Raw genomic sequence first — 57,671 nt, 5'->3', positions numbered from 1 at the left:
CACCGAGGCCAAAAATACTGCCCATCGCCGCTTGTGACTTAATCCCTTTATCTATCAATGCTTTTGTCGCCCAAGAATAAATGGCGTAACACAAACCAGCGACCAGACCTAAGCCAATGCCCAATAGCTTTAGATCCTCACCGGATTCATTCGCCGATGAAGCTTCTGAAAACACCAACAGCCCAATACCTACCACACCAATCGCAAAGCTTGTAAGCCAACGTAGGTTGATATTATTCTTTTTGCTAATCAGACACTCTAACAATGCGGAAAAGAAAGGTGCGGTAGCAATCGAAACCACGGTGCCAATCGCCACACCTGATAATTTCATTGAGGAATAGAAAGCTAAAGGATAGACCGCCAAAGCCAAAGCGCTCACTGCCAACAGCTTCTTGTTCTGCAAAAGTTTGTCGAAAGCGAATAGGATTTTTCGATACGCCAAGCCCGCTTGCATTAGACCACCGACGCCCATAGAGAAAGCACCAATCGCTAATGGGCTTAGATCAGGAGCAAAACTTGCAGCGGTGCCTGTCGTGCCCCATAAAATAGAAGCAAACAAGATGGCTAAAGTGCCCGTTTGGAATTCGTTAACGCGATTGATGGCAAGATTCATTTCTATTACCCAATTTTCAGTTCTGAAATAGATAATAGTGAAGATTGATATAAGTTAGTTTGCCGAAAGGACGCTATTGTTGTTTCTAAAGACTGTCTTTCATTGAGCCTAGAAACGCCCTTGGAGACATGCCAAAGTGCTGAGAGAAGCGACGACTGAAAGCAGACACATCACTATAGCCCACATTTTCAGCAATCAATTGAACCGGTAAATCGGTATGAGTTAACAAGGCTTGGGCTTTCTCCATACGATAGCGAGTGATGTATTTAAGCGCACTGATCCCCAGGCACTCTTTGAAGCGTTTTTTGAATTGAGTGGGACTCAAACAGGCTGTTTCTGCAAGTTGAGATATAGAGAGAGGTTGGGCGTAATTATCCGCTATCAATCTTTGTACCGCACGGATTCTTGGGTCGATGCTCTTGCTCACTTGTTGTTGCTCTAACAGCAATGCAAACACATCCAAAACTGATGACTCAATGCCACTATCGACCTGATATTCCAGCTGCTTCTCAACAAACAGCAAGAAGCTCATCAAAGGTGGTGTGATCGTGAAAACCGAGAGCTCATGCTCTAACAAGTGCTGCGGTAACTCCGCCATATCCGCGACAATAAACCGCGCGGCTTCATCCGCTTTAAACGCATGCGCTGTGGTTACCGGAATCACCACACATTCGCCCACGGCCACTTTGCCGACATACCCCACCATTTCGATATTAATACTGCCTTGGATCGGCAATACCAATTGATGATGGTCATCATGAGCATGGGTATTAAATTGCTTGGTGTAAGATCGAATGCTTAAGCTAGGTTTCATGAGCAACGCCGGAATTCAGTTTATTGAAACATGAGTGTTAAAACGAAATTACATGATTTAAGCGAGGGAGTCACATCGGGCTAGTGCTTTTGTCGTCTCCCCTGTCTAGCCTGTTCTAAGTCGGATCAAAAAAGCCGTTTAAGTATTGATACTCAAACGACTTTTTATTGGAGTCTAATTCGCGATCTCAAGAACAGTTAACCGAATCGGCTATCACTCCCTAACAAAATCGCTCATTCAGACTCTACTATTTTTGAAGTTGCTCTTTAGCGGCTTCAACCTTAGAAAAATCTAGGCCAAGCTCTTCAACTGCTTCTTTGATTAGCGCAGGGTTTTGCATTACCTGACCCATCAGCATTTGAAGCTTATCTTGTGGTAAACCAAGTTGGCTGATTGTCGCCATTGCTGCAAGAGGGTTCTCGGTCAACGTCTTGAATATCTCGCTGATCTGCTCGTCGCTAATATTGTTCTCTTTCAACATTGCTAAAATCGGGTTCATTTTTTTGCCTTTGAAACACTAAATTAAGTAGGAGCACAGCATACCATCTAGCTGTGCTCGATTGTACTAGCAAGTGAAGCTTTGGTTTAACACGAACTGTGCTTTTCCCAAACGCAAATAATGCTTGAGCTTAACGAGATTCCAATGGGTAAGAACGGTAGCTCCACATACCATACGTTCTCAGTGCGTCGCGGTAGATGCCTAGAAGCTCACCACTGCTCGCTTTCTTAAGATCTTCTAGCGGCTTATCTGGGTAAGAAACGGTATCGAAGGTAATACCCTGAGGGCCCGTTTGCCAGCTAGCGATCTCAAACAGAGTTTGACCACGACGAACATGGCTTGCCGAGCTGATAATGGTCGCATGTTTAATATCATGACGAGCAAGCGCATAGCTACTGAACAAGGCATTGCCTACCGTGCTGGTCGCGTAGTTCTCTTCAATGATGCGGTCTTTGCTTACCCCTTTTGAGATAAGCCAATCCGCCATTAACTTGCCTTCTGTCTTATGGTTCTTTGGCACGCCGCCGGTTAACACGATCATCGCATCTGGGTTCGCTTTCGACATTGCTAATGTCGTTTCAAGACGTTCAATCAAGATTTCATGCATAGAACCATCAGGGTTAAGCGCGTAACCCAAAGTGACGATGGCACCGTGGTCGCTCAACAGTCCCTTATCCGCAGACTCTTTAAGAGGAGTTTCTAACACGCGGTCGACCGTTGCAAAAATACGTTTGATGTCTTCTGCTTTACCTTTATTCAGGCTTTCCAGCTTCTCCATGTGCTTGTTGGATTCACTGTCATTGCCTTCAAATCTTTGCCAAACCGCAAGATATGCGTGCAAGTCGACATCGTCTGGCGCAACCGTCAGTGCTTGTTCAAACAACTCAATAGCGCGTTCTGCGTTCTTGTTGTAGATCTGAGCGTTCGCTGCCGAGATCAACAAGTCAGTACGGTAAGGTTCTAGCTGGTACGCTTCTAACAATCGGTTAGTCACAATTTCCATGTTGCTTGGCATTTTAGCCGTGAAGCCCGCGTGAGAAATTCTTGCCGGAGACTTAAACGCCTGCAACGCATCAAGAAGTAATTGGTCGACAACTTGTCGCTTAGTCACCAACTGCGCGTAATCCGCTGAAGCTGGTACTGCGCCATCGTTAGCAGCAAAAGAATAAGGTGTTGCGCCAAAAGCAAGCATGCCACCAAGAGCGAGGGCGATAATGTTCTTTTTCATGGAAAGATCCTGTGTCGTTAAGTGTTCACATCAGATTTGCTCACCAATGTAAGCCGCCAAGATTAAAAAACCGTGAACCAAACCTTACTCTCCAAGGTTAATAATCATTTGTTGCATAAGATGTGGCAACAGATCACGATTTTGAACTTACCAGTAAGCCTGTGCATCGAGATAATTTTGGTTTAAAGGAGAATTCACCGGTAATTTTGGAATATCTAACTACGGATTCCATACGCCCTATTCCACCGAAAACCACCCATCACAAACCCGAACTCCGCAGAAAACAACACGCCCAAACAGCAACTTTAAGCTCATTTTTTCAACAACTTAAAACTCTACACACTGAATCGCGCGAAGTTAATCCTCGCTCAAATAACGAAGTTTTAGGTACATAGATTTAAAACACGCATCAACCGATTTTCAAATAAATTAAAATCAATTATTGAACGACCGTTCAAGCGGTGCTTTAATGAATCACCAATACAAGGAGCTACCCCATGCTTAAGTTCTATTTTCACCAAACACCCAACCCAATGAAGATCGCTCTGTTTCTAGAAGAGACAGGCTTAGATTTTGAACTCGTTCCTGTTGATACCTTAAAGGGCGAGCAACACACACCGGAATATCGTTTGATTAACCCGAACGGTAAAACACCAGCCATTGAAGACGATGGACAGCGCGTGTTCGATTCTAATGCCATCCTTTTGTACCTATCAGAGAAAACAGGCAAGCTTGGTGGTCAGCCAGAAGACAGAGCCGAACTGCTATCTTGGATGATGTTTATCGCGAGCGGCCTTGGCCCTTATTCAGGTCAATCGGTACACTTCCGTCATGCTGCGCCAGCAGGCCTAGACTACGCTGTGAACCGTTACCTACGTGAAGCACAACGTCATTACGAAGTGTTAGAAAAGCACCTGGAAGGTCGTGAATTTATCGTCGGAAATGAGTACACCATTGTCGATGTTGCTGCATGGGGTTGGATTGATAAAGCACCTTTCGTACTTGGTGAAGAAGGCTTAGAACCTTACCCGAACTTGAAGCGTTGGTTTAACGCAATCAACACTCGCCCTGCTGCACTGCGCGCCCGCGAAACAGGCAAAGACATCGAATTTAAAACCGAACGTGATGAAGAAGCGAAACGAGCACTGTTTCCTTCGAATTATGCGAAGTAGCTGAAGTAAAGTTTGATAATTAGGCTCAGTAGTGATCTGCTGGGCTGTAATATTAAGTAGCCACTAAGTTAAGGTTCAAAGTCTACTCCTATGACTTAGAACCGTATTTTCTTACAATTAGTCAAGTAAATGACCACAATTATAAACCTAGAGAATACTCCTCCTAAGGTACTAATCGTATACTAGAGGTAAATAAACAGTGACAAATCGCTTAACGAGTAGTTAATTTAAAACGGACAACCGCGAATAAAATAAGCCCTAACAAGAACATCATAGTTATTTGGCGTTAGAATTTTAACTGTTTAATCCACGATTGTGATCATTTGTTTTTTGTATTTTTTACAGCTACGAATATCGCTTAATCAAATATTTTACGCTAATTTTATATATAACAAATCCATTACTCTTTTTTATTTTCAACTATTGATTAAATACTGTTATTTCTTTAAACGCTTTTTTTATCTTATCCCGACCCTGCTGATGATGCACATCACCAAGATACTGTTTATGATAAAACATTTTATATTCAACGGGTTTAATTGTAATCGGAATTTCTATCACTTGAAGCCCGAGAACAGGCCCCCACCGATGAGCAAATGAACTAGAAACAACACCGATATGGTCTGAACTTTGAACCTGCAATAGTATTTCAGCAATTGAAGAAACGGCAATAGTGGAGGTGCGATTTCTTGCTTCACCTCTAACCAATATTTCGAAACCGGTTAATCCATTTCTATGTCGTGTATGTAGAATATGTGTTTCATTATAGAACTGCTCTTCACTGCATACAGTATTTATTCTAGGATGATCTTTTCTACAAACTAAAAATAAAGTGTCTTCAAACAATGGCTCTGCAATTAACGTTTGATTGTGGTTAACCAATGCATCAATCACAATATCTGCTTTCTGAGTGCGAAACAAGTCATGTATTTCTGATGTTTGATAAGGTTTCTCAACTATTTGTAAACCATCAATTTTATTGATTATATTCAATGCAATCTCATCACAATGTACGACTAATTTCCTTTCATTGTTAATCGTGCCATAAATAATACCTAACGCATCTTTGAAGTGCTGAGCAGCATAATCAGCAGATGTTGTCGGTACTATTTTCTGTCCCTTACGCAAAAACAACGTATAACCTAATGATTTTTCAAGTCGTTTTATTGCTGAGCTGACCGCCGGTTGAGTCAATCCCAGCTGATTAGCCGCCTTTGTAAAAGAAGCATGCTCATAAACTACGATAAATGTGCGTATTAAATTTAAGTCAATCATCAGATTCTCATCGCAAAAGGACCATACGGTCACTAAACTCATGCTACGAGTGTTACAAAGACTCTGGCTGATATCAATTACTTCTAGTATAAATTAGATTAATACTAGAAGTAATTTTCACTCCCTACTCCTACTATCCTCTCTTCACTATGATGATTCGCACATCAATCAGTGAAGGACTAGAACTTTGAAATCCCTAAATAAAAGCACGTTAGCAACGGCCTGCGCTCTTGCTACAACCTGCATATCAGCAGGTGTCTCAGCCTCTGAGCAACCGAATATTCTTGTTATTTTCGGTGATGACATCGGCTACTCAAACCTAAGCACCTACAACCAGGGAATGCTGGGTTACAAAACACCAAACATTGACCGCATTGCGACGGAAGGCACTAAATTCACTGAATTTTATGCTCAACAAAGCTCAACTGCGGGCCGTTCTGCATTCATCACTGGCCAAATGCCAAAACGTACAGGTTTATCTAAAGTAGGTATGCCGGGTGCGAAAGAAGGTATTTCAGCTGAAGATCCTACTCTAGCAACCATGTTGAAAGAATACGGTTACGCAACCGCTCAATTTGGTAAAAACCACCTAGGCGATCGTGATGAGTTCTTGCCAACTGCGCATGGTTTTGACGAGTTCTTTGGTAACCTTTATCACCTTAACGCTGAAGAAGAGCCTGAAAATAGTGACTTCCCTCAAGAAGCCTCTTTTACTGAAAAATATGCACCTCGTGGCGTTATTCGTTCAACCGTAGACGGCAAAATTGAAGATTCAGGTCCATTGACTCGTAAGCGTATGGAAACTGTCGACCAAGAATTCCTTGCCGCGGCTGAAGATTTCATCGAGCGCCAAGTTGCAGATGAAAAGCCATTCTTCACTTGGGTAAATACATCACGCATGCATAACTTCACACACGTTGGTGAAGAGAACTCTGGCCGCACTGGGTTAGGTTTCTATGCTGACGGTATGGTTGAGCATGATGAGCAGGTAGGTCAACTTCTTGATAAAGTTGAAGAGCTTGGTATCACCGACAACACTATCATCATCTACACGACAGATAACGGTCCAATGAAAGGAACGTGGCCTGATGCCGCTTCATCACCGTTCCGTGGTGAGAAAAATACAGGTTGGGAAGGGGGCTTCCGAGTACCTGCACTGATGAGCTGGCCAGGTAAGATCCCTGCAAACACCACTGTCAATGGCATGATGGCACTAGAAGACTTTGTTCCTACTCTTGTCAGCGCTGCTGGTAACAGCAACATCAAAGAAGAGCTGCTGGAAGGCCGTGAACTCAATGGTAAAGAGTACAAAGTTCACTTAGATGGCTTTGATCAAACCGCGATGATTCAAGGTAAAACGGAAGACAGTGCACGTAATCGTTTCTATTACTGGAGTGATGATGGCGACCTACTAGCGGTACGTCACGATCGCTGGAAATTCCACTTCATGATTCAAGAGCACAACACTGGCATTGAAATGTGGAAACAACCGTTTACAACTCTGCGTGTTCCTTTGATATTTGACCTGGCAATTGACCCATTTGAAGCGGGTGATCTTGGTATCGGATATGACCAATGGATGTACGAGCGTCTATACCTTATGGGCTATGCCAAAGAAGCGGTTGCTGACGTAATGGAAACATTCAAAGAGTTCCCACCGAGATTTGAAGCAGGCAGCTTCACACCAAAAACTCAGTAATTATTCCTACGTTTAACTAATACGAATGGTGTGTATAACACACCATTCGCTTTTAAGGCTCTCGAATGCAAAAAGTGTCCATGAAAGACTCCACTCTAATCCAACTTAGCCCCTTAAAGACCGCTGATAAAGACTTGAGTGCCAATCCAAAATACCAACGTCGCTTTCACGTAATGGCAAAACCAGGAGGGTCTAAGTGCAACATAGATTGCCAATATTGCTTTTACCTGCATAAGGAAGGGTTGTTGCATCAACCAAAACAACCTCGCATGGATGATGAAACGTTGGAGCGTTTCATTGAAAGTTATATTGACAGTCATGATGGCGATGAAATTGTATTTTCATGGCAAGGTGGTGAGCCCACAATGCTTGGTGTCGAATATTATCTGAAAATTGTCATCCTTCAAAAAAAATACAAACCCGTTGGCGTGACCATTCACAATGACCTTCAAACTAATGGTTTGTTACTCAATGAGGAATGGTGCCAATTTCTGAAAAAAAACAACTTTTTGGTCGGGCTATCCATCGATGGTCCGCGTGAATTACATGATGTTTATCGTGTCACACGCTCTGGAAAACCAACCTTTGACAGAGTAATGAAAGCCGCTCAGTTGTTGAAATCACACAACGTACCATTTAACGCCCTGACCGTCGTCAATAACGAAAACGTCAAACATCCATTAGCCGTATACCGATTTTTGACTCAAGAATTGGGCGCAAGCTATGTCCAATTTACACCTTGTGTCGAAGCTACTGAATTCACCGATACGGCTCCTCAGTTCTGGCAAGATAAATCTTCGTCAGTTAGCTCTGATATTAATTCGACGATGAAAACTCGCACTGAGCATTCTACCCATAGCGACAACGTTATTTTTTCTACACAAAATGACTCATTGGTGACTGACTGGTCGGTTTCACCTAAAGATTGGGGTGACTTTTTGATTGCGGTATTTGAAGAGTGGGTCAATAACGATTTAGGCAAAGTATTGGTCAACTATTTCGAAACTGCTGTCGCGCAAAAGATGGGTTTTCCTTCTCAAATGTGCACTACAGCCGAGTTTTGTGGCAAAGGTATCGCAATAGAACACAATGGTGATGTGTTTTCTTGCGACCATTATGTGTATCCCGAATATCAACTCGGGAACATCAACGACAGTAAATTAAACAACCTAGTGTTCTCAACTCGACAAGAAGCCTTTGGCATGGCCAAGCGTGATAGCCTGCCACAGCAGTGTAAACGCTGTGTTCATCTGTCTCTTTGTGGAGGGGGGTGCCCTAAAGATCGCTTGTCAAAAGCAAGCGATGATGAGCTAGGTTTAAACTATTTGTGCTCTGGATTTAAAGCATTCTATGACTACGCAGATCCTATCCTGAATGGTTTAGTTGCTTTGCTTCAACGTAACAAACCAACTCCTTTCGCAAATAATGGCTAATCCTATGAACTCTCAATCTATCAAAACGGCTCAAGCCGCAATTCGTTCACTATCAGATCAACTTGAGCAAGAGTTAATTGGTCAATCACATGTTGTCGATGCACTGATTATTGCTCTAATTACACAAGGTCATATTCTGCTAGAGGGTTTACCTGGGACGGCTAAAACACGTGCAGTCAAAGCCTTTGCCACTGGTCTTAATGCCTCTTTTGGCCGTATTCAATTTACTCCGGACTTGCTCCCTTCCGATGTCACTGGCACAGATATATACCGCGAAAAAAGCGATTCTCTCAGCCTAGATTTCCAACCTGGTCCTATTTTCAACAATATCGTGCTTGCCGATGAAATCAACCGCGCACCAGCCAAAGTGCAAGCAGCATTGCTTGAAGCGATGGCTGAACAGACCGTCACTATTGGTGGAAAAACACACTCTTTGCCCGATGTATTTTTGGTAATGGCAACACAAAACCCGATAGAACAAGACGGAACCTATCCGTTACCAGAAGCTCAAATGGATCGATTTGAGCTCAAAATTCAGGTCGATTACCCAGACGATGCCGCTGAGTTGGCGATCATTAAATTGGTCCGTTCAGAGATGGCTAATGCCAATAGCAAGCAAGCTACACCGACTAAAACTGAACCGTTTGATATGAATGCAATTACTATCGCTCGCAATGCACTGCCTACTTTGCATGCTTCAGACATCGTTGAAAACTATATTGTTGCTTTAGTCATGGCAACTCGTCACCCAGAGCGATATCCCAACGCAAATCTAAGTCAATGGATCGAAACTGGCGCTAGTCCAAGAGCATCAATCGCTTTAGATCGTTGCGCTCGAGCTCACGCTTGGCTACAAGGACGCAACTACGTTGAGCCTGATGACGTTCGTGCTGTCGCGATGCCGGTATTAGGACATCGAATCGCATTCACATTTGACGCCATCGCAGCTGGAGTTCAGCCCTCTCAAGTCGTTAATGAATTACTTGATCATGTTTTAATTGGTTAGTGAGACCGTTTAGATGCCGACCAAAACTTTAGATCCCAGAGTTTATTGCTCTTACTCACGACTGGTAAAACTGCAAACTGAAACACACAGCTTACCAATACTACGTAAACTCAGCTCCACCAGCACAATGACAGGGAATCATCCTTCTACCTCTCATGGGAGAGGTTTGGATTTTGAAGAGTTACGCCATTACAAACAAGGCGACGACATCCGTAATATGGATTGGAAAACGACAATGCGTACTGGCAAACCACATGTTCGGACCTACAACGAAGAACTCGACCGGAATGTCATCGTTTGCCTCGATCAGCGCAGTAATATGTTTTTCTCTTCTATTGATACGATGAAATCCGTTGTTGCGGCCGAACTGGCCGCTTTGGTTACATGGCGAACAATTGAGCGCCATGACCGAGTAAGCCTGACCTTACTGCAAGATCAAAGCATTACTGACTATCCTGCAACCCGTTCACCGAAGAAGGTTTTGCAACAACTCAATAGTATCGCGACGGCAAATCAAGGGCTTAATTCAAGTAACGATAGTCAACGAGTCAACACATTTGATGATCTCATTACTCACCTCAGTAAACGACAAATTAAACGGTCAGTGATCATCGTATTGAGTGACTGGGCAGAGCTCAATCCTTCAAGCTTGCAATCGCTTAAGTTACTTCAACGTCATAACAATTTAATCGCGGTTATGATCACCGATCCAATGGAACAACCTCAATACGCCGACCAGCTTTCAGATTGCGTGATCAGTAACGGCCAGCAGCAACTTAACCTTGGTTCAGGCGCGATGGTCAAACAGGCACAAATGGGGCTACTAAAGCATTTTTCTGAGACCTTTTGCCATGTAAAGCAGTTGATGGATAGCCAAGCGCTTCCTTTGATCTGTGTCGATACCAATGGTCATCACCTTAAACAGTTTAGAGATGCTGTGGGGTGTACTGCATGATAATGGGACAGTCAAATGGCGCCTTTTTATTTAAGAATATGGCCGCCGTGAAAGAACCAGAAGCACTATCGATATTGCCACTCGCGACTGGTTGGCAACTACTTGCAGTTGCATTGCTTGTTTACCTAATTTGTCGAGTATGGCGTGTCATCATTCGATATCGACGCAACCGATATAGAAGGGCCGCCCTCAAAGATCTCAAAATGTTCATTCCTATCTATCCAGAATCAGCGGAGCTGTTCAGCCTAATGAAAAGTGTCTCAGTAGTAGTTGAAAGCTCAACAGCCTCGCTCCAAGGCGATGACTTCTTGCAATGGCTAGACGACTATTTACCAAACGACGAGATGAAGTTCGATGATGAAATTGGTCAGCTCTGGCAGCAAAGCTGCTTTGACCCAAAATGCCATTTAACGAATAAGCAATGGGGTGATTTATGCCACCGTTGTGAATGTTGGTTACGCCACCACCCTCTAGCGAAGGTAAACACATGAGTGACTTTTTAAACAGCCTTGTTTTGGGCTATCCCGCATGGTTTTTCCTTTTGCCCCTCCCCTTATTCGTTATGCGTAGGGCTCCGCCATTTCAAACCAAAAACACCGCAATAAAAGTCCCATTTTTCACTTCGGTTTTGTGTATTTTGGCGGTTTCCCCTAATGAGGGAGCTAACGAGCTTAAACCTACCCGTTGGCAAATACGATTGTTGTTACTCAACTGGTTAATGCTCATTACCGCGTTAGCGCAACCCGTTTTGCTCGGAGCGGTTCAAAGCCAGCAACTCTTTGCACGAGATATTATGGTCGTGACCGACTTATCTGGCTCGATGGCAAAAACAGATTTTACCGACAAGAACGGTACCAATATCAGTCGACTTGATGCCGCTAAAAACGTATTGGCTGAATTTGCATCCCAACGTCAAGGCGACCGCCTAGGACTTATTTTGTTTGGTGACTCAGCGTTTATCCAGACTCCATTTACGACGGACCAAAAGGTTTGGCTAGAGTTACTCAACCAAACTGATGTTGGCATGGCAGGACAATCGACCCACCTAGGTGATGCGATTGGACTCACACTTAAAGCATTCAAAGAATCAAATCATAAATCCACTGCAGAGCCGAAAGACAAGGTCGCCATTATTCTTACTGATGGCAATGATACTGGCAGCCATGTTCCGCCTATAGAGGCGGCAAAAATGGCAAAGCAAAGAGGCATAACACTGCACGTTATTGCGATGGGTGACCCAGCGACTGCGGGTGAAGATGCGATGGATATGACGGTTATTGAACGCATTGCCGAGGAGTCTGGAGGACAAGCATTTCAAGCTCTCGACAGCGAAGAACTTTCGCAAGCGTATCAAACAATCAATGAACTAGAGTTGACCGAGTTTGAGAGTCAACAGTTTCAACCTAAGCAATCTATTCATCATCTATTTGTCGGTATCGCACTTATCGTCAGCCTGTGTTTGATTTCCCTTTCTTTATGGAGACAACGTCGTGTTCGATAACCTTGATCTTCTAATCATACTGAAGCAGTTCCACTTTATTCGTCCGCAGTGGCTGCTTCTGCTACCCATTGTTGCAATGATAGTGTGGTTACAGTGGAAAAAAGACAACAGCACCAAAGCATTTCCTAACCTCCCTGAGCATTTAGAGACGGCTTTAGTAGTGAATGGTTCTGATTGGCGAGCAAATCTGCCACTAAAATTGCTCTCAGTGGTACTTCCACTCGCTATCGTTATTTGTGCGGGTCCCACATGGCAACGCCAAGCCTCACCAAATGATCAGGCGCAATCTGCCTTACTGATTTTGCTCGATAGCAGTAACAGCATGCTCAATCAAGATGTGGCACCAAACCGACTTGAGCGTAGTAAGCAAAAGATACAAGATCTTCTTGAGCTCAGAGGGAGTGGCTCAACGGGGTTAATTGCCTATTCAGGTTCGGCGCATCTTGCTATGCCACTCACTGATGACCCACGGGTTCTCGTACCCTATTTGACGGCAATATCCCCTGATATCATGCCAGCAAAGGGAAAACACCTCGGTTTAACACTGCCTTTGATCAAAGCACAGTTTGACGGGCTTAACGTACCCACCAGTCTGCTTATTCTGAGTGATACTCTGCCTATGAATGAATTAGAGAAGGTGGCGCATTATTTCGCCTCTACTGATCATCAACTGATTATTCTCGCAATGAACGCAGATAAGACGGATCGGTCTTTACTAGACTTAGCTAAAAAATCTGACGGAAACTTATATTACTTCACCACAGATAACACCGATATTGCTTCCATTAGTCGGCAAATAAAACTTCATGCTGAGCTCAACAGTGAGTCTGTATTGCCATGGAAAGACGCCGGTTATTTATTGCTGTTTCCTTTAACTTTACTTTATTTAATGTGGTTTCGACGCGGCTGGCTGGTTCAGTGGTGCGTATTGGGTTTAATCACCACAAATATTTTGATTGTACCGACGGCATCAGCCCAGCAAACGCGAGATGAAAACCAAGTCCAAACAGAAAATACCACGCAGCGAAATAAAACGGAGAGTAATCAACAAGAAATCAGTTGGTTAGAACGAAGCCAGCAGGTGTTCATTAGTCTGTGGATTACGCAAGATCAGCTTGGTCAATGGTACTCATCTCAAGGAGAGCCGAAACTGGCCGCCGCGCACTTTGTTTCTCCGCAACACAAAGCGATGGCGTACTTTAACGCTGGTGAATACGAGCAAGCCGCTTCAATTTGGGTTGCATATGACGACTTTGAATCTCAATTCAATTTGGCGATGGCATTAGTGGGCCAACGTGAATACGTCGCAGCAAAAAAGCTGTATCAGCAACTGCTTGAGCGTCAACCAGATAATGATGATGTCGCAAAAAACTTGAAAGTCGTTAGTGATTTTATTCAGTTTATTAATGATTTTAGTGAAGGTCAGAGTCGGAGTGATGAAGGACAAAACGAACAATCGTTTTCTTTACCTGATGACCAGCCACAAACCGCCGATGGCCATGAGCAAAATGTCATGCCAGATTCGAAAATAGAGCTGCCAATCTCAGCTGATGAAATGCTAGCGAATCCAGATATCACAGAGCAATGGCTACAAAGAGTTGAAGCCGGCCCTGAGTTCTTTCTTAAAAACAAGTTCTCTTTGCAATACCGAGAATCAAAATTATGAATCTTCTATTTAAACGTGTATTTACCGTTATTTTGCTCAATCTACTTTGTTATCAAGGTGCGTTTGCAAGTGAGAAGTCAACTTCTGACACGCTGAACGAACAGGTATCACTGACAAGTTGGCTTAGTAGCAGCAACGACAGCACAACGGTCTCGGTTAATGAACCTATTTACCTCTATATCGAGGTGGCGACGTCTCGTTGGTTTACAGCGGGGACGCAAATTGGTGATATCGAAGTGCCGAATTTAATCGCCCCACAACGTGACCTTTCAGCGACCAACTTTAATCGACGTAAAAATGGCAACAGTTGGTCACATCAACGTTGGCAGATCCCAGTCTATACTTACAAAAGTGGCCAGTACACAATCCCTCCGATAGACGTTACCGTACAATTTAATGCGTCTAATGGTCAGGATGTCAACGTCCAGTTTGCTACCCAGCCTTTGCATTTCACGGCTCAACTACCTTCTGCGCAACTTACAGGACAGCGACCAAGCGTCGTATCGAGCAAAGCATCACTACAGCAAAACTGGGGCTTTTCAAATGACCAACATGAGTTAAGAGTCGGTGACAGTATTACTCGTAAAGTTGAGCTACAAGCTCAAAATAGCTTGGCGATGCTGCTGCCAACGCTCTTGCCCTCTTCTCTTGATAAAGGTGCAAAAAACTACGACAAGCCAGTGGTACTTGATGATCACCGCGTAAGAACGAGCTACCAAGCCAAACGTCAAGAAGAAAGGACTTACATTATCCAAAATGGTGGAACCTTGACCCTGCCCCCGATTGATATTTTATGGTGGAATACCAAAACCCAGAAAATTGAACATTTATCAGTGCCGGGAACTGAACTTCAAGTACGCCACACGTTCACTTCTTGGTGGAAGGCTTATTGGATATATGTCGCTGCTTTAGCGTTAGCCGGAGTCGCCTTTGAGCGGGGCTGTAGATACTGGCGTCATTACTGGAACAATCACCCAACACCTTTGATTATTTCATTTCTATCTGCCATCAAAGAGCAGCGCTGGGCGCATTCTCGCACTCTCATTTATACCCTGTTAAGACGTAACACTGAGTTAGTTGAGCTTAAAAAGCTATCGTCCGACCTTCAGTGGCAACGAATAAGTTCGCAGCTGCAAACAGACGAGAAAAATAGTCGTGCTGTTGTATTCTATTGTTGGCTTAAGATTACAAATAAACACCTAGCTAAAATCGCCAACTCACTTGGGAAATTAATGCTATTGGATAAAAATAAGCGTTGAGCCAGGTAGAATTCATCGCGGTAACGCCAGTTACAATCGCCGTCAGATTTGAGGAGAGGTACTTTAATACCACAACCTATGCGTGTTGTGGAGATCATTAAAGATAAGATTGCTTAGTTAACTAAAGCGAACCAAGAGCTGAGCCACTTCGCACCTGAACACCGTTGTAATAAGCTATAAGAATGCGTTTTTTGTTGCCAACTAGCAGATTTTTCACAAAAAAAGAGCCGCTAAAGCGGCTCAATTCTTAAAATTCAAACAATTATTTTAAACGTTACTCTTTACCGAATACGTTGTTCTCTTGCTCTTGTACACGGATGAAAGTCGTACGCTTAGTTAGCTCTTTAAGCTTTGCTGCGCCTACGTATGTACAAGTTGAACGTACACCACCAAGGATGTCAGAAATTGTGTTGTGAACTGAACCACGGTATGGAAGTAAAACAGTTTTACCTTCCGCAGCACGGTACTTAGCAACACCACCTGAGTGCTTATCCATAGCCGACTGAGATGACATGCCATAAAATTTCATGTATTGCTTGCCGTCTTGCTCTACTACTTCACCGCCTGACTCAGAGTGACCTGCTAGCATGCCGCCTAGCATTACGAAGTCAGCACCGCCGCCGAACGCTTTAGATACGTCACCCGCACATGAACAGCCACCGTCACCGATGATCATGCCGCCAAGGCCGTGTGCCGCGTCGCCACACTCGATGATTGCAGAAAGTTGAGGGTAACCTACACCTGTTTTAACACGTGTAGTACAAACTGAACCAGGGCCGATACCAACCTTAACGATGTCTGCGCCAGCTAGGATTAGCTCTTCAACCATGTCACCTGTTACAACGTTACCCGCAGAGATAACTTTAGTAGGGAATTCAGCACGCACTTTTTGTACAAACTCAACAAGGTGCTCTGAGTAGCCGTTAGCGATATCGATACAGATGAATACGAACTCTTCGCTAAGCGCCATAATCTTCTTAACTTTCTCGAACTCAGCTTCAGAAGTACCTGTTGATACAAAAACGTTGTTCAGAGTTTTCTTGTCTGCTGTTTTAGCAAACTCAGCCCACTGCTCAACTGTGTAGTGCTTGTGTACTGCAGTCATAACACCGTGCTCTGCTAGAGCGGCTGCCATTTCAAAGCTTGCTACCGAATCCATGTTCGCTGCAATTACTGGAGTACCAGACCATTGACGACCGCTATGCTTGAATGTAAAATCGCGGGTTAATTCAACTTGAGAACGGCTTTTAAGGGTAGAACGCTTCGGACGGAAGAGTACATCTTTGAAACCTAACTTAAGTTCTTGTTCGATACGCATGGTGTTTTCCTTGATTCATAAAATTATGTGTCTCTCGCGAAATGCGTAGTAAAACCGTTGGCAGACGAGTTTACTTTTCTTCGGACACAAAAAAACCGGAGCGTTGGCAGACGCTCCGGTTTTCAGCATTATAGGTTGTGATTTACTAACAGCAAGTCTGATATTTCACTTTTTTTTATGCTATCCTCTCAAAGATTCCATATCTGCTACAACCCCCTCAGCTTTACTTTTCCACTAAATTCTTACTAATTAATAACTTAGCGAACTAATCACGCAAACGCTGTCGGTTTATTGCGCAATCGTTTTCCTCCCTAATTCGCTCAATATCACCCTCATTAAGCAAATATGTGAAGAAAGTGCCTCTAAATCACATAAAAATCACACTTTTCTCCAACAAAAAAATGCCTTTTTTCTTCAATAAGTTCGATTTTTTCCAAATTTTCTTTGTTATTGACCAAGTCCAGCAATCTCATGAACTTGCCAGTTAGCCCTAATTTGGCAAAACACGATGCGATGGGTTCAATCTAGAGGTCAAGATTCACTTAGCTTCGATAACTCAAAGTGAACGTTCTATTAAATTCCAAAGTCCAAAAATGATTGATTTGAAGAGTAGAAAACAAAAAATGGCTAAGGTAATTAACCTTAGCCATTTTTATTCGATGTTTTGAATTGTTCTTTACAAGCTATTGAGTATCGAATTAAGACAGGTGTTAATTCTTTTGAGCGCTTAACGCTTCTGCAGTCGCATCTTGAATCGACAAGAACAATGAAGTGATTTGTCCAGTAGGCGAACGCATCGGGTTTAGCGTCACGTTCTGGTACATGAAATCAGCTTGTTGAGTAACAGGGCGAACATTACGGCACTTGAACAGGTAAGGTCTTTGTGGCCATGTAATAAAGCTGCGACAACCTAAATCATAGACTGGCTTGGTTTTCAGCCTAAACCACTCTTCTGGGATTTCAGGGAATAACTCAAAGATCGACTTACCGATAGCATCATGTGATTGCTTACCGCTATGGTGAGTCATAAAGCCATTCCAAACTTGCACCTCAAAATCGCGATTAATAACCACCAGCCCCATGTCGACGTTCTGAACCATGTCCACCATCCAGTGGAACTGTTCAAATTCAGCAGGAAGATTCAACATATTAAAACTCCTCCATTAGGTAGGCCAATTTATTATCTAGAAGTGGCAAAGATTCATCAACAAACATGAATAGAAGGTCACAACGGATTGAAGTGCCGTCTATGTTATAGCTTACTTCGAAAGTCATCGTCTTTTTGAATGAGCCGCCGGTATTTTCAATAACGGAATCGATTGAGATGTGTTGACCAAGCAACACAGGAGAGCTCTGGAAGAAACGAACTTCTGACTGCTCCCCTAACCCGTTCAGGAATGAACCCACAAGGATATTCGATACATCCATTAGCAGTTCTAATTCTTCAAGCTGTTCGCTATCTGTTGGTACTTTCATGAGCTTTTTAAGATCGCTCACACTGGAATCACTCAGCAATACTAACGCTTCACCTGCAATGCCTTCTCCGCTAAAGCCTTGGCAAACACCCGACACTTGGTCGTTGTCTGCTAAATCGCGAAGTGCCATGTGCAATTCACTCACTTCCAAAATATTCACGTTCGGTAGTGGTAAATGGACAAATACATCAAAATGGCGCGCCAGTGCATCGGCGGCGCGGCCGATTGCTACGTTCGCCACTTCCATGTAGATATCGCGTCTGCGTAGTATTGGGAGATCTAAAGCGGTAGGGGTAACCACCTGAGGCTGCGTTGGCGGCTCAACAAGTTCACGTAAAATACCTTTTAACGCTTCTTTATCGATCGGTTTTTGTAAAAACGCTTTAGCACCGAGGTCCATGACCCTCTGCTGCGCTTTTGGCTGGATGTCACCGGAAACAACGACAACAGGTGTGTTATCACCTAAGCGTTGCATCTCTTCCAATGTGCCATAGCCATCTAGCTCTGGCATGGTCAAGTCGAGGAACATCAGTTTAAACTGGTTTTGAGCTAACTCTTCAAGTGCATTAAGCCCATGAACAGCAAAAGTTATATCTGCATTTAGAGAACTAGGCAGTGATCGAGCCATCTGCTTCCTTGCTAATGCAGAATCATCACATATAAGAACTGGGAACGACATAAATGCACCACCGACAAATTAAAGCTAATTTCGAGGAGTGTAACAGATCATTATCGTATCAGGTACGGGGTGAATGAATTTATATGTAGATTATTAGTCAGATTGATGGGAAAATCGGATATTCGATTATCTCTGATTATTCTTTATGAAAAACAATATGCTACAGAGATAGTAACAAGCCATTTTATAAAGTAATTGCACTATTTTATGAAATGACTGCGATGATTTATAGAATAACAGCCTTAATAAGTAGCCTATTAAGGCTCGACTTGCCGATTCACGCAACGGCCATACATGTTGAACGTCTATACGTGTTGATCGCCTACTACGCGTTTATCAGGTTGACGTTTTTATCCGTTTTGCATAATGAGTACAAGGGAGCTAAAACTGATATGTAGGCCATAGAATCAGTAATGCGAAACGAATAACCACAGCAAACACCAGTAAAGCGATGCCCAGACGGTACCATTTGTATTCCGCAATATTCATTGGGATACGCTTATAAAACATAGTAATCACGCCTTTCCAATCACTACTGCGTCTTCCGTACTGCATCATGCTCGTCAAAACAAACAGAGCGCCAAGTACTAGCATTCCTTTCTCAGCCCAAAACAATCCAACTTCCATTTGCATTTTCCTTGATAAAACGATGAGCGACTTAAATCATTCTAGCCACCTTTGCTTACGGTTTCTGTAAGACCAAGGTCTAAATTACGAAGTACGCAATTCAGGGCTTTTACCTTTTACCTTATAGCTCATAGCTCATTATTGGAAATTAGAAACTGGTCATTGATAGTTCTTGGTCAGCATTACAAAGTTTAGCGTTCAAGGTTCCATGGTAAAGGCGAGCATCACAAGCAGATCACGAATAAGCATGAGTCGAGAGATCCGGAGATTGACTGTTCTTTTGAATGACACGCATCAGCTGGATAAGCAGCAGAATACCTGTCACACCTAAACCAACACCGATTCCGCCCCAGATCCCTGCCAATTCAAACTTAGACATCAAATACCAAGCCGCTGGCAAACCAAATACCCAGTAACCAATGGCTGTCATTACGGTTGGCATTGAGACAATCTTCATCCCTCTCAACAGGTTAATCGCCAGTAACTGCCAGGCGTCTACAATAAAGCACAACGCAACCACCCAGATAACTGAGGCCAATAGCGAAGTCATTGCACCCGTACCATCGTCTAACTTGAAGATAGACGCGATCATTTCTGGCCAGATAATGAACACGGCAGACAACGCCACGCTCAACACCGACACCAATATAAAGCTTAGAATCGAGGTTCTTTTGATGCCTTCGTAGTTACCCGCACCGAAATCACGGCCAACCAAAATCGCCGCAGCTTGTGAGAAACCGAAATTGAAGTTCCAAGTAAAGCTTAAGCATTGCAGCAGGATTTGGTGCAGCGCTAGAGAAGCAATACTGATCGTCCCCGCCATCAAGGTTCCGCCGTATATCAAGCCATGTTCAAGTAATGCAGCGAGCCCAATAGGCAAACCCATCATCAATAAAGGGCTCATTAATTTGATTGAATACTCTTCGGTATTTAACCAAGGGGCGAACTGCTTGAACTCATCACGTTTGAACACCCAAATAGTGTATCCAACCATCACGATAAATGCCGCGATAGCCGTACCTAGCCCTAAACCAGTTAAACCCATGTCTAATTGGAAAGTTAAGAAATAGCTCACTGGCACATTCAGAATTACGGTGATAATAGACATCACCAGAATAGAGCGCACATTACCAAACGCACTGGTTAAGCCACGCAGTACCAACAAAATAAGCGAAGGCAGCATCACCCATTTCAAGGCATGCACATATTCCATGGCTAAGGTAATCACTTCTGGCGGCTGTTTTGCTGCTTCCAATACCAACGGAGCAAACCAGAAGCTGGCCATTAGGGTCACGCTGAGCACGAATGCCAACATGGTTGCGCCTTTCACCGCCAATCTGATTTGTGTATTACCAAACTCTGGGCGAGCGACTCGTTGACCATAAGCAATAGCAATCAAGTTCGCGACACACCCTACCGTGCTGCTCGCAATAATGAAGATGAAGAAGTAGATAGAGGCACCTAAGCCACCAGCCGCAAGAGCTGACACGCTGATTCGCGACATCATCCAAACATCAGTAAGGACTAAAGCCATGGATATCAGCTGTGAAATGATCAAAGGGAATGCAAGAGTGAGTATTTTTTTCATGAGCGCCTCAGTTAATTTCGCCCAAAATACGATCGATGAAGCTGGCGTTCAATTGATAAATTTGCGACTCTAACATTCCATAAACTCATGCGAACGAATTATGACCCCATATCCTAGCTTGCCATCCTCACATAATGGCTTAAAAGCCTTCGAAGCGGCTGCAAGGTTGATGAGCTTTACGTTGGCTGCCGATGAACTCAACGTGACACAGAGTGCAATCAGCCGTCAGATCAAACAGCTTGAAGATGAGCTGAACGCATCGCTGATCATTCGTAAGCATCGAGCCATCGAATTAACGGTACAAGGTCATGATTTGTATGTGGCTTTGCGTGAAAGCTACGGCAATATCGAATCGGTGATCGCCTCTTGGAGTGAGCCAAAGCAGAAGCGTATTGTGATTAAAGCGACCTTGAGTTTTGCTACGCGGGTGTTGATCTCTAAGGTTCGTGAATTAAACGAGCGTTACTCTGATTACGAGATCGTTATCGTTCCTGTGATTGAAGAAGATGAAGCGATCAACAGCAGCGAGTACGACTTGTTGATCTTCCATACTCGATTCAAAAAACGATACGACAACACACCTGATATCGCCTTCCTGCGTGAAGAATTTATGGCTCCGGTCTGTTCTACTAGCTTAACGAATTCTGCCAGTTTAAATAATAAAGACACCGACCTCGATTCGATCTTAACCATGCCAAGGCTCCACCCGACCTTGGATCACCATGACTGGAAAGTATGGCTGGCCGATGTCGAATCACCTCCGAAAAAGCCCGTCAGAAATACCAGCTTTTTATCTTTAGATATGGCGCTCAGTGCTTGTTTGTCAGGTGAAGGCGTCACGGTGACGGACTTACTGTTGGTTTTACAAGATCTACAACGAGGCTTCTTGTACTGCCCTAAAGATGCAAAGATTCAACACAGTGCTTGGACTTACTTCATGCACCAGCGTACACACACACCTATCATCAATGACCTTATTGAATGGCTGAGGGAAGAGACAGCAAAAGAGATCGAGTTGCTGAAATCACTCGCACAGCAATATCAGTGGTTTGGTGTAATTGAGCAAGATAAAGGCTTTGGTCGACTCTCTTAAATTAAGCTATGATTCCCCTTCCCTCACTCGATTGATATTTTTATGCCTTCTTTCTCTGTTTCAATGATCCCTGTTGGGGTTAGGTCCATGATCCTCTCCGCTTTTGGGTTCGCACTGATGTCTGCTTGTGTGAAATACATCAGCAACTACGGTATACCTGTATTTGAAATTGTTGCAGCAAGGGCTTTGGTCTCTTTGATCATCAGCTACATCGATGTGAAACGAAAAGGCATCTCGATCTGGGGTAATAACAAACCTTTGTTGTTTGTTCGTGGTGCTGTTGGTACTGCGGCGTTGATGTGTGTTTACTACGCTGTCACCACCTTGCCATTAGCAGAAGCAACCATTCTACAATACGTACATCCTGTGTTTACTGCGTTGCTTGGCGTGTTGTTCTTAAAAGAGCGCGTGCAAAAGTCGACCATGATCTGCATTGCATTCTGCCTCGCGGGATTGCTGGTGATGGTACAACCAAGCATGAACAGTGGCGTAAACAGCGAGTTACCCATGTTCAGCATTATGGTGGCGTTATTGGGCGCGTTTGGTAGCTCAATTGCTTATGTAATTGTGAGAAAGCTTAGCCAAACTGAAGATAGCTCGGTGATCATCTTCTACTTCCCGCTGGTTGCTCTTCCAATCTCAACAGCCCTGATCTGGAACGACTTTGTATGGCCGAGCTTATTCTTAACCGTTATGTTGGTTCTGGTCGGGATTTTCACTCAGATAGGCCAATACGGTTTAACCAAAGCGATGCAAACTCAAGCTGCCGGTAAAGCTTCGGCTTACTCATACGTTCAAATCGTATTCTCAGCGCTGTTAGGCGTGTGGATCTTCAATGAGATTCCATCAGTTTGGACTTACCTAGGTGGTGGCCTGATCGTAACAGGAGCCTTGATCAATGTGTTTGGCAAACAACTGTTAGTACCGTTTAAAGCTAAGTAAGCGACTAAGCGACTAAGCGACTAAGCGACTAGCAGAGTAAATATCAGCTAGCCAATCAGCTAATAGATATAAAAAGGGCATTGCGGAATATTCCACAATGCCCTTTTCTGTGAGTCTTCCTAGCCCCCTTTCTTAGACGTTTTATTTCGAACAATCTTGCTCTAGTACACCAACTCGATTGCGAGTTCTACTACGTGGCATTACGCAGCTTGGGATCATCACTCAAGTACTCTACAAACTCGATTTCAAAGCCCGCCGGATCAACAAAGTAAACGTTTTTGCGATAAGGTTCTTCAGCGCCAGGTTTGGCAATAGGGAAACCCGCATCAATAAGGCGCTCAATCACGCTCTCGATATTGTTGGTTACATAAGCAAAATGCGCGAGACCGACAGAATGCCCAGCCAAATCTCTGTTTTCTCCTTCGCCGTGATCGCTCAACGCGATGTATTGATATTCATCACCAAAATGTAGCCAGTTACGTGGCTTGCCAGACCATTCGCCTTGCCCTTCATCACGCACATACCAGTGAGGGAAAGCTGCTTTATAGAAAGTCAGCATCTCTGGGATATCTTTAACCACTAAATTTACATGTTCAAGTTGGATCATTCTTCTCTCCTTAAAGTATTCTCTTAAGCAACGTTGCATATCCTAATACCTCAAGTTAAGTTGAGGTAAAGAACTAATTTACGTTTATTTTCGAGAACGTCTTTAGAGTCCAAATTATCTTATTTTTATGCCATACAAATCTAAGTTTAGACGACCCTAGCCAATGTGACGTCTTTGGAATACAGAGTAACTGAAAGACAAGCCATTACGACTTGGGCTGATTGGCCTCCACATCGAGAGGCGTTCTGCTCTTCAAGCTAAAACACTTCTTCCATTTAATCGGCATCATCGGAATAACGATGAGGCTAATGCCAACCAGCGTTAGAATGTCTGGGATTTCGTCAAACCACATCACGCCAAATAGCGTTACAAACACCAATCCTGAATACTCTGCGAGCGCAATTTGGTTAGCCGGTGCTTTTTTGTAAGCCACCACCACAAGCGCATGGTATCCAAGCACGAACAAGTTGATTGCCATGATCCAACCAACATGACGCCATTCAATCGTGGACCATGATGGTAATGCAAACACCAACGCGAGTGGCAACGTCATCACGCTGGTCCAAAACAGAGTCGAGATAATGTGTTGTTCTGCGTTCAGACGCTTGATCAAGATGTTACCCACTCCCATCGCCAGCGCGCTGCCTAAGCCTGCAATCGCCGCCCAATGAAATTGCTCAGGGCGTAAAACGATCAATACGCCGACAAAGCCAATCAGTGTCGCAACCACTTTTGATGATGTTGGCCTTTCTTTCAACAACACAATCGAAAGAGGAAGCATAAGGATCGGTCCAACATAGAACATCGCGTTTGCTGTCGCCAAAGTAAGATGTGTAATGGCGATCATCGCGCAGCCACTTCCCACTAAGATAAATTGAGCTCGTAAGAAGTTAATGCGACAGCCACCTTGCATACGCGTCTCTCTCGGTAGCTTTAACCAAAACGGAAGCAGCAAGATCACGCTCAATAGCTGACGGATAAACACATATTGGAACGTAGGGACTTCACCATTCAGTATCTTCAACGATACGTCTGAAAAGGACGCAAGTAGGTTTGCGAACACCAAAAGCAAAATGGCGTGGTTAACAGCTTTATTCATACGGAAGCAAGGCTATACATTTGTCATACAATTATGGGCGCACATCATACATGAGAATTTAAAATAAGTAAGAACAAAGTTATTGAGATTGGATTAATGCAATTTTGGATGAAGATTCGACGACTAAATCACCGCTCTCAGCCCTACACTCCCCAGTATTAATATTCCCTTATCGACTGATACATCAAGTTACAAATCGCTCTCATAGTAACCAAGAATACTGATCTGGGTTAATAAACTTGTTTCACAGTAACCTTATTTTTACTGAGGTCAGATAATTACAAAAAAGGAAGTTACAGTGAAAAAATTATTAGCACTTGGTATTGCAGCAGCAATCTCGGTTCCAGCAGTAGCCGACCACAATACAATCAATGGTATGGATTTCGGTCCACTTGCAAAGTTAGTCGGCACATGGAAATCGGTCGAAACTGGTGGCGTTGACATATCCCCGGGTCAAGAAGGGACTGATGTGGGTGCGGGTGGCCCAGCAGTCACACCATTTTATGAAGTGATGACGTTTGAGGTAGCTGCAGATGCCACCAACGCTAGCGACCAATATCTTGTTGCGCTGTACTACAAGCAGGAAGTATTCAGAAAGATCGATGATTCTAAATTCCACGATCAACGTGGTTACTTCATCTACGACCAAAAGAATCAGATCGTATACAACTCTTACTGTGTGCCACGCACCACATGCGTCACCGCAGAAGGCCCTGCTGGCGATACAATGACGCTAGTCGCGTCTAAGCGCGGTATCGCTGAGTCTGAATACATGACAGACAACGCAACCACGACAGGTTTCACAATGAACATTAGTATTTCAGACGACACGCTGACTTACTCTCAAACAACAGGCTTAGAGATCTACGACAACGCTTTTGCTCACACCGATTCAAGTACATTGGTTAAAGTGGAATAGTCCTAAATACAAACGCCCTTCGCAGTTATGTGAAGGGCGTTAGTTGCCTCAACACGTCACAACGAGTTGTATATCGAAACTCGATAAAAACTCAGCCTCAGCATAACAATCAACCTAACCATTGATACCAGAGCAATCCATTCTTCCGTTTCTCTTTCGTGTTTTCACCCACTTTTCGTCACTCACACTAAGGGTTAACCTCGTTATTCGAGCCTGTCCCGCCCGATAATTTCAGCTCTTCTGGGATAGATGAGGTTACGATGAAAGAATTAGAAAACAGCAATTTAACGAGACAATATTATCTCTGCGGTGATCGATACAAATGGATAAAGCGTAACTATTTTCACAATAAGCCTCAGCCAATATTGATGACTACAGAGTGAGAACAGCCATGGACAACAGAATCACCATTATTGAGTTTCTCAGAGTGTTTGAGTTCATTCGCTCTTCCGGTGAGCAACTTGACAACAAATATCAAGTAGGCGAAATGACGGCTTGGCATGATTACGACGGTTACACCTGTTGGCTAAGCTACAGAGACGTTACGGTAACCCTGATGTTCCACGGTTCATTAAAAATCGAATACGACAAAGCGTCGAACTATGAAGACTTCATCAACCATTGTCTGACTATGCTTGCTACAGAGCCTTCTCCGTAAGTACGAAAGGTCAACACGCCCTAATAACTAATGGAGAAAATCATGCACGAAACTGATTTTAAAACGCACTTACTGCGTAAACCAATCGCTTCTTTGTGGCTAATACTCAGCCTTTCTTTTTTATGGTCTCAAGTATCTGTAGCAGGAATAGATATGATTGATTTTGCACAAGCGAACGAACAGAAGAATTGGACAGCGACCAACGACAATGTGATGGGCGGCATCTCAACAGGCGGTCTTATTCATGATGGCGAGACGAGTCAATTTAAGGGCGAACTATCGTTAGAGAACAATGGTGGCTTCAGTTCAATCAATCGCTCTGTTAAAACACTAAGCTCTGAAACGGACAGCTTAGATTTGACGTTTGTGGGTGATGGTCGTACTTACCAATTAAGGTTCACAACGTGGATAGATGGAAACAGGACCAACTACAAGCACAACTTTGAGACAATTAAAGGTGAACAACTCAAGAAAGCCTTCCGACTAAAGGACTTTCAAGCGGTGTTTAAAGGTCGGTTACTCAACGGAGCTCCGGCGCTTAAAGCTCAACACATTAAACAGATCGGCTTTTTGATTGCGGACAAACAGCCTCTGCCCTTCGAGCTAAACTTACTTCAGATTCAATTCAAAACCTCGCAAGAAACGGAGTAACGCTTTGTTGGAATAAGGTAAAGCCTGAATAAACAACAGACGAAAAAAGCCACTGATACCTTATCGATTCGCGATAGACATCAGTGGCTTTCTGTTCAAACTGTTCAAATAAGCAACTATTCAAACCGTCAAAGATCTAAATCATTAACGATTAATATTTAATGGCTGTTTTTCCAATCGACGAACTGCTTTCAATAAGTTGGTGCGCCTCTTTCAGTGTTTCAACACTAAAGCCATTCAATGTGGTCGTTAGTGTCGATTTAATGCGGCCTGCATCAATCAAGTTCGCCGCTTGGAACAGGATATCTTGCTGTTTCTGGATATCGTCTGTGTTGAACAATGAACGTGTAAACATCAGCTCCCACACAAAACCTACAGACTTACCTTTCAGCGCCGACAGATCAATTCCACCATCGAACTCCACAATCGAACTGATCATGCCTTGTGGTGCAATCAGCTCCACCATCGATTCCCAGTGCCCTTTGGTATCAGCAACATTAAAAATGTAATCGACATGCTGGATGCCTTGCTCGCGCACAGACTCAACCAAGTTACGATGATTCACCACATGGTCTGCACCCATATCCCTTACCCACTGCTCGGTTTCAGGTCTTGAAGCCGTCGCAATGACAGTCAGGTTAGTCAGTTGGCTCGCCAATTGAATCGTGATTGAGCCTACGCCACCAGCGCCGCCAATGATCAGAATCGACTTTTGCTCTTCAGGACGAACACGTAGGCGATCGAACAACGCTTCCCACGCAGTGAGTGTCGCTAGCGGCATCACAGCAGCAGCTTCATCAGAAAGGCTCTTTGGTGCTTTCGCAGTAATACGGTAATCAATGGCTTGATATTCCGCGTTAGCTCCCATGCGAGTGACGTCACCCGCGTAGTAAACACGGTCACCTAATTCAAAACCTTCAACGTCTGTACCTTTACCGACAACTTCGCCAACCGCGTCATAGCCCAGCACTTTAGGCTGTTCGAGTGTTTTATCCTTAGCACTACGAATACGAATTTTTGCGTCAGCAGGGTTGATAGAAGTCGCGCTCACTTTTACCAGCAAGTCATTATTTTTTAGTTCTGGCAGACTCGTTTCAAACTCAAATAAACTGTCTTGCTCTGTAATCGCAAATGACTGAGTAAATCCAATAGCTTTCATTTTTGATGGTACTGACATTGTGCTTTCTCCTTGAATTAGACGAGTAATCTTAGTCAATTCTCACTCTAGATAAACCGTCTAACATTTGAATGATTTTCAAATATATTTTGATAATTAAGCGTATAAAGTTAGCTTAGAAGAGGTAAATAAGGGTTAACCCGCTTTGTGATTAGCAAAGATTTCAATACAATGTTTAGAACATTATCAAACACAGGTAGATAAGATGCTTCTTGAAGACTTACAGGTCATTTTAAAAGTGGCGGAGTTTCGCAGCATCACCGCAGCAGCCACCAACCTAGACATGCGTACTGCTACCGCGAGTGCTGCCGTCAAACGAGTTGAAGCTGCGTTAGGTGCTGAATTGTTTGTAAGAACCACGCGCCATCTAAGGCTCTCTTCAGCAGGCGAGCGCTATTTACCGGAATGCGAACAAGCCTTGAAATTGTTGGAGCAAGCAAAGCTCAACATACGGGAGGAGCTCGGTATTCTTGACGGTGAAATTCGTATTGCGCTTTCATCGGATCTAGGCCGCAACCTCATCACACCTTGGTTAGATGAGTTCTTGCTTGAATACCCTAAAGCATCAGTTAGAACGAGCATCAGTGACAGTAATATCGATTTTTACCGTGACGCCGTTGATATGGCGCTTCGCTATGGCTCCCCTACTGACGCCAACATGTATGGTTTCAAGATCTGCGATGTACCGAGAATATTGTGTGCCGCTCCTGAATACTTGTCTGAAATTGGAACACCAAAACAGCCTAGTGACTTAGCTCAGCACAATGGTTTGCTTTACCAACTCCATGACATGTTGCAAGACGAATGGGTGTTTAACGATGGTACTCAAGATCATAAAGTGAAGCTTAAAGGGAATCGTGCATCGAACGATGCTGACCTTGTGAGACGTTGGTGTATTGCAGGGAAAGGTATCGCAATAAAGTCTTGTTTAGATATGTCACCTCATCTGCTTTCAGGCGAAGTGGTTAAAGTTATGCCTGAATTTAAGCCTACACCTACCGAGCTGTGGTTAGTCTGCCCTAGTCGTCAATCCATCACACCAACAGTTCGCTTATTAAGAGATTTATTCCGTAAGAAAACCGCAGAGATCCTCTCTCAATTGGGAGACCAAGGTATTCTAGAAAATAAAGCATCATAGGACCTAATGCTGCTTAGAGATAAGACGTAGAGATACAAAAAAGGCGCTAGCGGACTTTAATCCACTAACGCCTTTCTTCATTTGAACATCACACCGTATTAATGGATAAATGTACTTTAATACGAGTGCTTAGTTTGACTCTTCTTCTACATCACAATCAGCACAGCACTGAAGAGCAATTTCATGTTCGAAGGTGATTGTATCTTGGCCTTCTTCTAGAAGTTCTGCAATTTCATCCGCGACTTCTTGCTCATCATCAGCTTCAATTCCGCTCGCTAACTCTTCTTCTGAATAACCGAAGAAATTCAGTAATAGATACTCGCGAGCTTCGTCTTTGGTACAAACCACATTTGCTGAAAGATCAGGCGCAACTTCACCTTCCGCAAGTGTCTTTGTCACTTGCTCTAGAGCAGTATCTTTCATCGCAGGCGTTAACCAACCAAGATCAGTACTTACTGTCGTTTTTTTACAGTCGAAGCAAGGCAGTTGGTGAAAGTAGTATTGAAAGGTAGTCATAGGTAATTTCTTCTTTAAGTGTTGTATAGCGAGATTATGCGCGTTTTATAGCAAAATACTATCTCAATCAACACCAAAAATTGATTCGCTCTGATTATTTTAACCAGATGCACAGCAAGCCATACTGACAACTTTAATCAGCGGCTATTTGCTTAAATCGCCACACACATCGGCGTATTGGATATAGGGTCACGAAATACGCTCGCTTTGAGATCAAAAACATCATTCAGCAATGTCTCGGTCATCACCTCATCGGGGGTGCCTTCAGCCACTAAACCACCTCTTTCTAAAACGATCAAATGATCGCAGTAACGGCTAGCTTGGTTCAGATCATGGAGCACAACCACCACCGTTTTTCCCTTGTCATTCATCTGCTGCATCAAGTTCATTAATTCAACTTGGTGAGACATATCAAGATAAGTGGTCGGTTCATCCAACATCACGACATCTGTGTCTTGCGCTATTATCATCGCTATCCATGCTCTTTGACGCTGCCCACCCGACAGTGACTCAATCGGTTTATCAGCAAACTCAAGTACGCCGGTATCACGCATTGCTTGTTCGACAATCGCTTGGTCTTCTTGCCCTAACCTTCCCCAATGGGACACATAAGGAGAACGGCCATATTCAACCAATTTTCGGACCGAAATGCCTTCGGGGCTAACCAATATTTGCGGCAGAAGCGACAACGAACGCGCGAGCACTTTATCGCCATAGCTCGACAACGGTTTGTCTTCAAATAACACCTCTCCTGCCACAGGCTTATTGATCCTGACTAACGTCTTTAACAAGGTAGATTTACCACACCCATTGGGTCCAATTAAGGCTGTGATTTTTCCCTTTGGGATGGACACCGAAAGGTTCGGTATGATCGTTTGTTTGCCGTACGCGACGGAAAGATTCTGCGTTTTTAGCATGGTTACCAACCTCGATAACGATAGAGAAGAAAGATGAAATAAGGCGCGCCAATGACAGAAGTAAGTACCCCTGCAGGTAATTCAATCGGTGGTTGTAGACCTCTTGCCAAGCCATCGGCACAAGTAACCAGAATCGCGCCCACCAGAGCAGACGCCGGGATTAACAACTTATGATTATGCCCAAACAACAAGCGCGCTAAGTGAGGTGCTAATAAACCCACAAAACTGATCGTTCCAGCCACTGAAACGCTGACGCTGGCAAGCAACACTGCGGCCAATAGTGCAAGAGCTTGTATCTGTTTTGGCTTAGTACCCAATGTGGTGGCACTTTCCTCACCAAGACCCATCACATCCAATCGCCAAGCAAGCCAAAATGCCATTGGCAACAACAAGAGCAATGCTCCCCAAATAAAAGGAACTTGCTGCCAATTTCGTCCCCAGAGGCTGCCAGTTAGCCATACCATCGCCGTGTTGATCTCGATGGGGTTAGTGACAAGCAAGAAGTCGATGCAACTCGCCAGAAACGCACTCACTGCAATACCAATCAAGGCCAACTTGGCGGGTGTTGGCCTTGACCACCATGCCAATAGCGCAATCAGCCCAGCAGCCAATACCCCACCGAACATCGCTACGACAGGAAGCACGCTGACTGGTGCATTGGGGAACCAAACTAAACTCGCTGTCGCAGCAAGCCCTGCGCCAGCGCTAATACCCATAAGATCTGGGGAAGCCAAAGGATTACGTATCACGCCTTGCACTAATACACCGGATAGCCCTAACCCTGCGCCCACGCTTATCGCGAGCAACATACGTGGTAGTCGATACTGATGGATAACAAAGTCGTCACTGGAAAAGGCGACCAAATGTTCGATGACTTGAGGAATAGAAAGTGACGCAGCACCGACAAACAAGCCCGCAGATGCCACTAATATGAGAATCCCTGATAACAAAACTATCTTAGTGTGATGGTGCATTAAGATCTCCTCGTCGCAATCAAAATAAAACAAGGTGTCCCAAGTAGGGCGGTAATAACACCAACGGGCGTTTCAGTCGGGAAAGCAATCGATCGTGACAACGCATCTGACCAAGACACTAATGCTGCACCTGCCATTGCGGAGATAGGAATCAGTAGATGGTAATTGTGCCCAACCATGGGCCGAACCAAATGAGGAACCAACAATCCTACAAAGCCAATGGGACCAGCGATAGCGACACTGGCACCCGCAAGCAACACGATAGCCAATCCACTCATGAGGCGAGTAAGCCGGATATTACTGCCCAACCCCACAGCCACTTCTTCACCAAGCGCCAATAAGTTGAGGTTACGAGCAAGGCTAACAGCCAACACCAAACCAATCACTGCTGGCGGCCAAAGCTGTTGCCACTGTCCCTCATCCACGCTAGACAATGAACCGGTAAGCCAATGCAGCACGCTATAAGCCATATCATCAGCTAGAATCAACGCTGCTCGAGTTAACCCAATCAATAAAGCAGTAATGGCGATACCCGCTAAAACCAAACGTAACGGATGAGAACGTTCGGAGAAGAAGCCACCGAGGAGCATCACAGCACCACCGCCTAGCAATGCACCAAGAACAGCATTAAGGATCGGGTTTAAATCACTCACCACAGGTATGCCTATCGCAGCTAAAGCCATAAAACAGGCTGCGCCAGCGTTAATACCTAAAATTGATGGAGACGCAAGTGGGTTACGTGTTAATCCCTGCATCAACAGTCCGGCGACGGCTAAGCTTGCACCAATCAATAACCCAGCATGAGCCCTTGGAGCTCTAAGTGTCGCCAATATTTGATGAGTCATATTGCTCTCATCAAACGCAAACCAATAGTGAACTAAGTCACTCAATGTTAGGGAGAAGTTCGACCAACCTAGCATAGAGGCCACGTAACCAGACATCGCCAAACACGACACTAAAACCGTAAATAACGTGACTCGCCACGACACTAATACCGTAAGCCTCGACACTATAAGCGAACGTCGCTGACCTCTAGAGAGCAACATCGAACTCATGAACGATCCAAGATCTGCTCTAGATTTTTCGCCATTTGTTCTGCGGCCAACATGCCTCGATTCAATGACCATAGTGCTGGTGACACTTCTACCACTTGTTGATTCTTCGCGGATGTTAATACATTAAACAGTGGGTTTTTCTGCCAATCATCAACGATATTTGGATCTGAGTAAGCACCAAGGAGCAACCAATCAGGATTTGTTTTCAACAACAACTCAAAGCTGGTTGGCAAGTACGCCTTGTCTGTCGGTTCCACAATTGGGCTAGCAATACCTAATGTGGTGAGTACACCTCCAGCATAAGAAGCAGGGCTATGTAGCCACATTCCTTTTTCCGACACAACAGCAAATTGGACAGTTTGTTTGAGTGAAAAATGACTTTTAAATTCCACCATGGCTTGTTGATGTTGGTGAATTCTTTGTTCCATTGCCGATTGCTTATCGAGGGCGATACCAACCTTAAGCGCAGATTCCAAGTTCTCTTGATAAGTCTCTCCACGGCTTTTGAGCAGCAGAGTTGGTGCGATTCGCTGTAGATCTTGATAAACCGTACGATGACGCTCTGCATCGGCAATGATCAGGTCGGGCTTTAATACCGCAATAGCCTCTAGACTAGGCTGCGAACGCATACCAACCGATTCCCATGGTTGCACTAATTCACGCACCGCCGGAATCACTCGCGAAGCATCATTGTCATCGGCAACACCAACCGGAGACACGCCTACCGCAGCCAACGCATCGACAAATGAGAACTCCAACACCACAACGCGTTGCGGGGTAGTCGCTATCTCAAACTGACCTTGCTCATCTTGAATGATCCTCGTTTTTGCTGAACTGGAGAATGAGAACAAGCTTAAAGCCAACAAAGCTAAGGTTATCGCTATCCTGCTGAATAAAAAATGCCTTTTGAATGACAGCAGTCCGTTCGGCAGCAGCCATTGATTCGAAAATAAAAATCGAGAGCTGTTTTCCATATTTACTTTTCCTTAAACACTAGAACCGTGAAAGTCGCCAATAATATTGGCGACTTATATTCGTTATTATTTTTAATCAATTACCGATTAGAACTGATAGTTCAGATCCAAAGTGTATGAACGCCCTGGCGCTGGATAGCGGCCAACCGGACTGGTATCAATACCGCGGAAGTAGTAGTCCTCAGCAAACAAATTGTTCACTGCAACATTCATGCGTAACTTACTGTTTTCATCTTTATACAAGTCTGAGCCTAGGTTTAAGTTCCATACCATGTAAGCAGGTACTTTGCCTTTCGCACCCGTTGCATCTTCAGCACTGGTATTGGCATTGTCAGAATAAGACTCACTGAAATAGTAACCAGATAAGGTGGTATCTACCTGGCTAAACGCGTAAGTCGCATCCCAGCTAAGTTGATGCTCGGAAGTGTAAGGAAGTTGCTTACCTTTGTTTGCACCCTCTGCCTCTATCGTCGCATCCAAATAGTTATAACCCGCGCCTAAACTCAGAGCTTGCATAGCTTGCGGAACATAACGACCTGAAAGCTCAATACCTTGATGAAGCGTTTTACCAATATTGTCAAAGGTCTGTGTTCCACTTTGCCATTGGAGTTGGTCTTCAAAATCAATGCGGTAGAGCGCGACATTAAAGCTAGTTGAATCTTGATTGTAACGAGCACCCAACTCGTAGTTCCATGCTAGCTCACTGCCCTCTTCACCCTTGCCTCGGATGTAAGCGATTTGTGGTGCGCGCAAAGATTTCTGCGCATTGGTGTAGCCAACCCATTGTTCAGTTAAATGATATGCCACAGTTAAGCCCGGTAACCACTCGGTCACTTTGTTGTCTGTACTCTGTGCTTTACCTAAATCATTAAAGGTCATATCAATCGATTCGTAACGAATACCCGGAGTAACCTTTAGCACGTCGTTAAACAGGCCAACTTCATTGCTGATGTAACCTGCGAAAGCATCGGTATTCAAGTTCCAATCACGTGGCACTTTTGTTACCCCACCAGCAATTGGCGTTTGCGTAAGCTTGTAATCGATATCTTCATTTACATAGCGAGCACCCACAATCAAGTTTTGCGTCACCGTATTACCGTCAAAGTACATCGCTAACTTAGGTTCCACACCATAAACAGCGAATTCACGTGGTGAGGTGCGAATATCTGTTGATGGTAATGCTGGATCCGCCCAGTGACCGCCTGCGCTATTAAAGCCCCATTGGAAGAAACGCTCAGAGTGGTGACCGAATGTTAGCACTTCCAATTCTGCGCCATCCGCAATATTCAAATCATGCAAATACTTCAGGCTCCAACGTGTTGATGTGCCTTTGTATTCGTCATATGGTCGCTTCGATTGAGTACGATCTTGCTGGTAATCTTTTGGCGACAAAGCGCCCGGCATTTGGGTGTCGGCATCGTAACGCTGAACGAATGCTTGTAGCTCCTGGGTATCACTGAGTAACCATTGCAACTTCGCTTGGAAGTTTTTTACATCCGTATCTGAATGATCGCGGAAACTTTCACCTTTTAGGAAGTTACCTTCCACTTGAAGTGCCAGCGTATCGGTTAACCAACCACCGGTACGTAGGTAAAAGTCATTCAGTGGTGTATCGCCATCTTCAAATACCGTAAAGCGATTACTGATTTCAGTTTGCCATTGGTGTGGAATAGGCTTAGTCACCAAGTTGATCACACCACCCACATTGTTTGGCCCATACTGCACAGCAGCGCCACCACGTACGATATCAATTCGGTCAAGCATCGATAGCGTTGCTGGGAAAATAGATTGTCCGGTATGACCATAAGGCGCAAGAGTCAGTGGTACACCATCCATTAGAAATTGAGCGTGACCACTGCGGCTCGCTTTCAAGCCGCGCACCGAGATGTTAGGCAATACACCCGTGCCCGTTTCGTCTTGAACCTTAATGCCCGGTACACTTTGAAATGCTGAATCAATAGAGAGTGCGCCAGTCTTTTTAATTTGTTCGTTAGTTAGAACGGTACGCGCTCCCGGATACTCTTTCACATCTTCTAATTCTGAATTACCGATCAAGCTGCCCGTCACGACAACCGTTTCCATGGTCGTCGTTTGCGGATCCGACGCAGCGAATGCACTCATGGAAGTCACTGAAGCGATGGCTGTTGCAAGTACGGTCAAGCGCAGTTTATGTTGCGCGTGGGGTTTACCATCCAAATTCTGGTAAGGCATGAAAATCTCCTAAGTAGGCAAATTAGGGTCAAAGGTTGTGCTTTTAAGTTATGCCAACGCTTTGACCCATTGGGCTAAACGACCTCAAAATGAGGCCAACTGTTCACTCACTCGTAGCGAACAAATCAATCGTTTTTTCAGTTGAAATAAGCTTTTAGAAATAAACTAAATCTTCGAGCAGAACTCGCTTTTAGAACTGATAGCCGTAGCTGAGCATGAATTCAGCTGGCGCTCCGTAACCAATCTGGTTAGTACCCGACTTACCACTGGTTGCCCCGAGAATGTATTTCTCGCCAAGTACGTTATAAGCGTTCGCTTGAACTTTGTGACGACCCGTGGTGTACGCAGCCATCAAATCAACAGTAGTGTAATCACCTAATGCGACGGCTTCATTGTTGCCTGCGTAGCGGTCGCCTACGTATTTCACACCACCGCCCAAACGCCAGTTTTCGTATAATTGGTAAGTACTCCAGAGTGAGAACAGATGATCGGATACATCATTCGGCTTTTTACCTGTATCTTTATCTTCTGCATCTAAGTAGCTATAACCAACTGAAATATCCCACAACTCTGTAATCTGACCGCGAGCTTCCAGTTCAATACCTTGGTGACGTGCTTCAATCTTATTGATAACGTCGCCATTAATATTGGTTTGTGGTTGTTCTTGATCAATTTGGAAAATAGCGGCATTGAGCATCAAAGCGTTATCGAGTAAGTAAGCTTTCGCACCCACTTCTTTTAGATCGGTGTGGAAGAATTCAGCCAGTTTAGGGTTGATATAAATACCGGAGTAAGGCAATTGCCACGAACGAGCTAAGCTTGCGTATACCGACATATCGTTGTTGATACGATAGACCAAGCCACCACGGTAGCTCACTTTGTTATCATCTAGCTTCTCTTGGGCTTTCCCGGCTTTTTGCTGCTCAAGTTCCATAGAGTCATAGCGCACGTTACCTATCACCGATAGATCACCCAAGGTGTAAACGTCTTGAAGGTAGATACCCGTCGTCGTCGTTGTGTTATCACGGAAAGGCTTGAAACCCGGATCAGGCGTTGCTCCTACGACGGGGTTATAGATGTGTTTCGGAGGTAAGGTTTTATCGCTTGCTAGCGTTAAATCGATATTGATCTGGTTATAATCCGCACCAATCATCATTTGGTTAGAATCGGTTTCCCACACTAACTCGGATTGCATCGTCGTTGTGGTTCGAGGGTCATAACCGAAATTGTTCACGGTTTGAGAGACTTTATCTCCCGTCACAGTACCTTGACGCGTGCCCTTTTGCTCAAGTTCGATATGATTGTATGCCGCTCGGTTTGTCCATACCCACTCGCTATTCAAGCGCCACTCATAATTAATGCCAACACGCAGGCTATCGGATTCTTGATAATCGTTAGTGCCACCGTAGAAAGAACTCTCAGAGACATCGACAGGTTTGCCATTTTTAGATGGGACACCACGATATGGCACCAGCTCTTGGTGTGCATATTCGACATCTAAGTCAACGGTATGCCCTTCAGCTGGCAGCACTCGAATGGTTGGTGCGATAAAGAAATCATTAGAATCGACATGGTTTACATACGAATCAGCCTGTCGGTGTTCCAGGTTAATACGTCCATTGACCTTATCTGAAAACGCCATTGAGCTATCCACCTGCCCTACAAATTGGCTGTTACTGCCAACACTGCCGTTCACATTGGTAAATGTGTCACCATTCGCTCGTTTAGTGACCAAGTTAATGATACCGCCGGCAGAGCCTCTACCATATAGAGCGCCTGCAGGGCCTTTTACCACTTCAACACGCTCAATATTGGATAGGCTTCGATACGACTGTAAAGTTCCATCATCACGCATGCCATCGCGATACATGTCATTCAGTGCATCAAAACCACGAATAACGAACTGATCTCGACTGCCTTCACCTAAGGTATTATTGACACCAGCAACACCATCAAGAGCATCCACTAAGCGGACTGCACCACGGTCTTCCATCTCTGTTTTAGTGACCACTGATACGGCTTGTGGGACATCGAGCCATTCGACATCCGTTTTAGTACCCGACTGCGGCATGTGCTCCGCGTAGCCTTCGTACTGATGACCAATAACTTGCACGGTTTCATCCACCGTTACTTCTTCTGAAGCCATTGCATTCGACACGGTAGCCACTGTGGTTAATGCACCTCCAATTGCCAAAGCGAGGGGGGTGAAAGCCAATCTAACGTTCATATTCTAATTCCGGTTTAGTTTATAAATCACAACGGACGCGAATAAGAACAAATATCATTTATATTTGCAATATATATTTTACCGACTACTCCTCCCCCACGATATGCAACATCGCTATTCACAAAATAGTCAATAAAAACAATATTATAAGAACACAAACGTCCTAACACATTGGAAGATGTCGCATAAAAGCAGGTAACAACAAGGTTGACGGTTGGACAGGCTCAGTAAAAATGACGTTTCGATAAGGAGAAATACAGCAAATAAATACAGGTTTGAGCAAGATACGGATGGGATTAATACCCTTTAGTACGGCGTGCCTATTAACTGGTCACACCTCAAAATCAAGTTCAATAATTCAAGTCGGCAACGGAAATGCTACTGGAGTTGATTGTATCTACAAAGAACCAAGCTCAGTAGCCTATGTTGACTGATAAGCAAAGAAGACATGCCATATTCTCGTCTTTTAGCGTTCTCGCAGAAACGGGGATTCAACTAACGAACGTTCCCCTCAATAGAGATGATGATTAGCGCGTAGTTCCATATAAGTAACCCCGACAAGAAACAAAAAGCGAGCCTCTTGGGCTCGCTTTTCGTTATCTAACTTTCTTATACTCTATTACAGAAGCTCTACCGACTGTTGAGCAATTACGAACTCTTCGTTGATTGGCAAGGTATTAGTAAAGCTTACTCCAACACATTTTTGGACAAAAGTGAGTCAGGCGCTTTATTAATTTAGCGACTAATGAATAACTTTAAATATGGAAAATCCAAGTGCTACTGAGAATTTAGTAGTTGATGGGACACCTATGCCACTAAGTAAAGCTTAACCATAAAATCGTCTAAATCTTTTGCAACAACATCCAACATTTTCTTTTCGGATTGCTGAAGAACTACCGCATGATAAGAAAACTTATTGCGCAATTGTTGGTAGTTCAATTGATAGCTTTTCCCGCTCAATATTGTTTCAATCGGATTACCGTATCCTTTGAAAAAGCCGAGCAGACCAGACCTTTGGTCTAAGCTAATCTTCATAGATGCCGCAACATTTACAACATCCTGATAATCATCACAAAACTGTCGTAGTAGAGTTTGATAGTCAGATTGACATGTATGAAACCCGCTATCTAAGGCTATGGTTGTTTTCAATTCATTGATTTGCTCAAAGATCGAAGACAAACTTAGATAAAGAGTTGATACATCTATCTGAGCAATTTGTCCCACATTCCGCTTATAGTAGCGCTCGTTTAAGTCAAAATTTTTTGTAGGTTTTTTAGTTTCCTCAACAATCTTCATCATCAAGTTATTGAACAAGCTCAATACATCGTTTGGATCGCTCAACTCCATTTCTCCCACCCAGTCAAAACTTTAAATACATAGTGAAACATTAGATAAATTTGGTCAAATAGGAATGACTACGAATGTTACGAATAAAAGATCTAAGCAGATAAGGGGCATAAATGAGTTAGCTCGAGCCTCGTTGACTCGAAGACCTACTATATGAAGAAAGTATCGTTCGTGATGGTTGAACCAGCATATAAAACAAAAAGCGAGCCACTTGGGCTCGCTTTTCATTATCTGATTTTCTTAAACTCTATTACAGAAGTTCTACCGACTGTTGAGCAATCACGAACTCTTCGTTCGTTGGAATAACCATTGCTACTGCGTCTAACATCTCTGACTTAGCGATGATGCCTTCAGCACCGAAGCGAGCAGCTTCGTTACCAGCTACATCTTCAACAAAACCAAGAATCTTAAGGTTGCTTAGGATCTCACGACGAATAGGTAGAGAGTTCTCGCCGATACCACCAGTGAAGATGATGCCGTCTAAAGAATCTAGTGTTGCAAGGTAAGAAGCAACGTATTTAGCTACGCGGTAAGTAAACACCTCGAAAGCAAGCTTAGCGCCTTCGTGGCCCTCTTCCATCGCTTCTAGGATGCCACGAGCATCGCTCGTAAGACCAGACACGCCAAGGAAGCCAGACTCCTTGTTTAGAGAGTTAAAGACTTGCTCTTGTGACCAACCTTTTTTAAGTAGGTATTCGATGATACCTGGGTCTAAATCACCACAACGTGTGCCCATCATAAGGCCAGAAAGCGGTGTGAAACCCATTGAAGTATCAACACTGTTACCGTCTTTGATAGCACATACAGAAGCGCCGTTACCTAGGTGAACAGAGATAAAGCTAGCTTCTTCAACTGGCTTGTTGACCATTTTCGCAGCTTCACGGCTAACGAAGTAATGGCTAGTACCGTGGAAACCGTAACGACGAACACCGAAGTCTGTGTATAGTTCTTTTGCGATTGCACCCGTAAACGCACGTTGCGGCATTGTTTGGTGGAAAGCCGTATCAAATACAGCGAACTGAGGTAGAGAAGGGAAAGCTTCAATCGCAGCACGGATACCGATAGCACCTGCCGGGTTATGAAGTGGAGCTAGGTCAGATAGACTCTCAATCTCACTTGTTACTTCTTCAGTAATGCGAACAGTTTGAGTGAACTTCTCACCACCGTGAACGATACGGTGACCGATAGCCACGATATCTGCCGTGAAGCCTAAATCTTCCATCAGGCCTACCAATTTGCCAATGGCAATTTTGTGGTGGTTATCCTCACCTTGAATAGCAATTTCTGTTTTCTGACCTTGATACTTCCAGCTCATGCGAGCATCCTCAAGACCAAAACACTCCCCTAAGCCACTTAATACTGCGTCACCAGAAACAGAATTAATGACAGCAAATTTTAGGGATGAACTACCCGAGTTAATAACCAGAACAAACGAATTAGACATTGGATATGGATCCTGTTTCAGTACGAATTGGATGAAGTGTTTACTTCAATTTTAGTTAAGGCCATTATTCAATAATTTTTGAATCTTTCAACTTTTGTTTTGCAAAAACCACTAAATGAACACAGTTAAGTTGATCTTAGTCATTAATTTATTTCTTTCGAGAACGAAAATTAAAAAATAGTTGAATTAGATGAAGCAAATGAACTTATGAAACTGATAGATTCATACAAACCACATAGAGAACAAAGTCATCTGGTGTTGAAAGCTTATTCAAGAGCCTAATTCATGGATTAAGCCCTATAAACCTATAAACCTATAAACCTATAAACCTATAAACCTATAAACCTATAAACCTATAAACCTATAAACCTATAAACCAAGCTATCTTTCTACGCTGCGACTTCAAAAAATACAGTACAACATTTAAATACAGAGCTCGTTAGTTACCAATCTCCATTGATAGGTTTAAGGCGTTTAACTACGACCCAGAACTTGAAGATCTAACAGACATGGATCGAACGGTTGATCTATTCTTAGGTCAAAATTTAATATCATTCTTCATTATAGCTGTGCATTTCTTTTGCTAGACATCGATCGACTCCCATACTTCCAGACCAAACACCCTAAACTACGCCTTAAGCGCATGTGAGTGTGATTGCCTTGTGTTACGAGGCACAATCTAAACTAGGGATCAGGACGTGCTACAGGCGCGACAAATGAAATAGCAGGCACAAAAAAGCCGAGCATTAAGCTCGGCTTTTAAATTCAAAGTCTAGACTAAAGCGTCTAAACGACAGGTTGATTAACCTTCGCTACGCTCTGGACGACGACCGCGGTTGCCGCCATTGCCTGCTGCGTTGCCATGGCCACGTTCGCCACGGTGGTTACCACGGTGATCGCCACCACGGTTACGGTCAAAGCGACGCTCGCCATCACGACCACCAGCAGAGTTACCATCACGTGCGCCGTCACGGTTGCCACGGTAGCCACCACGACCGCCATTGCCACCTTCACGGTTACCACCTTCGCGATTACCGCCTTCACGGTTACCACGGTAGCCGCCACCATCACGACCGCCACGACCGCCATCACGACCGCCACGGTTGCCATCACGACCACCGCCGCCACGACGAGGCTCACGGAAGTCGTTGAAATCAACAACTACAGCGCCAGCTTCTTTTTGACGAATGCGAAGTTTGCTTAGCTTACCAGCAGTTTCAGAGTTCATTGCTTTTGGCAGTTGAACGTAAGTAGAACCTTGGTCTAGCTTGATAGCACCGATAGAACCTTTAGTTAGGCCTAGTTCGTTTGCTAGTGCGCCAACGATGTCTTTAACCTGAACGCCTTGCTCACGGCCAACTTGTAGTTGGTACGTATCCCAATCTTGAGTATTGAAGTTACGACCACCACCGTCACGGCCATTGTCACGATCTTCACGACGCTCTTTGCGACGGTTCTTATCACGCTCAATAGCAGCGATCATTGGGTCTTCGCCAACGTAGAATAGTGGGCTCTTACCTTGCTGACGCTTAAGAAGCATTGCAGCTAGAGTAGCAGCATCAACTTCTAGAGATTCTTGTAGTGTAGAGATTAAACCTGCGAAGTTTTCTAGAGCTTTGCTCTCTTTCTCAGTTTCAAGCTCAGCACCAAGCTTAGCAACACGTGCAGCAGCAACTTCGTCACGTTTTGGAAGTTGGATTTCTTCCATTTGAGACTTAGTTACACGCTCGATAGTGCGAAGCATACGGATTTGGTTAGTGCGAACTAGTAGGATCGCTTTACCTTTACGTCCAGCACGGCCAGTACGACCAATACGGTGGATGTAAGATTCAACATCGAATGGGATGTCGTAGTTGAATACGTGAGTGATACGTGGAACATCAAGACCACGTGCTACTACGTCAGTTGCAACTAGGATGTCGATAACACCTTGTTTGATGTGATCAACAGTGCGCTCACGTAGAGACTGAGGAATATCACCGTGCAGTGCAGCAGCTTTGAAGCCACGTGCAGATAGCCAGTCAGCTAGACGCTCAGTGTCTTGACGAGTACGTACGAATACGATTGACGCGTCAGTTTCTTCAGTTTCAAGAAGACGAGACATTGCTTCGTCTTTCTCTACGCCTTTAACAACCCAGTAATTCTGCGCTACTTTGTCAACTGTGTGGTTAGTACCAGCAACGTCAACTCTAGCCGGGTTACGTAGGTAACGGTCAACAATAGTCTTAACCATTGGAGGCATAGTTGCAGAGAAAAGTACGCGTTGTGCAGTTTCTGGAGCTTGCTCAAGAATCCAAGTAACGTCATCTACAAAGCCCATTTTCAGCATTTCATCTGCTTCATCAAGAACAAATGTATGCGCTTCATCTAGGTGTAGACGGTCACGAGTTAGTAAGTCTTTAACACGACCTGGAGTACCAACAACAATGTGAGCACCGCGGCTTAGAGCACGCATTTGGTCAACAATTGAAGCACCACCGTAGATTTCAAGTACTTTAAGACCGTTGATGTCACGACCTAAGTTTTTGATTTCCGCAGCAACTTGAATCGCTAGCTCACGAGTAGGAGCCATGATGATTGCTTGTGGTTTGTGTTGGTTCAGGTTGATTTTGTTAAGTAAAGGCAGAGAGAATGCTGCTGTTTTACCAGTACCAGTCTGTGCTTTACCTAGTGCGTCACGGCCTTCAAGAAGAAGAGGAATAGCTGCTGCTTGGATTGGAGTCGGAGAAACGAAACCCATGCTATCAAGAGCTGAAAGAATGTTTTCGTTTAGGGCTAATTCATTAAATTGAATTACAGATTCGGACATTGGGATCCCACTATATATAAGTAAACAAAAGGTCCCGGGAGCTCTATCAATTCCAATACTGATCCAATCAGATACTGATTCCATTCAGAGTTACGAAGCAGTAATAAAACACTTCAAGCCATTAGGGACGTCTAAGGGAGGCGGATTATTCCTTAAATGCATAAAAAAAGCCAGAAAAAATTGAAATACATCACATATTTTTCGGTTTTACATCAACACTGGCTATCATATCGTCAAAACTTGATGAATATCTCGTCATAGCACCAAACTTCGAGCAAATTGACCTAGTTATATAAGAGGGCAATTAATTTACGCTCACTTCTGCTTTAAGTAGTAATCGAGCCTCGCAATGATTATAGTGTGTTCAATTTTTCTCGTTAGATAAAAGTACGATGTTTCAAGATAATCCTCTACTCGCTCAGCTTAAACAGCAAATCCAAGAAACCCTCCCTAAAAAGGAAGGTACGATCAAAGCCACTGAAAAAGGGTTTGGTTTTCTCGAAGTCGATAGCAAAACTAGCTTCTTCATCCCGCCGCCGTACATGAAAAAGTGTGTGCACGGTGACAAGGTGATTGCCATCATTCGCACAGAGAAAGAGCGCGAAGTTGCAGAGCCAGAGGAATTAGTTGAACAAGGTCTTACTCGCTTTATTGCACGAGTTAAGCTTTTCAAAGGTCGATTGAACGTTGTTCCTGATCACCCGCAACTGAAAAAGCTGCAACTGAAAGCGAGAGCAAAGAAGGGTTTGAACCCTGAAACACTTAAAGAAGGCGACTGGGTTGTTGCTCATATCGTCCAACACCCGCTAAAAGGTGACAACGGCTTCTTGGCTCAGATCTCTGAGAAAATCACAGACGCTGACGACAAGATCGCGCCTTGGTGGGTAACGCTAGCGCAAAATGACCTACCAAACAGCGAGCCTGAAGGCATCGATGACTGGCAGATCAAAGACGACGCTGATCTTGAACGTGTAGACATGACTCACGTCCCTTTTGTGACTATCGATGGCGAAAGCACAAAAGATATGGACGATGCGCTTTACGCTAAGAAGAAAGAGAACGGTGACTTTGAACTGACTATCGCAATTGCTGATCCTACGGCTTATATCTCTCCAGATGACGCGATGGATAAAGTGGCTCGTGAGCGTGGTTTCACTATTTACCTGCCTGGCCGTAACATTCCTATGTTACCTCGCGATCTGGCTGACAACTTATGCTCACTGATCGAGAATGAAGTTCGCCCTGCTCTTTGCTGTACAGTAACGGTATCTAAAGATGGCGTTATCGGTGATGACATTAACTTCTTCGCTGCAAACATCAAATCTCACGCTCGTCTTGCTTACGACCACGTATCAGACTGGCTAGAAACCGGTGCATCAGAGAAATGGCAACCATCAGAAGAGATTGCTGCAATTGTTTCTGATCTTCACCAATTCGCACAAGCGCGTTCAACGTGGCGTTCGACAAATGCTGTAGTGTTCCCAGATCGCCCTGACTACCGCTTCGAACTTAGCGAAGATAACGATGTTGTCGCTATCCACGCGGACATGCGTCGTAGCGCAAACAAGTTGGTTGAAGAGTCGATGATCAGCGCGAACATCTGTGCAGGTCGAGTATTAAAAGATAGCTTTAACCAAGGTGTCTTTAACTGTCACTCTGGTTTTAAAGCTGAGAAATTAACAGACGTTCTAGAACTAGTTAACCCAGAAGCAGAAACACCGTTTACTGAAGAGCAGATCGTCTCTCTGGAAGGTTTTGCGACTCTGCGTCGTTGGTTAGGTTCTTTAGACAACAGCTACTACGACAACCGAATTCGTAAGTTCCAAGCGTACAGCGAGATCAGCAATGAACCTGCACCACACTACGCGATGGGACTAGACATTTACGCGACGTGGACATCTCCAATTCGTAAATACGGTGACATGATTAACCACCGTATGCTTAAAGCACACATCTTAGGTAAAGCGCCGATTCAAACACCAGACGAAACCATTGGTGATGAACTTGCCCTGCACCGCCGTCACCACGGTATGGCAGAACGTAATGTAGGCGACTGGTTGTACGCTCGTACTCTAGCAAACGCCCCTGTAGAAGAAACTCGATTCCAAGCAGAGATCTTCGATATTAATCGCGCAGGTATGCGTGTGCGTCTACTCGAAAATGGTGCTGCTGCGTTTATCCCAGGCTCTCTCATTCTTGATAATAAAGAGAGAATAGAGTGCAATGGTGATATGGGTACTGTATCTATTGATAAAGAAATGGTATACAAACTGGGAGACGTTTTAGAAGTAGTTCTCTCCGAAGTTAATCAGGAAAACCGTAACTTAGTAGCAAAACCTACTCAAGTATTTGCGGACTTGCCTAGCGAGCCTGAAACGACAAACGAAGCCGAAGCTTAAGAGCTTTAACGGTTACGGCTTTCAAGGTCAAAGCTTGCAAGGTCAAAAGCTTCAAAGTTTTACTTCTTAAAGGCGCTAATTGTTAGCGCCTTTTTTGTAAATGCCTCATGCTTAAACAATACTTAAAAAAGCTATTAATCTACAACGCCAAAGAAGCTCACTATGCCATCAATCACGGTCACTCAATTCAGAAACTTTATTCCCAGGAAACGCGAACGCTACCCCGCCTCTAAAAATGGTATCTTTATGGTATCGAAAGGAAGCATATCTTTTGTGCTACCCAATGGCACTCAAGCCTCGTTAAAAGCGGGTGATTTCACGCTTTATAATTCTGGTCAGATTAAAGACATTATGGTCGACACTGAAAATGGTGAGTTTAGTGCGATCTGCTTAGATTTTGATTTGGCAATTTTCCAAAAGTTCATAAATCAGTTCAGTGATCTAGAACCTATTCGAACTCCAGATAAGTACATTAAGTTCAATCAAACTGATACTGAAATCTACCAGTTGAAAGAGCTCATCATGTCGCTCGCTAATTCTTCGACTAAGAATGATTACGCACTCACCCAGCTAGGCTTAGGTTTGCTGTCTTTGATGGTCGAGCAGTACCCTGAACTATTAGCGATTATTAGTCGAATATCTCGATTGACCGTGACACAAAAGGTCATCCATTACATTGAACAGAACATAGAAAATAATATATCACTCGATACTCTAGCCAGCTATATGGGGATGTCACCAGCCACACTTAAACGCCGTTTATCGGCGGAAGACCTTTCGTTTTCAAACCTCTTGAAGATAAAGCGAATCGCCCACGCAGCCACGCAACTCAGAACATCGAACAAATCGATTACTCAAATTGCTTATGAATCCGGGTTTAAAAGTGCGGCGCATTTTAGTACCGCCTTTAAAACCTATCACGGTAAAACACCAAAAGATTTCCGGTCTTTGGTTTCACAATCTTATTAATACCAATCGTAGTAAATCACGGATCACTTACTCACTGTGATTGGTATAACTACGCAATCTTATTGGCATAATTTGAAGTGACACCCATCGTTTGTAGTGACGTAGATAGTTTTTAGTAACATAGATCGTTTTAGTGACGCAGATAGGTTGCAATGTGGTGAGTTTAAAAAAGTTGTTCGTTTTAGGTATCAAGCCCCTCGCAAACATCTCAACAGAATAATCACGACCAGAAGTACGATTTAGGGTCTTTTTCTATTTCAGACAAAATAGCATCAAGATCCTTCGATTGAGGTAGGTAAGGATAAGGCCCCCAATTTACTGAGTCGGTTTCTACATCACCTTCTAGCGGCACCATTACCAACCAACATGACAGTGACTCATCAAAACTAACGCAGGCGATCTCATTTGTGTAATCGCTATGAGATGAGTCGAGCAGATAATGAGCCTGAGAAAACAGCACACCACCCTCACACTCTTCATAAAGGGATTTGCCTAGCTCGACAGGTAAACTGCGATTTCGAGATGTACAGAGCTTCTCAGCTCCAATTAAAAGACGATTCAGTTCGATATGAATGACGGACATAACACCCCTTGTAACTTCATAGAAACTTCTAAGTAGTGAATCCCTCTACTTAGCTTAGGACTCAACCAACATTTTAGCGAACAAGCGCAAACAAAATACCCGACCTGCTCCCAGAAACGAACCCTGCTTTTGTAAACCCAGCTCGCTTTCACTCACTAAGCTAATAGCAACACATTGAGCAAATAGAATTTCACAAAATTGTCATATAACCGACCTATCATAGCCGGCAAATGTTATTAACTAGGAGTTGTTTATGTTACGAGTCGCGCTTGCCTCTCTTTTATCCTTAGCCCTGTCTTCTCATGCTGCTTTTGCACAAGAAACCAATATTTCGGGCTCCACTTCGGTATCACGTGTGATGGATGTGTTAGCTGAGGAGTACAACAAGACTCACCCTAATAACTATATTGCAGTTCAGGGTATTGGTTCTACCGCGGGTATTACCATGGTTAATAAAGGCGTTGCTGATATTGGTATGAGCTCACGTTACTTAACCGACCGCGAACAGGACGAGGAACTGAAGGTATTTCCAATTGCCTTTGACGGCCTAGCAGTCGTAACTAACCGTTCAAACGGTGTAAGCAACGTTACACGTGAACAGCTATTCGATATCTACAAAGGCAAGATCACAAACTGGAAAGCCATAGGCGGTGCAGATCAACCTATCGCAGTCGTAACTCGTGAAGCTTCTTCTGGTTCACGCTATAGCTTCGAGAGCTTACTTGGCCTGACAAAAATCATTAATGACCGTCTAGTGTCTGACATCAACCCAAATAACTTGGTTGTAAACAGCAACAGCATGGTAAAAACGATTGTTAACCATAACCCACATGCGATTGGATTCATCTCTGTTGGCTCTATCGACCACTCGATTAAGGCCGTTACCTTTGAAGGCATAGAGCCAACATCAAAGAACATTGCTAACCACAGTTATGAATTGGCTCGCCCATTCTTATTGCTGCACAAAACTGACTCCGTTTCTGACGAGAGCAAAGATTTCATTAAGTTCGTGAAGTCAAAACAAGGGCAAGATCTTATCGAAGAGTACGGCTACACGCGCATTAAATAGCGACACCCGTATCAAGTAGTTACACACGTATCAAGTCGCTATACGCGCATCAAATAAGACAAGTGCTTTTAGTGATGTATTTAGGATGCTGATGATATCGCCTTAATAAACACAAACAAAAAGAGAGAGCCTTAAGCTCTCTCTTTTTTTGAATCTATAATCTTCGCTTAAAGCAATTCTACTTATAAAAAAGCTCTAGAAGTGAAGTTGAATCACCGAAACAATCACAGCACCAGGACGACGGATGCCTTCGATTTCTACGCGGATTTCGCGTTCAATCTCTAGGCCTTTTTTAATTGGCGTTACTTTTGTTAGCGTACTTTTAGCGCGAACGTTACTGCCCGATTTTACAGGGTATGGGAAACGTACTTGGTTAAGGCCAATGTTTACAACCATCTTCGCCGTTGGGAATTGAGATTTATCGGGATCAACACTGTCTGTCAGTCGAGGAAGCAGAGACAAAGTCAAAAAACCATGTGCAATGGTTGTTTTGAAGGGAGAGTCTGTTTCAGCCTTAGAAGGCTCAGTATGGATCCACTGCATGTCTTCAGTTACGAGACCGAACTGGTTAATGCGCTCTTGGCTTACATTGATCCAGTCGCCAGTATGGATGACTTCACCGATCTGCTGTTGAAGCTCATCAAACACAAGTTGTGCTTCTGGCTTAAGTACGATCTGTGGTTCAACAGGCATCTCTGGTGCATCTTCATTGACCGCTGGTTTGTGGTGATCACGAACCCATGCAAAGAAATGACTATTTTGCGTGCGATTCAGAAAGTCTCCCCAGTAATCTCTAAGAGCTGGAGACATCCATTGCATAAACTCTGAGTGTTGCGAAGACACGCTATCGCCTCGGTGTTTAAATAAATCAATGACTTTCATAAGAACCTCAATGCACAAAATATTTCAATATAACTTAGTAAGTTTGAAACACTTCACACTATTGTGCAAATACTTTCGAGCATACAAGTGTTAGCCGAACACCAACATGTTCAACAAAAACAAAAACTTACCAATAAAACACCATTTTATTACAGAGCTTTAATTGGAGTATTAACTCTACCTTATAATAAAGATTTCATTATATAAACCGATTCTTTATTCACAAGTGGAATAAAAAAGGCTTAGCACAATGCTAAGCCTTCGTTTTTACAAGAAATTAATTACCAAGGAAGAGCCTTGTAAAGGGCTCATCCTACAAGACACTAACTTCCTTATTCATCGTCCAGTGGAATCAACTTGGTATTGCCACCGTGTGCCTTCTCACGCTTACGTTGCACGAATGCATAGAAGCCAGGGATTAGGAACGTACCCGCTAACAACACACATAGCAGACCACCAATCAGAGAAATACCCAGAGAGTTCTGGCTCACGTGACCTGCGCCCGCAGCGAAGATTAGCGGGAAGATACCCAATATGAATGACCAAGACGTCATGTTCACAGCACGGAAACGCAGCGTACCGCCCTTCACTGCCGCATCTTCGATTGATGCGTCTTTGTCTTCACGCTCCACCTTAGCAAACTCCACAATCAAGATTGCGTTCTTCGCGGCCAAGGCTATCAAGAGAACCAAACCAATTTGCGCATAGAGGTTCAATGGTGTGCCAGTTAGGTTCAACGCCAAGAAGGAGCCTAAGGTTGCAACCGGTACCACTAAGATAATCGCGATAGGAATTGTCCAACTCTCGTACTGAGCCACCATAAACAGGTAGATAAATATCAGCGCCAGTGCGAAAGCAAAGATCGCTTGATTGCCTGCCAAAACTTCTTGGTAAGCCATGCCTGTCCATTCGTACTGATACCCCTGAGGTAATACTTCTGCGGCTACACGCTCCATTGCAGCAATCGCATCACCACTTGAGTAACCTGGCGCTGGTTGGCCTTGGATTACGGCACTACGGTACATGTTGTAACGCCATGCTACGTCCGGCTCGAAGATCTGGTCATAAGTCACCAATGTGCTTAACGGGATCATCTCGCCATTAGACGAACGTACGTGGAATCGTTGTAGGTCATCCATGCTGCTACGGTGTTCACTGTCAGCTTGCATGGTGACACGGAAGTTCTTACCAAACATGGTGAAGTCATTCACGTACATTGACCCAAGATTGCCTTGTAGCGTTTGGAATATTTCCGATAGAGGGATACCTAGCTGTTGCGCTTTCTCACGGTCAATATCGACATAGTAGTGAGGTACATTCGCACGGAAGGTACTGAAGGTATGTGAAATCTCAGGCTGTTTGTTCGCCTCAGCAATCACGTCATTCATTACCATCGCCAGATCAGTACGGCTACGACCTAATGTATCTTCAAGAACAAATTCGAAACCAGATGCTGCGCCCATGCCCGGAACGGCTGGTGGTCCCATTGCAAATACAATAGCCTGAGGCAGTTCTGTTGCTGCTCGACCATTAATACGCTGTGAGATAGCTTGCGCTGAATGTTGACCCTCCAGTGCGTTACGCATGTCCCAATCGTGGAGCTTGATGAACATCGACGCACCATTCGAAGCTGAAGCGCCCGTCATGAATGCATAGCCGTTAACCAGTGTCACACCATCAACGCCCGGCTCTTGCTCAACCATCTCTAGCAATTGCTCAGTCACATCTTCTGTACGAGACAGCGATGCCGCGTCAGGAAGCTGCACGTTAACCAGCAAGATGCCTTTATCTTCTTGAGGTACGAAAGCCGTAGACGTGGTTTTCGCGAAGTAAGTTACCGCCGCTAGTGCCACAACAAAGAAGGTAAACAGCAGAACACCTTTTTTCACAAGGAAGCCTGCTATTTGACCATATTTGTTGGTGACAGATTCAAGACCACGGTTAAACGCTTGGTACCAACGTGCTGTGTTACCACCGCCCTGCTTAAGAACCAATGAACACAATGCTGGTGACAGCGTTAGAGCGTTAATAGAAGAGATCACAACCGCAATACAGATGGTCAGAGCGAACTGACGATACATGATGCCGGTAATACCTGGCAGCATCGCTACTGGGATGAATACCGCTAACAGAACCAAGGTTGAGGTAACAATTGGACCCGTTACTTCTTTCATTGCGATAAGCGTTGCTTTTCGCGGTGAAATAGTAGGGTCTTTGGCCATCGTAGTATCGACGTTCTCGATAACCAAAATCGCATCATCTACTACGATACCAATCGCCAAAATCAAACCAAACAAGGTTACCGTATTGACGGTAAAGCCGGTCATCTGCATTACGGCAAAAGTACCAATCAGAGATACCGGAATCGCAACCACAGGAATCAAGGTCGCACGGGCACTGCCCAAGAATAAGTACGTTACCGCGATAACCAATAAAATGGCTTCGATTAGCGTTTTCACTACCCCTTTTATCGATTCAGCAACAAAGAGTGTGGTGTCATAACTAGCCTCGTAAGCAACGCCTTCAGGGAAGTTTGTGCTTAGGTTGTCGAGCATCGCCATGACCGCTTTGCCGCTTTCCAACGCGTTTGCATCAGATTGAAGGGACAGCGTTACGATTGAAGCATCTTGACCGCGGTATTTACCGTTACCATCGTAGAACTTTTTACCTAGCTCAACACGTGCAACGTCTTTTAAATAAACCGTTGAACCGTCCTGATTTGCACGAAGCACAACATTTTCAAACTCATCAGCCGTTTCTAGTCGGCCTTTTGTTACTAAGTTGAATTGCACTTCTTGCGCGTTGTTATAGGGTGCAGCACCAATACGGCCAGCTGCGACTTGAACGTTCTGCTCCGCCAACGCGCGATTCACATCAGAGGTAGTTATATTGAGGTTAGCCATTTTTTCAGGATCTAACCAAACACGCATCGCGTATTCACCACCACCCAACACGTTAACTTCACTAATGCCCTTTACACGAGCCAATTGGTCTTTAATGTTCAAGTTCACGTAGTTGATCAGGAATTGGTCGTTGTACTCTCCGTTCGGCGAGTAGAAGTTCAATACCATCAGCAAGTCAGGAGAACGCTTCTTGACCGTTACACCCACCATTCTTACTTCTTGTGGGAGCTTAGACTCGATCTGAGCAACACGGTTTTGAACGTTGACCTGAGCCATATCAGCATCAGTACCGACATCAAAGGTCACATTAAGGTTGTATGAACCATCATTAGCACTTTTAGAAGACATGTAGATCATATCTTCTACGCCGTTAACCGACGTTTCTATGGGGTCGGCTATTGCCTGCTCCACCACTTCAGCACTTGCGCCCGTATAGAATGCCGACACACTGACCGACGGTGGGCTAATTTTTGGATATTCGGCCACAGGTAAGATAGCGAGAGAGATCGCACCCGCCAGCGTTAAGATTATGGATATGACAAGGGCAAACTTAGGCCTTTGAATAAAGAAACGACTTAACATAAATAGCCCCCTTACTCAGCTTGTTCAGCAGAAGGTTGAATTCGGACGGACATACCATTACGCACACGCTGTAAGCCTTGAGTGATCACTGCGTCGTTCTTCTCTAAACCAGAATGAACGATCACACCACCTTCAACTTGTCGCCCCATCTCAATGTTTCTGCGCTCAGCAACTGGTGCGGCTTCGCCTTCAACCAATACCATCACAAAGTCACCTTCTAGGTCGGTTTGAACTGCACGACGCGGAATAGTCACAACATCAATAGATTGCTTTTCACGTAGATCCACGCGAACGTGTTGACCCGGAAGCAGTTGTTGATTTGGGTTGTCGGCAATCGCACGCATTGCGATCGTACCTGTATTAAGGTTGATGCGGTTACCCAAGAAATCGAGCTGGCCAAGATGCTCGAACGCTTCGCCATTTTCAAGCATGATCTGAACTTCAACACCTGCAGAATCGCTACTGCCGTCACCTTCGATACGATCCATACCCAGCTCAATCCGCTCGCGCTCGCTGATACTAAACGAAGCATGGATTGGGTCTAGGCTAACCAACGTAGTTAATACACCTGAAGACGGTGAAACCAGATCACCCGTGCTCACTTTGGTGTCACTAATTCGTCCAGAGAAAGGCGCAACAATTTTGGTATGAGAAAGCTGAACATTGGCTGCATTGAGCTGTGCTTGACTTGCTTCAAGCTGTGCCTGAGAACCCAATAAGTTTGCCGTCAATGCATCAAATTCCGATTGAGAAATACTCCCCTTAGGGAGAAGGTTCTTACCTCGGTTAAAATCAAGCTCGGCTTTTTTAAGGTTCGCGTTCGCTTGAGCAACAGACGCTTTTGCGCTTGCTACTTCAGCTTCAAATGAAGAGGGTTCAATGGAGTACAGTAATTGGCCCTTTTCGACCATTTGACCTTCATTGAAATGACGGCTTTGCAGATAGCCCGAAACTTGCGCTGTGATAGCCGTGTCTTCAACGGCTTCAATACGACCGATGTACGACTTACTTTGCTGGTGAGAAACAACGCTAACATCCTGTACAGCTACGAGAGGTAGAGGCGCTTGCTTGGCATTTTGAGCATCTTGCCCACATCCAGCAAGAATAAGAGAGCTTGCAAGAGCCGTAAGGATCAACTTTTTACGCATGGTTATACCGTCACTTGTTAGTATTTGAACAGTATAAAATTTACGTAACACACCCGTCACCATTGTCCGAGGAATATCAATTATAACGAACCAAAGTGTATCAATATGTTAATTGAAACCAAGTGCTTATAAAGTGATTACAAACACGTTACAATTCTTAAGTAAATCCACCTCTCAGCTTTTGTTCTCTATGGATATTGTCTAACATCATGTATTGTCAGACAGATAAGTATTCACATTTAATTGTTAAGGAATTCTCATGATTTCAAAATGGGCTAAGCGTTTCTATCAAATGGCGGAATTGGTCGGTTCTTGGAGTAAAGATCCTTCAACTCAAGTCGGCGCCGTAATCACTAAGCACAACCGTATTGTTTCCGTTGGTTTTAATGGCTACCCACATGGCGTGTCTGATAGTGCGGATACTGATGACAGAGAAATGAAGTACCTCAAGACACTTCACGCTGAAGAAAATGCAATCTTATTTGCTAAACGTGATTTAGACAGTTGTGAAGTTTGGGTAACTCACTTCCCTTGCCCGAACTGTGCGGCAAAAATCATCCAAACGGGGATTTCAGCAGTACATTGCCCAGAGCAAAGTGAAGACTTCCTTTCTCGCTGGGGAGACAAGATCAAAATAAGCCAAGATATGTTTGAGCAAGCAGGTGTGGAAATCGATTGGTTACCACTCGCTGACCTAGACTAATATCCAAGCTAAATTTCAAATATAAAAAAGCCGAGAGTCGATGTTATCGTTCTCGGCTTTCTTTTTTTCTTTTCAGAGCCTTACGTTTCGAACATGAAATGTGTAAACAACATAAAGCTTTAGTTAGGATTAAGCGTTTATTGGGGTTAAACGCTAGTTGGAAAGGCTTCTGCGTACGCTTCCATAAAATCTTTGCGAATATCTTGCTCTAAATGAATCGCTTTTTCTGTCGGGCAGAAGATCATAAAGTGAACTTCTTGCTCACCCGTTGAGCTACTCGTGATATGAATATGCGGCTCAGAGCCAGGAAGGTCAACGCCAGCGTGCTTTTCGATCACACCGTTGTAACGGCGAGCAACATCGATAAACTCTTCACTGTGCTCTTCAATTTTCACGATAAGACCCGGCACCATAGGATATAGGTTTACGAAGTCTTTTACCGTCACAAAAAAGTTATGATAAACGTAGCGCTTCATGAAATTAAGGTTCTTGACCGGGTAAGTGAAGAACATGCTATTGGGTAGCGTAGCGGTCTTTCCTGTGAAGTGATACTGCCCATGATATAGGTCGATTTCTTGAATCACAGTCGCCATCAAATTGTGCTCAATCACCTCGCCGCTGATTTTGCCCACTTCAATCCAGTCACCAATTCTAAATGAGCGAGAACTCGCACGTTGAATAGAACCTGTGAAACACAAAATGATCTCTTTAGATGCGACGACTATAGCAACAGCAATGGCAGTTACAGACAGTGCAAACTCGCTGATTTCGGATTTCCACAGCACAAATAACGTCACAACAATAATCGCGAATGTGCCGTTTTTGGTACGTGACATCCAGTTACGTTGATCTTCACTAAGAAAAGCGACATCACCACGAATTCGAGACAAAGTAATTCGTCGGATTATTAAAATAGTGCAGATGATCAGTACACTAAAAATAAACTTATTAGCGAGTAAGAAATCGATCACTTGCCACAACTTTTCCATTATTTATTCCTTTAGCTTTACAACAATTAAGCTTTATAACGACGAGCTTTACAACAATTAGCATTTGAAGAACTGGCTGAAAAAGCATTATGCAAAAGCGCTCAAATCTAGAGCGCGCGTTTTCATACTTATTCAGTAACTCGCTGCAAAAATCAGCTCGAAAGATCAACACGCCCTAGAAGGCTATCATTTTATCTTGGCAGAAGTAATAAATTGGCCAAAAGTTTCACACCAAATCACAACCGTATTAAATCGATTAAGATCAGCACCTTCGGGGAGTTCAACCATAAATCGGTCGAATGTTTTCACATCTCCGACTTTGAGTAACTCACTCTTGCTGTCATTGAAGGCTTGTTCGGTTTCTATGAACTTAGGTGATAGGTAAACCTTATAATCTGGCCCCGGTGCCAATTCCCCTTCAAAAGCTATCGCACTTTCAGACACCGAGACAATGCCTTCTCCCCAATGCAAAAAGTCACTGTCTTGTCGGTCTTTAGTGAACTCGCCTGTATAGATAGCCTGCTGACTGATCGCTTCAACAGAACTTGAGGAAGGAGAATCAGGCTCAATCAAGATAGGTAGTGCGTAGACACCAAGCCCAAAACCAAAAGCACCCACGGCTAAGTGGGTGCAAAGTAAAACTAACTTTTTCATCGTGTACTCCCTTATGCTTAAAGAGAGTATTATTGAATACTCTCAAAAATACAAAGAGATATCGCGTTGGAGTTCGCTATTTTTGGTAGTGAGTTGCAGTACGTTGAGACAGCTCAACAATCACTTTTACCGCTTGCTCCATACCTTGAATCGTAATGAACTCATGAATACCGTGGAAGTTGTAGCCACCAGTAAAGATATTCGGACATGGTAGCCCCATGAAAGATAAGCGAGCGCCATCTGTACCGCCTCGGATCGGCTTGATCATTGGCTCTACATCGCACTCAATCATCGCTTGCTTGGCCAACTCGATAATATGTTGATGCGGTTCAACCATCTCTTTCATATTGAAGTAGCTATCGGTTAGCACCAACTCAACGCGGCCTTTCTCTAGGCGCTCATTCAGTTCGTCCACTTTCTGTTGCATGAATGTCTTACGCGCTTCTGCACCCTCACGTTCAAAATCACGGATGATGTAACCCAGTTCAGAACGTGCGACACCCATTTCAGCCGATTTCAAATGATAAAAACCTTCATAACCTTCTGTGCACTCAGGTGTCTCTTGCGCTGGCATCATCAATTGGAATTGCGCCGCGATGTTCATTGAGTTCACCATTTTACCTTTTGCGGTACCCGGGTGAACGTTCACGCCATGACAGATAACATCAGCGCTCGTGGCATTAAAGTTCTCAAATTCCAACTCCCCTACTGGACCACCATCGATGGTGTACGCCCACTCGGCGCCAAATTTTTCAACGTCAAACAGGTTCGCACCGCGGCCAATCTCTTCATCCGGTGTGAAGCCAATACAAATGTCGCCGTGTTTGATGTCTGGATTCGCTTTCAGGTAAGCAATCGCACTGATGATTTCAGCGATGCCCGCTTTGTTATCGGCACCAAGCAGAGTTGTGCCATCGGTAGTGATGAGGTCATGGCCATGCAAAGCATCAAGATCTGGATATTGGCTAGGATTTAAGCATTCGCCACTTGTACCCAATTCAATCGTTCCACCTTGATAATCTTTAATTACTTGAGGTTTCACGTTCGCGCCTGATGCGTCAGGAGCGGTATCCATATGCGCCACAAAGCCAATAGCAGGCACTGGATAATCAACATTCGACGGCAGTTTCGCCATCAAATAGCCATTTTCATCTAAAGAAACATCAACTAAGTCTAATGCGATCAATTCTAACTTTAAGGCTTCAGCAAACGTAATTTGACCCGG

Annotated in this window: 49 protein-coding genes (2 of these 49 only partly in view); 19 read left to right on the top strand and 30 right to left on the bottom strand. The window is 44.1% G+C overall.

From position 1 onward, the window contains the following. From OCV44_RS19115 to OCV44_RS19100, 4 genes are all read right to left on the bottom strand, one after another. Window positions 1-613: the 5' portion of a DMT family transporter gene (locus OCV44_RS19115; protein ID WP_139685206.1), read on the bottom strand. The gene continues 305 nt to the left of window position 1, outside the view; only the first 613 of its 918 coding nucleotides appear in the window; its start codon is at window positions 611-613; its stop codon lies beyond the left edge, outside the window. 85 nt (window positions 614-698) lie between these two features. After that, window positions 699-1,427 carry a helix-turn-helix domain-containing protein gene (locus OCV44_RS19110; RefSeq protein ID WP_139685205.1) on the bottom strand — a complete coding sequence of 243 codons (729 nt, stop codon included), beginning with the start codon at window positions 1,425-1,427 and terminating at the stop codon, window positions 699-701. Window positions 1,428-1,674: 247 nt separating this feature from the next. Beyond that, on the bottom strand, window positions 1,675-1,926 hold the full coding sequence (locus tag OCV44_RS19105; RefSeq protein WP_009844829.1) for a DUF2999 family protein: 252 nt from the start codon (window positions 1,924-1,926) through the stop codon (window positions 1,675-1,677). 130 nt (window positions 1,927-2,056) lie between these two features. Continuing rightward, entirely contained in the window at window positions 2,057-3,154 is a 1,098-nt protein-coding gene (locus OCV44_RS19100; RefSeq protein ID WP_139685204.1) for a YdcF family protein, read from the bottom strand. A gap of 497 nt (window positions 3,155-3,651) precedes the next feature. Here OCV44_RS19100 and OCV44_RS19095 point away from each other — a divergent pair, with 497 nt between their 5' ends. Then, a complete protein-coding gene (locus OCV44_RS19095; RefSeq protein ID WP_139685203.1) occupies window positions 3,652-4,326 on the top strand; it encodes a glutathione S-transferase family protein in 675 nt (224 codons plus the stop codon). 420 nt (window positions 4,327-4,746) lie between these two features. Here the strand turns inward: OCV44_RS19095 and OCV44_RS19090 are convergent, their stop codons facing one another. Beyond that, window positions 4,747-5,601: a LysR family transcriptional regulator gene (locus tag OCV44_RS19090; protein ID WP_170213731.1), complete on the bottom strand. Its 855-nt coding sequence runs from the start codon at window positions 5,599-5,601 to the stop codon at window positions 4,747-4,749. Between the two features lie 187 nt (window positions 5,602-5,788). Between OCV44_RS19090 and OCV44_RS19085 the strand changes: the two genes are divergently transcribed. From OCV44_RS19085 to OCV44_RS19050, 8 genes are all read left to right on the top strand, one after another. Continuing rightward, on the top strand, window positions 5,789-7,300 hold the full coding sequence (locus tag OCV44_RS19085) for an arylsulfatase (RefSeq protein WP_139685201.1): 1,512 nt from the start codon (window positions 5,789-5,791) through the stop codon (window positions 7,298-7,300). A 65-nt stretch (window positions 7,301-7,365) separates the two neighbouring features. Continuing rightward, on the top strand, window positions 7,366-8,733 hold the full coding sequence (locus tag OCV44_RS19080; RefSeq protein WP_139685200.1) for an anaerobic sulfatase maturase: 1,368 nt from the start codon (window positions 7,366-7,368) through the stop codon (window positions 8,731-8,733). Between the two features lie 19 nt (window positions 8,734-8,752). Then, a complete protein-coding gene (locus tag OCV44_RS19075) occupies window positions 8,753-9,739 on the top strand; it encodes an AAA family ATPase (RefSeq protein WP_139685240.1) in 987 nt (328 codons plus the stop codon). 166 nt (window positions 9,740-9,905) lie between these two features. Then, entirely contained in the window at window positions 9,906-10,694 is a 789-nt protein-coding gene (locus OCV44_RS19070; RefSeq protein ID WP_170213730.1) for a DUF58 domain-containing protein, read from the top strand. After that, window positions 10,691-11,185: a DUF4381 family protein gene (locus OCV44_RS19065; RefSeq protein ID WP_139685198.1), complete on the top strand. Its 495-nt coding sequence runs from the start codon at window positions 10,691-10,693 to the stop codon at window positions 11,183-11,185. Before OCV44_RS19070 ends, OCV44_RS19065 begins: the two co-directional genes overlap by 4 nt. After that, window positions 11,182-12,195, top strand: a complete 1,014-nt coding sequence (locus OCV44_RS19060; RefSeq protein ID WP_139685197.1) for a vWA domain-containing protein — start codon at window positions 11,182-11,184, stop codon at window positions 12,193-12,195. The genes OCV44_RS19065 and OCV44_RS19060 overlap by 4 nt, the downstream gene beginning before the upstream one ends. Further along, window positions 12,185-13,861 (top strand): VWA domain-containing protein, encoded by a 1,677-nt coding sequence (locus tag OCV44_RS19055; protein WP_139685196.1) that lies wholly within the window; start codon window positions 12,185-12,187, stop codon window positions 13,859-13,861. The genes OCV44_RS19060 and OCV44_RS19055 overlap by 11 nt, the downstream gene beginning before the upstream one ends. Next, window positions 13,858-15,120, top strand: a complete 1,263-nt coding sequence (locus OCV44_RS19050) for a BatD family protein (RefSeq protein ID WP_139685195.1) — start codon at window positions 13,858-13,860, stop codon at window positions 15,118-15,120. Before OCV44_RS19055 ends, OCV44_RS19050 begins: the two co-directional genes overlap by 4 nt. Window positions 15,121-15,394: 274 nt before the next feature. Here the strand turns inward: OCV44_RS19050 and OCV44_RS19045 are convergent, their stop codons facing one another. From OCV44_RS19045 to OCV44_RS19025, 5 genes are all read right to left on the bottom strand, one after another. After that, a complete protein-coding gene (locus OCV44_RS19045; protein ID WP_009844818.1) occupies window positions 15,395-16,438 on the bottom strand; it encodes a GMP reductase in 1,044 nt (347 codons plus the stop codon). 710 nt (window positions 16,439-17,148) lie between these two features. Beyond that, the gene (locus OCV44_RS19040; protein ID WP_009844817.1) at window positions 17,149-17,586 is read right to left on the bottom strand and encodes a PAS domain-containing protein; all 438 of its coding nucleotides are present in this window, start codon (window positions 17,584-17,586) and stop codon (window positions 17,149-17,151) included. 1 nt (window position 17,587) lies between these two features. After that, window positions 17,588-18,592 (bottom strand): response regulator, encoded by a 1,005-nt coding sequence (locus OCV44_RS19035; protein WP_122055585.1) that lies wholly within the window; start codon window positions 18,590-18,592, stop codon window positions 17,588-17,590. Window positions 18,593-18,973: 381 nt separating this feature from the next. Next, a complete protein-coding gene (locus tag OCV44_RS19030) occupies window positions 18,974-19,219 on the bottom strand; it encodes a hypothetical protein (protein ID WP_009844815.1) in 246 nt (81 codons plus the stop codon). 235 nt (window positions 19,220-19,454) lie between these two features. Beyond that, window positions 19,455-20,807: an MATE family efflux transporter gene (locus OCV44_RS19025; RefSeq protein WP_139685194.1), complete on the bottom strand. Its 1,353-nt coding sequence runs from the start codon at window positions 20,805-20,807 to the stop codon at window positions 19,455-19,457. A 100-nt stretch (window positions 20,808-20,907) separates the two neighbouring features. Here OCV44_RS19025 and OCV44_RS19020 point away from each other — a divergent pair, with 100 nt between their 5' ends. Both OCV44_RS19020 and OCV44_RS19015 read left to right on the top strand, forming a co-directional pair. Further along, window positions 20,908-21,900, top strand: a complete 993-nt coding sequence (locus OCV44_RS19020; RefSeq protein ID WP_139685193.1) for a LysR family transcriptional regulator — start codon at window positions 20,908-20,910, stop codon at window positions 21,898-21,900. 42 nt (window positions 21,901-21,942) lie between these two features. After that, on the top strand, window positions 21,943-22,842 hold the full coding sequence (locus OCV44_RS19015; RefSeq protein ID WP_139685192.1) for a DMT family transporter: 900 nt from the start codon (window positions 21,943-21,945) through the stop codon (window positions 22,840-22,842). A gap of 190 nt (window positions 22,843-23,032) precedes the next feature. Here the strand turns inward: OCV44_RS19015 and OCV44_RS19010 are convergent, their stop codons facing one another. Beyond that, entirely contained in the window at window positions 23,033-23,449 is a 417-nt protein-coding gene (locus OCV44_RS19010) for a VOC family protein (RefSeq protein ID WP_009844811.1), read from the bottom strand. A 205-nt stretch (window positions 23,450-23,654) separates the two neighbouring features. Then, window positions 23,655-24,548 (bottom strand): DMT family transporter, encoded by an 894-nt coding sequence (locus tag OCV44_RS19005; RefSeq protein ID WP_139685191.1) that lies wholly within the window; start codon window positions 24,546-24,548, stop codon window positions 23,655-23,657. Between the two features lie 298 nt (window positions 24,549-24,846). Between OCV44_RS19005 and OCV44_RS19000 the strand changes: the two genes are divergently transcribed. The 3 genes from OCV44_RS19000 to OCV44_RS18990 all read left to right on the top strand — a co-directional run bounded on the left by OCV44_RS19000 (window position 24,847) and on the right by OCV44_RS18990 (window position 26,776). Further along, window positions 24,847-25,467, top strand: coding sequence for a heme-binding beta-barrel domain-containing protein (locus OCV44_RS19000; protein ID WP_139685190.1), 621 nt, complete (start codon window positions 24,847-24,849; stop codon window positions 25,465-25,467). A 391-nt stretch (window positions 25,468-25,858) separates the two neighbouring features. Further along, a complete protein-coding gene (locus tag OCV44_RS18995; RefSeq protein WP_139685189.1) occupies window positions 25,859-26,125 on the top strand; it encodes a DUF3081 domain-containing protein in 267 nt (88 codons plus the stop codon). 30 nt (window positions 26,126-26,155) lie between these two features. Then, window positions 26,156-26,776: a CIA30 family protein gene (locus tag OCV44_RS18990; protein WP_170213729.1), complete on the top strand. Its 621-nt coding sequence runs from the start codon at window positions 26,156-26,158 to the stop codon at window positions 26,774-26,776. A gap of 151 nt (window positions 26,777-26,927) precedes the next feature. On the opposite strand, the gene OCV44_RS18985 is transcribed toward OCV44_RS18990, so the two are convergent. Beyond that, complete coding sequence (locus tag OCV44_RS18985; RefSeq protein WP_139685187.1) at window positions 26,928-27,953, bottom strand: zinc-binding alcohol dehydrogenase family protein; 1,026 nt, start codon at window positions 27,951-27,953, stop codon at window positions 26,928-26,930. A 205-nt stretch (window positions 27,954-28,158) separates the two neighbouring features. Here OCV44_RS18985 and OCV44_RS18980 point away from each other — a divergent pair, with 205 nt between their 5' ends. Then, window positions 28,159-29,091, top strand: a complete 933-nt coding sequence (locus OCV44_RS18980; protein WP_139685186.1) for a LysR family transcriptional regulator — start codon at window positions 28,159-28,161, stop codon at window positions 29,089-29,091. Window positions 29,092-29,220: 129 nt separating this feature from the next. Here OCV44_RS18980 and OCV44_RS18975 read toward each other — a convergent pair whose 3' ends face one another. The 10 genes from OCV44_RS18975 to OCV44_RS18930 all read right to left on the bottom strand — a co-directional run bounded on the left by OCV44_RS18975 (window position 29,221) and on the right by OCV44_RS18930 (window position 43,649). After that, a complete protein-coding gene (locus OCV44_RS18975) occupies window positions 29,221-29,607 on the bottom strand; it encodes a hypothetical protein (RefSeq protein WP_139685185.1) in 387 nt (128 codons plus the stop codon). A 152-nt stretch (window positions 29,608-29,759) separates the two neighbouring features. Continuing rightward, window positions 29,760-30,524, bottom strand: a complete 765-nt coding sequence (gene fecE, locus OCV44_RS18970) for a Fe(3+) dicitrate ABC transporter ATP-binding protein FecE (RefSeq protein WP_139685184.1) — start codon at window positions 30,522-30,524, stop codon at window positions 29,760-29,762. A gap of 2 nt (window positions 30,525-30,526) precedes the next feature. Next, window positions 30,527-31,498: an iron chelate uptake ABC transporter family permease subunit gene (locus tag OCV44_RS18965; RefSeq protein WP_102257569.1), complete on the bottom strand. Its 972-nt coding sequence runs from the start codon at window positions 31,496-31,498 to the stop codon at window positions 30,527-30,529. Then, the gene (locus OCV44_RS18960; RefSeq protein WP_139685183.1) at window positions 31,498-32,553 is read right to left on the bottom strand and encodes a FecCD family ABC transporter permease; all 1,056 of its coding nucleotides are present in this window, start codon (window positions 32,551-32,553) and stop codon (window positions 31,498-31,500) included. Before OCV44_RS18960 ends, OCV44_RS18965 begins: the two co-directional genes overlap by 1 nt. Further along, the gene (locus tag OCV44_RS18955; protein ID WP_139685182.1) at window positions 32,550-33,527 is read right to left on the bottom strand and encodes a Fe(3+) dicitrate ABC transporter substrate-binding protein; all 978 of its coding nucleotides are present in this window, start codon (window positions 33,525-33,527) and stop codon (window positions 32,550-32,552) included. The genes OCV44_RS18960 and OCV44_RS18955 overlap by 4 nt, the downstream gene beginning before the upstream one ends. A gap of 87 nt (window positions 33,528-33,614) precedes the next feature. Further along, the gene (locus OCV44_RS18950) at window positions 33,615-35,738 is read right to left on the bottom strand and encodes a TonB-dependent receptor family protein (RefSeq protein WP_139685181.1); all 2,124 of its coding nucleotides are present in this window, start codon (window positions 35,736-35,738) and stop codon (window positions 33,615-33,617) included. A gap of 190 nt (window positions 35,739-35,928) precedes the next feature. Continuing rightward, window positions 35,929-37,965: a TonB-dependent receptor gene (locus tag OCV44_RS18945; protein WP_135382064.1), complete on the bottom strand. Its 2,037-nt coding sequence runs from the start codon at window positions 37,963-37,965 to the stop codon at window positions 35,929-35,931. Window positions 37,966-38,772: 807 nt separating this feature from the next. After that, a complete protein-coding gene (locus OCV44_RS18940; RefSeq protein ID WP_139685180.1) occupies window positions 38,773-39,312 on the bottom strand; it encodes a hypothetical protein in 540 nt (179 codons plus the stop codon). Between the two features lie 250 nt (window positions 39,313-39,562). After that, the gene (locus OCV44_RS18935) at window positions 39,563-40,756 is read right to left on the bottom strand and encodes an acetate/propionate family kinase (RefSeq protein WP_139685179.1); all 1,194 of its coding nucleotides are present in this window, start codon (window positions 40,754-40,756) and stop codon (window positions 39,563-39,565) included. An 802-nt stretch (window positions 40,757-41,558) separates the two neighbouring features. After that, window positions 41,559-43,649, bottom strand: a complete 2,091-nt coding sequence (locus OCV44_RS18930) for a DEAD/DEAH box helicase (RefSeq protein ID WP_139685978.1) — start codon at window positions 43,647-43,649, stop codon at window positions 41,559-41,561. A 308-nt stretch (window positions 43,650-43,957) separates the two neighbouring features. Between OCV44_RS18930 and rnb the strand changes: the two genes are divergently transcribed. Beyond that, a complete protein-coding gene (rnb, locus tag OCV44_RS18925; RefSeq protein WP_139685977.1) occupies window positions 43,958-45,964 on the top strand; it encodes an exoribonuclease II in 2,007 nt (668 codons plus the stop codon). Window positions 45,965-46,126: 162 nt separating this feature from the next. After that, entirely contained in the window at window positions 46,127-46,933 is an 807-nt protein-coding gene (locus tag OCV44_RS18920) for a helix-turn-helix domain-containing protein (protein WP_139685976.1), read from the top strand. Window positions 46,934-47,153: 220 nt separating this feature from the next. On the opposite strand, the gene OCV44_RS18915 is transcribed toward OCV44_RS18920, so the two are convergent. After that, a complete protein-coding gene (locus OCV44_RS18915; RefSeq protein ID WP_012600988.1) occupies window positions 47,154-47,516 on the bottom strand; it encodes a DUF3024 domain-containing protein in 363 nt (120 codons plus the stop codon). Window positions 47,517-47,769: 253 nt separating this feature from the next. Between OCV44_RS18915 and OCV44_RS18910 the strand changes: the two genes are divergently transcribed. Then, window positions 47,770-48,585, top strand: coding sequence for a phosphate ABC transporter substrate-binding protein (locus OCV44_RS18910; RefSeq protein WP_139685975.1), 816 nt, complete (start codon window positions 47,770-47,772; stop codon window positions 48,583-48,585). 195 nt (window positions 48,586-48,780) lie between these two features. Here OCV44_RS18910 and OCV44_RS18905 read toward each other — a convergent pair whose 3' ends face one another. The 3 genes from OCV44_RS18905 to OCV44_RS18895 all read right to left on the bottom strand — a co-directional run bounded on the left by OCV44_RS18905 (window position 48,781) and on the right by OCV44_RS18895 (window position 54,100). Next, complete coding sequence (locus OCV44_RS18905) at window positions 48,781-49,467, bottom strand: MaoC family dehydratase (protein ID WP_086051224.1); 687 nt, start codon at window positions 49,465-49,467, stop codon at window positions 48,781-48,783. 332 nt (window positions 49,468-49,799) lie between these two features. Continuing rightward, complete coding sequence (locus OCV44_RS18900) at window positions 49,800-52,952, bottom strand: efflux RND transporter permease subunit (RefSeq protein WP_139685974.1); 3,153 nt, start codon at window positions 52,950-52,952, stop codon at window positions 49,800-49,802. A gap of 11 nt (window positions 52,953-52,963) precedes the next feature. After that, a complete protein-coding gene (locus OCV44_RS18895) occupies window positions 52,964-54,100 on the bottom strand; it encodes an efflux RND transporter periplasmic adaptor subunit (RefSeq protein WP_139685973.1) in 1,137 nt (378 codons plus the stop codon). Window positions 54,101-54,359: 259 nt separating this feature from the next. Between OCV44_RS18895 and OCV44_RS18890 the strand changes: the two genes are divergently transcribed. Continuing rightward, complete coding sequence (locus OCV44_RS18890) at window positions 54,360-54,803, top strand: dCMP deaminase family protein (protein WP_054541800.1); 444 nt, start codon at window positions 54,360-54,362, stop codon at window positions 54,801-54,803. A gap of 146 nt (window positions 54,804-54,949) precedes the next feature. Here OCV44_RS18890 and OCV44_RS18885 read toward each other — a convergent pair whose 3' ends face one another. The 3 genes from OCV44_RS18885 to pepT form a co-directional block, all read right to left on the bottom strand. After that, window positions 54,950-55,792 carry a mechanosensitive ion channel family protein gene (locus OCV44_RS18885; protein ID WP_139685972.1) on the bottom strand — a complete coding sequence of 281 codons (843 nt, stop codon included), beginning with the start codon at window positions 55,790-55,792 and terminating at the stop codon, window positions 54,950-54,952. Between the two features lie 186 nt (window positions 55,793-55,978). Then, window positions 55,979-56,446: a DM13 domain-containing protein gene (locus OCV44_RS18880; RefSeq protein WP_139685971.1), complete on the bottom strand. Its 468-nt coding sequence runs from the start codon at window positions 56,444-56,446 to the stop codon at window positions 55,979-55,981. A gap of 76 nt (window positions 56,447-56,522) precedes the next feature. Then, window positions 56,523-57,671: the 3' portion of a peptidase T gene (gene pepT, locus OCV44_RS18875; protein WP_139685970.1), read on the bottom strand. It continues 84 nt past the right edge of the window; 1,149 of the gene's 1,233 nt are visible here — the last part of the coding sequence; its start codon lies off the right edge, out of view; it ends in the stop codon at window positions 56,523-56,525.

Source organism: Vibrio tasmaniensis, assembly GCF_024347635.1.
Classification (GTDB): domain Bacteria; phylum Pseudomonadota; class Gammaproteobacteria; order Enterobacterales; family Vibrionaceae; genus Vibrio; species Vibrio tasmaniensis.
This window is presented reverse-complemented; position numbering and strand designations above follow the sequence as displayed.

What these genes read in the sequence shown, in the direction of transcription:
- OCV44_RS19110 (WP_139685205.1), bottom strand. Translation starts at nt 1,427, where the DNA reads ATGAAACCTAGCTTAAGCATTCGATCTTACACCAAGCAATTTAATACC.
- OCV44_RS19105 (WP_009844829.1), bottom strand. Translation starts at nt 1,926, where the DNA reads ATGAACCCGATTTTAGCAATGTTGAAAGAGAACAATATTAGCGACGAG.
- OCV44_RS19100 (WP_139685204.1), bottom strand. Translation starts at nt 3,154, where the DNA reads ATGAAAAAGAACATTATCGCCCTCGCTCTTGGTGGCATGCTTGCTTTT.
- OCV44_RS19095 (WP_139685203.1), top strand. Translation starts at nt 3,652, where the DNA reads ATGCTTAAGTTCTATTTTCACCAAACACCCAACCCAATGAAGATCGCT.
- OCV44_RS19090 (WP_170213731.1), bottom strand. Translation starts at nt 5,601, where the DNA reads ATGATTGACTTAAATTTAATACGCACATTTATCGTAGTTTATGAGCAT.
- OCV44_RS19080 (WP_139685200.1), top strand. Translation starts at nt 7,366, where the DNA reads ATGCAAAAAGTGTCCATGAAAGACTCCACTCTAATCCAACTTAGCCCC.
- OCV44_RS19065 (WP_139685198.1), top strand. Translation starts at nt 10,691, where the DNA reads ATGATAATGGGACAGTCAAATGGCGCCTTTTTATTTAAGAATATGGCC.
- OCV44_RS19060 (WP_139685197.1), top strand. Translation starts at nt 11,182, where the DNA reads ATGAGTGACTTTTTAAACAGCCTTGTTTTGGGCTATCCCGCATGGTTT.
- OCV44_RS19050 (WP_139685195.1), top strand. Translation starts at nt 13,858, where the DNA reads ATGAATCTTCTATTTAAACGTGTATTTACCGTTATTTTGCTCAATCTA.
- OCV44_RS19045 (WP_009844818.1), bottom strand. Translation starts at nt 16,438, where the DNA reads ATGCGTATCGAACAAGAACTTAAGTTAGGTTTCAAAGATGTACTCTTC.
- OCV44_RS19040 (WP_009844817.1), bottom strand. Translation starts at nt 17,586, where the DNA reads ATGTTGAATCTTCCTGCTGAATTTGAACAGTTCCACTGGATGGTGGAC.
- OCV44_RS19035 (WP_122055585.1), bottom strand. Translation starts at nt 18,592, where the DNA reads ATGTCGTTCCCAGTTCTTATATGTGATGATTCTGCATTAGCAAGGAAG.
- OCV44_RS19030 (WP_009844815.1), bottom strand. Translation starts at nt 19,219, where the DNA reads ATGGAAGTTGGATTGTTTTGGGCTGAGAAAGGAATGCTAGTACTTGGC.
- OCV44_RS19025 (WP_139685194.1), bottom strand. Translation starts at nt 20,807, where the DNA reads ATGAAAAAAATACTCACTCTTGCATTCCCTTTGATCATTTCACAGCTG.
- OCV44_RS19020 (WP_139685193.1), top strand. Translation starts at nt 20,908, where the DNA reads ATGACCCCATATCCTAGCTTGCCATCCTCACATAATGGCTTAAAAGCC.
- OCV44_RS19015 (WP_139685192.1), top strand. Translation starts at nt 21,943, where the DNA reads ATGCCTTCTTTCTCTGTTTCAATGATCCCTGTTGGGGTTAGGTCCATG.
- OCV44_RS19010 (WP_009844811.1), bottom strand. Translation starts at nt 23,449, where the DNA reads ATGATCCAACTTGAACATGTAAATTTAGTGGTTAAAGATATCCCAGAG.
- OCV44_RS19005 (WP_139685191.1), bottom strand. Translation starts at nt 24,548, where the DNA reads ATGAATAAAGCTGTTAACCACGCCATTTTGCTTTTGGTGTTCGCAAAC.
- OCV44_RS18995 (WP_139685189.1), top strand. Translation starts at nt 25,859, where the DNA reads ATGGACAACAGAATCACCATTATTGAGTTTCTCAGAGTGTTTGAGTTC.
- OCV44_RS18990 (WP_170213729.1), top strand. Translation starts at nt 26,156, where the DNA reads ATGGAGAAAATCATGCACGAAACTGATTTTAAAACGCACTTACTGCGT.
- OCV44_RS18985 (WP_139685187.1), bottom strand. Translation starts at nt 27,953, where the DNA reads ATGTCAGTACCATCAAAAATGAAAGCTATTGGATTTACTCAGTCATTT.
- OCV44_RS18980 (WP_139685186.1), top strand. Translation starts at nt 28,159, where the DNA reads ATGCTTCTTGAAGACTTACAGGTCATTTTAAAAGTGGCGGAGTTTCGC.
- OCV44_RS18975 (WP_139685185.1), bottom strand. Translation starts at nt 29,607, where the DNA reads ATGACTACCTTTCAATACTACTTTCACCAACTGCCTTGCTTCGACTGT.
- fecE (WP_139685184.1), bottom strand. Translation starts at nt 30,524, where the DNA reads ATGCTAAAAACGCAGAATCTTTCCGTCGCGTACGGCAAACAAACGATC.
- OCV44_RS18965 (WP_102257569.1), bottom strand. Translation starts at nt 31,498, where the DNA reads ATGCACCATCACACTAAGATAGTTTTGTTATCAGGGATTCTCATATTA.
- OCV44_RS18960 (WP_139685183.1), bottom strand. Translation starts at nt 32,553, where the DNA reads ATGAGTTCGATGTTGCTCTCTAGAGGTCAGCGACGTTCGCTTATAGTG.
- OCV44_RS18955 (WP_139685182.1), bottom strand. Translation starts at nt 33,527, where the DNA reads ATGGAAAACAGCTCTCGATTTTTATTTTCGAATCAATGGCTGCTGCCG.
- OCV44_RS18950 (WP_139685181.1), bottom strand. Translation starts at nt 35,738, where the DNA reads ATGCCTTACCAGAATTTGGATGGTAAACCCCACGCGCAACATAAACTG.
- OCV44_RS18945 (WP_135382064.1), bottom strand. Translation starts at nt 37,965, where the DNA reads ATGAACGTTAGATTGGCTTTCACCCCCCTCGCTTTGGCAATTGGAGGT.
- OCV44_RS18940 (WP_139685180.1), bottom strand. Translation starts at nt 39,312, where the DNA reads ATGGAGTTGAGCGATCCAAACGATGTATTGAGCTTGTTCAATAACTTG.
- OCV44_RS18935 (WP_139685179.1), bottom strand. Translation starts at nt 40,756, where the DNA reads ATGTCTAATTCGTTTGTTCTGGTTATTAACTCGGGTAGTTCATCCCTA.
- OCV44_RS18930 (WP_139685978.1), bottom strand. Translation starts at nt 43,649, where the DNA reads ATGGAATCAGTATCTGATTGGATCAGTATTGGAATTGATAGAGCTCCC.
- rnb (WP_139685977.1), top strand. Translation starts at nt 43,958, where the DNA reads ATGTTTCAAGATAATCCTCTACTCGCTCAGCTTAAACAGCAAATCCAA.
- OCV44_RS18920 (WP_139685976.1), top strand. Translation starts at nt 46,127, where the DNA reads ATGCCATCAATCACGGTCACTCAATTCAGAAACTTTATTCCCAGGAAA.
- OCV44_RS18915 (WP_012600988.1), bottom strand. Translation starts at nt 47,516, where the DNA reads ATGTCCGTCATTCATATCGAACTGAATCGTCTTTTAATTGGAGCTGAG.
- OCV44_RS18910 (WP_139685975.1), top strand. Translation starts at nt 47,770, where the DNA reads ATGTTACGAGTCGCGCTTGCCTCTCTTTTATCCTTAGCCCTGTCTTCT.
- OCV44_RS18905 (WP_086051224.1), bottom strand. Translation starts at nt 49,467, where the DNA reads ATGAAAGTCATTGATTTATTTAAACACCGAGGCGATAGCGTGTCTTCG.
- OCV44_RS18900 (WP_139685974.1), bottom strand. Translation starts at nt 52,952, where the DNA reads ATGTTAAGTCGTTTCTTTATTCAAAGGCCTAAGTTTGCCCTTGTCATA.
- OCV44_RS18895 (WP_139685973.1), bottom strand. Translation starts at nt 54,100, where the DNA reads ATGCGTAAAAAGTTGATCCTTACGGCTCTTGCAAGCTCTCTTATTCTT.
- OCV44_RS18890 (WP_054541800.1), top strand. Translation starts at nt 54,360, where the DNA reads ATGATTTCAAAATGGGCTAAGCGTTTCTATCAAATGGCGGAATTGGTC.
- OCV44_RS18885 (WP_139685972.1), bottom strand. Translation starts at nt 55,792, where the DNA reads ATGGAAAAGTTGTGGCAAGTGATCGATTTCTTACTCGCTAATAAGTTT.
- OCV44_RS18880 (WP_139685971.1), bottom strand. Translation starts at nt 56,446, where the DNA reads ATGAAAAAGTTAGTTTTACTTTGCACCCACTTAGCCGTGGGTGCTTTT.